Origin of the sequence: Sphaerotilus microaerophilus (assembly GCF_023734135.1) — a bacterium.
Classification (GTDB): Bacteria; Pseudomonadota; Gammaproteobacteria; order Burkholderiales; family Burkholderiaceae_C; genus Sphaerotilus; species Sphaerotilus microaerophilus.
The window spans coordinates 3,987,483-4,043,050 of the sequence record NZ_AP025730.1 but is presented as its reverse complement, the minus strand read 5'-3'; the positions used below and the strand labels follow the sequence as shown (position 1 = coordinate 4,043,050).

Below are 55,568 nucleotides of genomic sequence, written 5' to 3'. Positions count from 1 at the left end.
GGACCGGCACTGAACGCCGGGTGGCCTTGGCGAAGGTGCCGACGGCGGTGTCGGTCAGCCCCGACGGTCGGCAGGCCGCGGTGGGCCACGATGCCCTGGTGAGCATCGTGGACCTGACGGCGGCCAGCCCGGTCGTGCGCACCCTCCAGGTCTCTGCCAACGTGTACGACCTGGTTCTGGATGGCAGCGGGCGGGTGCACGCCTTCCCGCGCTCGTCGCAGTGGGAGCAGTTGCACACGATCGACGTGGCCACCAACACGGAAACGCTGGTGCAGGCCCTGGGAGGCATCTATGGCAACACGAGAGCCCGGCTGAGCCCCTCCGGCACCAGCCTGTACATGGCCAACTCGGGGCTGTCGCCGGATGACATCGCGAAGATCGACCTGACCACCTCGCCACCGAGCTACCTGTACGACTCGCCGTACCACGGTGAGTACGCCATGTGCAGCAACCTCTGGTTCAAGGAGGACGGCAGCACGATCTACACCGCCTGCGGCAACACGCTGCGCAGCAGCAGCGTCAAGGCGAACGACCTGATCTATGCGGGGCGGCTGGCGCTGTCGTCCGACAGCACCTACGGCTACCGCATCGTCTCGCTGAGCCAGAGCAGCTTGGTCAAGGAGGTGGCGTTGATCGAGATGAACTCGGCGCAGTGTCTGTCTGCCTACGAGCCCCTGTCCTGCAAGACGCACCTGAACCTCTATGAAAGCGACTTCCTGAACCGCAGCTCGGTGCGCTCGATCCCGCCGGTGAGCGTGGGCGGTGTGGGTTATGCGCAGGAGGGTCGGTTCGTCTTCCACAGCGCCGACGGGTCAGTGAAGTGGCTCATCAGCCGCTTGGTGGGCATGCCCGATCCGGCCTCCGAGTATCAGCTCGTCCGGCTGCGCTGACCCCTGGCCTGGCGGAGGGGCATTCAAGCCGCCTGCACGGTCCGCGCGAAGGCTTGCAACCGCCGAGGCGGAGGCGCTGCCTAGGATGGCGGCTCGCTCGGGTGCTCCGTCACCCCGCCCGCAGGGGCAGCCTTCTCCCGTCCTCACATTCCAGGAAATTTGACCATGTCCGACATCGCCATCGTCTTCCACAGCGGCTACGGCCACACCCTGAAGGTCGCGCAGGCCGTCGCCGAGACGGCCGGCGCCACGCTGGTGGCCATCGACGCCGAAGGCAACCTGCCCGAGGGCGGCTGGGAGCAGCTCCAGGCCGCCAAGATGATCGTCTTCGGCTCGCCGACCTACATGGGCAGTGTGAGCTGGCAGTTCAAGAAATTTGCCGACGCCAGCTCCAAGGCCTGGTTCACCCAGGCGTGGAAGGACAAGCTCTTCGCCGGCTTCACCAACTCCGCGTCGATGAACGGCGACAAGCACAGCACGCTGCACTACTTCATGACGCTGGCGATGCAGCACAGCGGCCTGTGGGTGGGCACCGGCATGATGCCGAGCAACAGCAAGGCGGCCACGCGCGACGACATCAACTACGTCGCCTCCTCCAGCGGCCTGATGACCGCCACCCCGTCGGACGCCAGCGTGGACGAGATCCCGGCCGGCGACATCGCCACCGCGAAGAAGTTCGGCGAGCGCCTGGCCACCGTGGTGGCGCGCATCCCGGCCTGACGGGCCTGACGGGCCTGACGGGCCTGACGGGCCTGACGGGCCTGACGGGCCTGACGGGCCAGCCGGGCCCCGCAGGGCCCGGTTCCTGCGGTGGCTCAGCCTTCCAGCAGCGCCACCGACTTGATCTGGACCCACACCGGCGTGCCCGGCTCCAGCCCGAGGCTGGCGGCGGAGCGCCGGGTGACGCGTGCGAGCAGGGTGGCGTGGCCGGCGTCTTCGTCGCCCACCACCACGCGCACCAGCGCCACGCCGGGGTGCTCGTCCGCCGCCAGGGCATCGACCACGCCGGGCAGCACGTTCTGGATGCTGCTGCTCCAGGGCGGCTGGCGCGCCAGGCTGACGTCGCGTGCCAGCACGCGCACGCGCACCGCCTTGCCCAGCGGCAGGCCGGGGTCGCGGGTCCAGAGGTGGCCGCCGGGGAAGTCGATGCGCACCAGGTGCCAGGCCTCGTCGCGCTCGGCCAGCGTGCCGGCCAGCACCACGCCGGCGTCCTCGCCCAGGCGCAGCGGGCCGTCCAGGCGGGTCAGCGTCTCGGCCAGCGGGCCCTCGGCCTGCACCCGACCGTCGGCCAGCACGACCAGGTGGTCGGCGAGCCGGGCCACCTCGTCGGGCGAGTGGCTGACGTAGAGGATGGGGATGTCCAGCTCGTCGCGCAGGCGCTCCAGGTAGGGCAGGATTTCCTTCTTGCGCGCATGGTCCAGCGCGGCCAGCGGTTCGTCCATCAGCAGCACGCGCGGGCGCAGGGCGAGGGCGCGGGCGATGCCCACGCGCTGGCGCTCGCCGCCGGAGAGGCGGTCCGGGCGGCGCTCCAGCAGGTGGCCGATGCCCAGCAGGGCGATGGCCTGCTGCAGCGCGGAGTCGTCTGCGCCGGCGCGCTTCAGGCCGTAGCGCAGGTTGCCGGCCACGCTCAGGTGCGGGAAGAGGCTGGCCTCCTGGAAGACGTAGCCCAGCGGGCGGCGGTGGGTGGGCAGCCAGGTGGCGCCGTCCTGCCAGACCTCGCCCTGGAACACCACGCGCGCGCCCGGTGCCCGCTCCAGCCCGGCGATGCAGCGCAGCAGCGTGGTCTTGCCCGAGCCGGAGTGGCCGAACAGCGCCGTCACGCCGCGCCCGGGCAGGCGCAGGTCCACGTCCAGCGTGAAGCCCGGCCAGGGCAGGTGGAGGCGCGCCTCGATGGCCGGCACGCTCACATCGCCCCCTTGGCCGCCGGCCGGCCGCGCCAGCCGTAGACGGCCAGCAGCACCAGGAAGGAGAACACCAGCATCACCGCTGAGAGCCGGTGCGCGTCCGCATAGGCCAGCGCCTCGACGTGGTCGTAGATCTGCACCGAGACCACGCGGGTCACGCCGGGGATGTTGCCGCCGATCATCAGCACCACGCCGAACTCGCCCACGGTGTGCGCAAAGGTGAGGATGCCGCCGGTCAGGAAGCCCGGCCCCGCCAGCGGCAGCGCCACCGAGAAGAAGGCGTCCAGCGGCGAGGCGCGCAGCGTGGCGGCCACCTCCAGCGGGCGCTCGCCGATGGCCTCGAAGGCGTTGTGCAGCGGCTGCACCATGAAGGGCAGCGAGTACACCACCGAGGCCAGCACCAGCCCCCAGAAGCTGAAGGGCAGGCGCCCCAGCCCGAGCGACTCGGTGAGCTGGCCCACGGGGCCCTGCGGACCCAGCGCGATGAGCAGGTAGAAGCCCAGCACGCTGGGCGGCAGCACCAGCGGCAGGGCCACCACCGCGGTGACCACCCCTTTCCAGCGCCAGCGGCTGCGCGCCAGCCACCAGGCCAGCGGCGTGGCAAGGAGAAACAGGATGGCCGTGACCACCGCGGCCAGCCGCAGTGTCAGCGCCAGCGCCTGCCAGTCGTCGGCAGAGAGCATCACTGTGTACGGCGCACTGCAGCCGCAGTGGGTGGCTCGAACCCCCAGCGCGCCAGGACCGCGGACGCTGCTGCTGTGCCCATGAACGCCGCGAAACGCAGGGCCGCGGGCTGGGCTGCGCCCTTTTGCGTGACGACAAAGGCCTGCTCCAGCGGGGCATGCAGCGCAGCGGGCAGCAACTGGTGCTGCCCGCTGCGTGTCAGCTCGGGACTCAGTGCCAGCGACAACGCGATCAGCCCCGCTTGGGCATTGCCGGTCTGCACGATCTGCGCGGTCTGTGCGATGTTCTCGCCGAGCACCAGCTTGCCCTGGACCTGCGACCAGACGCCAGCTGCCTTCAGCGCCTCTTCGGCGCGGCGGCCGTAGGGGGCGTGGCGCGGATTGGCGATGGCGATGCGGGTCACCGCTGCATCCAGCAGTCCCGTCAGGCCGCGGCGCACCACATCGGGCGTGGGGCTCCACAACACCAGGCGGCCAGTGGCGTAGGCCTGCACGGGTGAACCGGCCAGACCTGCCTTGGCCAGCTCCCGGGGGTAGGTGATGTCAGCCGAGAAGAACAGGTCGTAGGGCGCACCCTGCTGGAGCTGGGTGTAGAACTTGCCAGACGAGCCGTAGATGGCGGTGACTTCGTCGGCGGGATGCTGCCGTTGGAACGCGGCAACGATCTCGTCCATCGCGAACTTGAGATCGGCCGCGGCTGCCACGGTGATGCGCTCAGCTCGGGCGGTACCGATGGCCAGGCCCAGAACGAGCAGCAGGAGAAGACGAGCGGGTAGTGGCATGAACAGATTCGAATGTGGCGGATGCGGCGACGGTTTTCCGCACACTCGCCATTACACACCGTGTTGTGCGGGCGTGCGGCCGGAGATCTCGACCAGGTGCTGCGCGAAGGCGTCGGTCGACAGCAGGCCCGTGAGCCGGTCGAACTGGCGCAAAGGCAACCCGCAGCGCAGCTCCTCCAGGTCGGCCGGCGTCTGGTGGCAGCCCGGCAGCACCGCGACCCGCTCCGGCCGCTTGGGCAGGCGCTGCTCGGGCACTGGCCGTGCGCTGGAGGCCGGTGGTGGGGGGCGTTGCCGCAATCACGCTCGACAACAGTGGTTATTTGTCTTGGACAAAATATGGACATGAACAAGACAAACCACCTCAACCCAGCCGGGGGGATGCCCCGGACGGACCGCCGGGGCGCCCTGGCGCGGATCGGGCTCGGCTTGGCGGGCGCCGCGGGGCTGGCGCCATTGCTGGGAGGGTGCGGCATGCTGCCGCGCAGCAGCGTGGTGCCCATGCCGCTGCTGCGCGAGCCAGCGGCGCCGGGGCGGGCGGACACACTGGTGGTGATGCTGCCCGGGCGCTTCGACCGCCCGCAGGACTTCGTGCGCGAGGGGCTGGTGGCCGACCTGAAGGGGCGACGTGCCGATGTGGACGTGCTGCTGGCCGATGCGCACCTGGGCTACTACATGGACCGCAGCGTGCTGGACCGGCTGCGCGAGGACGTGATCGGCCCGGCGCGCCGGCAGGGCTACCGGCAGATCTGGCTGGCGGGCATCTCGCTGGGCGGTTTTGGCGCGCTCGGCTACGCGGCCCGGCACGGGGAGGAGCCGGGTGGGAAGGTCGACGGCGTGCTGGCGATCGCGCCCTACCTGGGCAGCGACGAGGTGATCCGTGCGATCGGCCGGGAAGGCGGGCCGCAGCGCTGGCTGGCCAGCCCGGCCAAGCTCGGTGCGAACGACCTGGAGCAGGACGTGTGGCAATGGCTGGCGCATCCGCCGGCCGATGCGCCGCCGGTTTTCCTGGGCTACGGCCGGGGCGACCGCATGGGCAGTGCCCACCGCCTGGCCGCCGGCCTGCTGCCCGACGGGCACGTCATGCACGTCGATGGCGGGCACGACTGGGCGCCCTGGCGTGCCCTCTGGCAGCAGTGGCTGGTGCAGGGGCCGCTGGCACCCTCCGCCGTCCGGCCGGCCTGAGCGAGGTCGGTGGACCCGTCGCTGATGCGGCGAGGTGATGAGGTGATGAGGTGATGAGGTGATGAGGTGATGAGGTGATGAGGTGGTGCGGTGACGAGGTGGCTTGGTGACGAGGCTGCCGATCAGATCAGTTGCGCCGCGTCCGGCGCTGCACCGCGCAGGTAGATCAGCGCCCCCGCGGGCGCTTGCACCGACTCGTGCAGGGCGCCGCGGCGCGCCAGGTGGAAGCCGCCGCTGGGCACCTGCAGGCTCCCGATGTGCAGCCGGCCTTCGATCACCACACATTCTTCATCCTGCGGGTGCCGGTGCGGCGGGATCACCGCCCCGGCGGCCATGCGTAGCAGATAGGCCGCCGCCTGGCCGTCGTGGTGCAGCAGCTTCATCTGGATGCCGGGGGCAAAGGCGCGCCAGCCTTCGTCGGTGGGCGGCACCGTGAGGTGCGAGGCGGTGGCTTGCCGGGCCAGCGTTTGCAGCAGCCGGCGCTTGAGGCGCTGGTCGGCCACCGGGTCGGGGGCGTCGGGCGAGAAGGCGTCGTGCAGCATGTCGCACAGCTCCGCGGGCAGGGCAGGGGGGGCGGTTCGAGGGTCCATCAGGTCACCGGTTGGAGCTGCAGGCGCAGCTTGGCCTGCGCGCGGAGGATGGAGGACTTGACCGTGCCTAGCGGCAGGCCGGTGGTTTCGGCGATGGCCGCGTGGGACGCATAGCGGAAGTAGGCCAGCCCGAGCAGCCAGCGCTCCTGGGCGGACAGGCCGGCCAGGGCCACCGCCAGACGTTGGCCAGCCTGCAGCTGCCAGAGCGTTTCGCTGGGGTCGGGGCGGTCGTCCGCCGCTTCGGCGCCGTCGGGCTGGGCATCGAAGGATTCCAGGCGAGGGTTGCGGTGCCGGCAGAGGTCCAGCGTCCTGCTGTGCACGATGCTCAGCAACCAGGCCAGCGGGGTCCCCCGTGCGGGGTCGTAGCTGCCGAGCCGTCGCCAGGCATCCAGGTAGGCGTCGGCCAGGGCATCGTCCAGGTCGGCGCCGTGCACGATGCGCCTGGCCAGCGCCCTGGCGTGGCCGATGGTCAGGTCGTAGAAGGTCTCGAAGTCGTCCGCGCTGCCCCGCGCGGCGCCGCTCAGCAGCTGCACCAGCCGCAGGTCACGCCGCTGGCGCTCCTGCGGAGAGGGTGGGGAAGGCTGACCAGGGCTCATGGACGGGGCGCCTGCGTTGAAGGTAAGGGGACCGACCCAGTGGTGACGACAGCACTGCTCGGTTGAGTGTTCTACGCTGCGAGTGGCTGAACGGATGCACCTCTGATGCAAGGGTTTGTCCGGGTGGCCGGTCTGCATCCAGACCGGGGTGGCCCCGCGTACACCCGAGGTCCGCCGCGCCTTGACGGCTGGCGGCCCCTCCTTGCCGGCGAATGAGTTCTTCGCCTGCGCTGCAACCGGAGCTTCCCATGACACCCCTAGAAACCGTCCAGCACATGTATGCCGCATTCGGTCGTGGCGATGTGCCCGCCATCCTCGCCTGTCTGGCCGATGATGTGCAGTGGGAATACGGCGAGCAAGGCCCGACGCCCGCGCCGGTGCCCTGGCTGCAGCCGCGCCGGGGGCGTGAGGCGGTGGTCGGGTTCTTCGAGTCGCTGGCTGCGCTCGAGTTCTCCCGCTTCGTGCCCCACAAACTGCTGGCCGACGGACCGTTGGTGGTGGCCCTGATCGATCTGGAGGCCACCGTGCGCGCCACCGGCCGGACGGTGGTGGAGGACGACGAGGTGCACCTATGGCACTTTGATGCGGCCGGCAAGGTCTGCCGCTTCCGCCACCGCGCCGACAGCTGGGCCCATGCAGTGGCGCTGGGCGCCGTCGCTTGAGACGAGCCGCCGGATCTGCCGGTGGAGCAACGCGTGGTGCTGCCGGCAAGGGCTAGCTGAGCCCGTTCAGGCCGGTGCCGCCTCCGCGGCCAGCGACGCCGTGTCCTGCTCGCGCAGCAGCGGGCCGCTGACCTCCCACGGCGCGGGGAGGCGCACCTGCGCCCACATCGGGTTGAACAGCGCCTTGTCGATCTGCTCGACCATCGTGACCATGCCCTCGCAACCGGCAAAGGCGTGGTGCCGCTCCAGGTTGATGTCCATCCAGGGCATGCGGGCCTTCAGCGCCACGAACTCGCTGTGCCCGTCGCTGAGCATGATGTCGGCCCTGGCCTCGCGCAGGATGGCGTACATCTGCCGCGGGGTCATGGCGTCGATCATGTGGGCATCCGCCTGGTCACCGTGGATGGTGGCGAACATCTCCTTGAGCCTCTCCTTGTCATCCTGGGTGGACTTCTTCACCGAGCTGCCGACCACCTCCAGCCCGGCCTCCTGCAGGGCGGAGACCACCGACCGGCTCTTCACCCCGCCGGTGATCAGCAGCATCTTCTTGCCGGTCAGGCGCTGCCTGTAGGCGCGTATGCGCTCCCAGGCGCGCGCCTCCTCAATGGTACTCAGCGCCTCGGTGCGGTCCTGGAGCTCCGCGTCCGCGCCGCGTGCCACCCGCAGGCGGGCGATCTCGCGGATGGCCTGGAAGAGGCGCTTCTCGCCGCCGTGGATCACGTCCAGCTCGTTGAGGTCGGTGGTGAAGCCGGTGCGGTAGCCCTGCGAGCCGGAGCTGGCCGAGTGGCGGTTGTCCCAGCGGTTGCCCTCGCAGGCAATGGGGCCGTGCACCAGGTGGGCCGCATCGACGATGGGCTGCAGCGCGATCGTGGCGCCGTCAAAGGCGCAGCCGCCCGCTGCCGCGCCAGGCGTGAGTGGCTGACCCAGGCTGCGCGGCACGACCGGTGCCAGCACCGCTGGCGGCCAGTCCCCGCCCAGCTCGCGCCCTTTGCACCCGGCTCCCGCGGCGAGCGGACCCATCCACGCGCGTGGCGCGATCCCTGCCAAGCCGACAAGCCCGACGGGGCAAGCGTCAGGCCGGCCGGGCCGCTTCGTCCGGTGCCAGCTCCCGCAGCGTGAGCCAGGCGCGCAGGTCGAACTCCAGCTGGTGGTAGGCCGGCTCCATGTGGCAGCACAGGGCGTAGAAGGCGCGGTCGTGCTCGCGCTGCCTGAGGTGGGCGAGTTCGTGCACGACGATCATGCGCAGGAAGGCGGCCGGGGCCTCCTTGAACAGCGCGGCGATGCGGATCTCGCGCTTGGCCTTGAGCTTGCCGCCCTGCACCCGCGACACGGCGGTGTGGGTGCCCAGGGCATTGCGGATGACGTGCAGCTTCGGGTCCCAGGCCACCTTGGCGAGCGGCTCCGCCTGGCGCAGGAACTCGCTCTTGATGGCGCTGACGTAGTCGTACAGCGCTCGCTCGCTGCGCACCTCGTGGCGCTCGGGGTAGCGCTGGGCGAGCGCCGGGCCCAGCCGGCCGGCGGCGATGGCGGCACGCACCTGGGACAGCAGCTCGGGCGGGTAGCCTGCGAGGTACTTCAGCGGCGCGGCAACGGCGGCGCCCTGAACGGGCCAGGGGGCGGACACCTCAGCTGATCGGGTTGTGCGACAGGGCGGCGTCCAGCGCCATCACCTTCGGGCGCAGCTGGGACCAGCTGGCCTGGGCCGGGCGGTAGACCAGGTGCAGCACCAGGCCGGGGTGGCTCCCGAGGCGGCGCAGGCCGAGCGACTGCTCGCCGCCGTTGACCAGCAGTTCCTCGGTGGCATCGGGCAGGCCGAGCTGCTTGCGGCTGGTGTTGGCGGCCGTGACCAGCAAGGTGCCGCGCCGGGCCAGGTCGGCGCCGGGGTGGGCGTCGCCGGCATGGGCCAGCACCTTGCTGGTGGCCAGGTCGAAGAGGCAGGCCGCGAGCACGCCGGGCTGGTGCATCAGCTCGGCGATGAAGCGCTCCAGCGCCTGGCGTGGCCGCGCCGGCTGGGCCGACGCCGGGGTGGCGGGCATGGGCCGCATCACCCCCGGGGCGGTGGCCGACGCCGGCAGCCGGTTCATCACGATGCCGGGCTGGCCGACCTGGGCCTGCTGCTCGTTCCAGGCGGTGCTCAGCATGGTCCAGGCGTCGGCCGGCCGGGTGGCCACCGAGCCCACCTGGGTGTGCACCCCGGTGCCTGCCCCCAGTGCCTTGGCAAGGTTGGTCAGCGCCGCCACGGGGGGGGCCGCGAGCGGCATGAAGACCAGGCGGGCGCACTCCCAGTCGGTCGAATACAACGCCTGGCGCAGCGGCTGCAGCTGTTCGGCCAGGGCATGGGGTGGCACGTCGCCGACCATCACCACCGCCAGCGTGGCACGGCAAAGCAGCACCCGGGCCAGGGCCTGGCGGGCGGCGCTGTCGGCCTCGTCGGCGTCGGTGGCGTACAGGCGCACGCTGGCACCGTCCTCGCTGGGGCAGTCGACGTAGTCGAGCACGGCCAGCGTGGTGCCGAAGCCCTGGCGCCGGATCACCAGCCGCTGCACCGCCTGGCCGGCGGCCGCGGCCACCGCATGCAGCAGGTGGCGCGAGGCCAGGCAGGCGAGGTCATGCAGGGCGATGTAGCTGGGCCGCAGGTGCTCGAACTGCTGCTGCAGTGCCTCGCCCGGTTCGCAGGAAACGAATAGCTCGCGCGTGTGGTTGCCCATCGCCCGACCGATGTCGGTGCGGCCATCGAGGTAGTCGTCCTCGGCGCGCAGCCACTGGGTGGGCACGAGGGTGTCGGGCTCGGCGGTGGCCGCCGCCGGGGATGCGGCCGCAGGCGCCGCTGCGGCCATCATGGGCGCGACCGGGGCCGGGTGGATCAGCGGCGCCGCTGGCGCAGCCGCCTTCGCGGCGGGCCGCAGCGGCGGAGGGGCGGTGGGCCGGGCAACGGGGGGCATCACCGGGGCCGTTGCCGCCGCCGGGGGAACCTGGCGCAGGCGTGTCACGGGCACGCCGGAGGCCGGACCGCTGCGTCGCAAGTCCATCGCCTGTGGGCCGGTGGGCTGCGCGGGGAGGCGATCCGGCTGGGACAGCCGAGGATCCGTTGAGGGGGGCATGCCTTTGCACCTGCTGAGACCGTGAATCGGTGCACTGTGGTCCGGACTGCGGTGGATCAGCACAGTGATCAAGACGGCAGGCATCCTATCATTCGTGTCCTGTGTCACGAACCGGTCGCCCGTTGGCGCCACGGCGTGGCGGCGCGCACCCTGGGTGCGTCGTGTTGTAGGCAACGCTGCATGTCATCACCTTCATCTTCTTCGTCGTCCGCCCTTCCGGTGGTCATCGTCGGGGCCGGCCTGGCCGGGCTCACCGTGGCGCTGCACCTGGCACGGAAGCGCCGCGTCGTCGTGCTGGCCAAGCGCAACCTCGACGAGGCGGCCACTGCGTGGGCGCAGGGTGGCATCGTCGGCGTGCTCGGGGACGATGACAGTGTCGAGAGCCATGTGCGCGACACCCAGGAGGCCGGCGCCGGCCTGGTGGACGAGCACACCGCGCGCTTCATCGCCGAGCGCAGCGCTGGGGCGGTCGAGTGGCTGGTCGAGCGCGGCGTGCCGTTTTCGTCCGACCCGGGCGGGCCGCTGGGCCTGCACCTCACGCGCGAAGGCGGGCACGCGGTGCGGCGCATCGCCCACGCGGCGGACGCCACCGGCAAGGCCATCCACGAGGCCCTGCTCGCCGAGGTGGCCCGTCACCCGAACATCGAGTTGCGGGTGGGCTGGATGGCCATCGACGTGATCACGCCGCACCACCTGCACAGCGAGGACGCGCCGCGCTGCTACGGCGTGTATGCGCTGGACATCGAGGCGCAGCGCGTCGAGACGCTGGCGGCCAGCGCGGTGGTGCTGGCCAGCGGCGGGGTGGGCAAGGTCTACCGCTACACCAGCAACCCCGAGACCTCCACCGGCGACGGCATCGCGATGGCCTGGCGGGCGGGCTGCCGGGTCGGCAACATGGAGTTCGTGCAGTTCCACCCGACCTGCCTGTACCACCCGCAGGACCGCAGCTTCCTGATCACCGAGGCGCTGCGCGGTGAGGGCGCGCACCTGAAGCTGCCGAACGTGGACGGGGAGGCTGCGCGCTTCATGCCCGGGCACGATGCACGCGCCGAACTGGCGCCGCGCGACGTGGTGGCGCGCGCGATCGACTTCGAGATGAAGCGCCTGGGCCTGGATTTCGTGCACCTGGATGCCACGCACCTGGGCGAGGAATTCCTCAAGTCGCACTTCCCAACCATCCACGCGCGCTGCCTGGCGCTGGGCATCGACATCGCCCGCGAGCCGATCCCCGTGGTGCCGGCGGCCCACTACACCTGCGGCGGCGTGGTGACCGACCTGCTCGGCCGCACCGACCTGCCCGGGCTGTACGCGGTGGGCGAGACCACCTACACCGGCCTGCACGGCGCCAACCGGCTGGCGAGCAACTCGCTGCTGGAGTGCGTGGTGCTGGGCCGTACCTGCGCGGACACCATCCTGGCCGCGGGCGAGGGCGAGCGCCCGGCGCTACCGGCCTGGGACGAGAGCCAGGTGGAGAACGCCGACGAGCAGGTCGTCATCTCGCACAACTGGGACGAGCTGCGTCTGCTGATGTGGAACTACGTCGGCATCGTGCGCACGACGCGGCGGCTGGAGCGGGCGATGCACCGCATCCGCCTGCTGCGCGACGAGATCGAGGACTACTACGCCAATTTCCGCGTCAACCGCGACCTGCTGGAGCTGCGCAACCTGGTGGAGTGCGCCGAGCTGATCGTGCGCTCGGCGCTGCTGCGCCACGAGAGCCGCGGGCTGCACTACAGCCGCGATTTCCCGAACGCGCTGCCGGTGAGCTTCCCGACCGTGCTGGGCCGCGTGGCCAAGAGCCGGCGTGCGCGCGATTCGGTGAGCAGCGGCAGCGGCGGATCCGTGTTTGGCAATAGCCGCTGGGTGTGACCTTCTTCAGCCAGCGACAACCGCGGATCTGGCTCGGCCAGTCCGCTGGTTGTGCCCCCTGAGGGGGAGCGCCGTCAGGCGCAACGGGGGAAAGTCATCTCCGGGCCCGCATCGCGATGCGGGCCTGCACGAACTCGAAGGCGAATGCCACGGCCTCGCTGATGGTCTGCTCCATGCCCAGGCGTTCCTTCTCGGTGAGGTAGAACGACAGGTCCACCGAGTGGCGGATGTAACGTGCGCCCAACCGGTTCAGCGCCACGCAGGCCACGTCGGGCAGCGCGGCTTCGTCCAGGTAGGGGTAGCCTGGCGCCAGCCGGGTCACGGCGTCGAAGACCGGGCGTTCGTAGTGGTTGTGGACGGAGCTGAAATCGATGGCCATGGCGCGTTCCGGGAGAGCACGGGATGCGCCTTTATCGGCCGGCTGGCGGCTGGACTTGATGCCGGACCTGAACAATTCGTGTTCAGGCAGCGCCGATGTTCGGCACCAGGCCGGCAGGGGCCGGGGCGTTCAGCCGGGCGGTGAAGTCCAGCATGCGCTCGATGCAGCCCAGCGCCTGGGTGCGGATCGGCTCCTCCACATGGATCTCGCCCACGCCGTGCTCCAGGCAGTCGACCAGGCCCTGCAGGCCGTTCATCGCCATCCAAGGGCAGTGTGCGCAGCTCTTGCAGGTGGCGCTGTTGCCGGCGGTGGGGGCCTCCAGCAGGACCTTGCCGGGGGCGGCCTGGTGCATGCGGTGGAACATGCCGCGGTCGGTGGCGACGATGAACTCGGTCGCGTCCTCCTCGATCACCGCCTTGAGCAGCCGGGCGGTGGAGCCCACCACATCGGCCTGGGCCACCACGCTGGCGGGCGACTCGGGGTGCACCAGCACCTTGGCCCTGGGGTGCTCGCGGCGCAGCAGCTCCAGCTCCAGCCCCTTGAACTCGTCGTGCACGATGCAGGCGCCGTTCCACATCAGCATGTCCGCGCCGGTTTCGCGCTGGATATAGCCGCCCAGGTGGCGGTCGGGCGCCCAGAGGACCTTCTTGCCCTGCGCTTTCAGGTGCGACACGATGGGCAGCGCGCAGGAGCTGGTCACCATCCAGTCGGCGCGGGCCTTCACCGCGGCGCTGGTGTTGGCGTAGACCACCACGGTGCGGTCCGGGTGGGCATCGCAGAAGGCGATGAAGTCGTCGGCCGGGCAGCCCAGGTCCAGTGAGCAGGTGGCGTCCAGGTCGGGCATCAGCACCCGCTTGTGGGGCGACAGGATCTTCGCCGTCTCGCCCATGAAGCGCACGCCCGCCACCACCAGGGTCTGCGCGGCGTGGTCGCGGCCGAAGCGGGCCATCTCCAGCGAATCGGACACGCAGCCGCCCGTTTCCTGCGCCAGGTCCTGCAGGTCACCGTCGACGTAGTAGTGCGCCACCAGCACGGCGCTGCGCTCGGCCAGCAGCTGGCGCGCGCGCGCCTTGAGCGCATCACGCTCGGCGGGCTGCAGCGGGGCGGGTACCTTGGCCCAGGCGTGGGCGGTGCAGCTGGCACCGCTGGCATCGGGACGGTCGTAGTCGAAAAGGACGTCGGTCATGGTCGAAGCGGGCTGTGCAGGGCCGGGCGGTGGAGCGATGGGGTCCCGCCCGGGTGGTGACACACAGGGCGGGGCCGGCATCCTAGCCCAGGCGGGCGCTGGCTGCCGATGGCCCTTCAGGTGAGGTGATTGCGCGCCACGGCAAGGTGCCAGCGCACGTTGGCGGGCTCGCCGAACTCGCGGTCGGCCACGGCCAGCAGCAACTGGGGTGGCTGCCGCCACACGGGCAGCACCACGTGGTGGCAGGTGGCCGTGCTCCAGCCCAGCTCGGTGGCCGCACCGCCCTGGGCCTGCCACATCCGTGCCGCGCAGCGGGCAGCGTCACTGGCGACCTGCACCGGCCCCAGGCTGGCCAGGACCTCGCCCTCTGCAGCGTCGAGCAGCGCACAGGCCAGCACCCCGGGCGCACGGGCGGCCAGCGCCAGCGCCGCACACCGCGGATCCGCATCGCTTCCCGCGCTGGGTAGGTCCCGCAGGGTCGCCGTTGCCAGCGCCGCCACCGGCGTGGCACGCGATGAGGTACCCGCCGTGGTACCGGGCGTGGTACCCGGCGCTGTCGTGGGGGCGCCAGCGGGCAGGGCCCTTACCCGAGGCTCGCCGGGCGGGGCCGCACTGTCTTCCTGGGGTGCTCCGTCGCCGAGCACCATCGTCAGCAGCTGCTGGGTCCAGCTTGGCTCCGGGCTGGCAAAGACCTCCAGCACATGGACGCGCAGCCCGCGTGGCCAGCTGCCGCGGCGCAGGCGATCGGCGCGGCTGGGCTTGTCGGCGGGGCTGACCATCAGCAGCGAGGGCCCGTCCCACTGCGCGCTGCGCACGAAGTCGCCGATGCGGCGCATCAGGTCCTTGTCGCCGGCACCGCCGGCCAGCAGCACGGCACGGTCGGCCTGTTCCAGCAGTGTCAGCGCGATGCGGGTGCCCAGCGGATCGCCCGGGGCGGTCAGCACCTCGACCACGCCCCAGCCCTTCGCCTCGCTGCCGCCGGGCAGCCAGGTGACCAGGAACTCGGCCAGCGGCTCGCGCGCACCTTCCTGGCGCAGCAGCACGCGGTGCAGGCGGGGCGCGCCAGGGCCTACGCCGAGCTGCGTCAGGGAGAAGGTCGACCAGGCGCGGCCCGGGTCCCACACCACGATGGTCTGCTGCGGTGGCACACCGTCGCGGCTGAACAGGGATTCGATGCGCGGTGCGGCCGGGCTGGGTGAGCGGGTGCGCAGCTCGCGGGTGCTGCCGGTCGGGATGGCGATGCCGTCGTCGTCGGGCTGGATGCTGTTGGGGCCGGACCAGGTGGCGCAGGAGGGATCGGGCAAGAAAGGTCTCCGTTCGGACGTTGCTCGTGCGCCGTTCAGGCCAGCACCTGCTGGGCTTCCATGATGCGAAAGCGCGTCATCGCCAGGTTGGAACGCAGCTTGTCGAGCACCGCCAGGATGAAGTAGTCGGGGTGGGCCTGCAGCGTGCGCAGGATGTGGTAACGGTTGCCGGCGGTCACCAGCACCTCGTCGACCGGGTCGTTCGGCCGGCTGTGGCCCATCTGGCGCAGGGTGCGGCGGTGCACGCGCAGGATCTCGGTGGCCGATGCGGCGGCGCGGTCGATGTCCGGCCCCTGCGCATCGCTGGCGACCACCAGGCCGCTGGCGGCGTCGACCAGGGAGGCGAAGATCAGGCCGTCCAGCAGCATCAGTTCGCGCAGGATCACCAGGGCTCGTTGCGGGTCGGGCACCCGCGCTGCGGCGTCTGCCGCGCCAGGGCTGCCGGGCATCGGCCAGACGGCGGCTGGGGGTGCGGGTGGCTGCACCAGGACCGTCTCGCTCACCGGCTCCGGGCGCTGGGTGGCGCGCGGCTCGGCCAGGGGCGCCATGCCGCTGGGCATGAAGCCGCTGGCCGGGGTGGTGGTGGGGGCGTCGGGCTGGCCTGGCTTGACCCGGTTCCAGTGCGCCAGCACCTTGTTCCACACCGCACTGGCGCTGGTCAGGGGCTCGCTGAGCATCACCACCTGCACCTTGGCGGGCCAGCTCAGGGCGTCGATCTTGTGGGCGATCCACATCGCGCCCACCGGCAGCATGAACAGCAGCTGCGCGCAGCGCCAGTTCTCGCCGCGCGTGGCACCGTTGAGCGTGGCGAGCATGTCGTCGATGGCCGACGGGGTCATCGGCCCGACGATCACGGCCGCCAGGTCCGAGTGCTCCATCAGCGCCAGGGGAATCAGGTCGGTCTCCTGGCCCTGCAGGCGCAGGTCGGCGTGGTAGACCTTCAGGGTGTCGTCCAGGCGGCGTGGCAGCGTGGTGCGCTCGATCACCGCCAGCGTGTCCAGCGAGCCCTGGTCGCGCAGTTGCAGGCGCTCGACCGGCTGGCCGCTGGCATCTGACAGGGCCTTGACCACCGCGCCTGCCCACATGCCGGCCGGGTCGTGCAGCGTGATCAGCCGCGTGGTGGGGCCCGCCTCGTCGCGGGTGCTGGCGAAGTGCGCCCGCATCGCCTGGACCGGCGACCCGGTGACGAAGAGGTCGCGCTGGTGGCGGCCCGCAGGGGCCAGTCCGGCCCGGTCGTCATCGCTGCCGTCGCCGTCTTCGCCATCGGGGTCACCCATGACCGCGGTGGAGGCGAAGTCGTTGTCAGCCGCATCGTCGTCTGGGACGTGACGCTCACGCTGCGGCGTGAGATCGCCGAACAGGCTCTTGAACATGGATGGATCGTTCCCGACGTTGGTCGCGCGCACGGCCGGTCAGACAGAACAGGCCCGGCCGGCCTGCGCCGGCTCCCGCTTGCCCGGTGCGCATGCGCGTACTGTAGTGCTTGGCGCACCGGCTCCGGCAGATGGCGTGACGGGCAGGCGACTTCAGCCGCCGCACCGAGGCTTGCGCGCCACGCACGCCGTCCTGCCTATCATCGGCCGATGCATGCCTCGCGCCCCACGCCTCCCGGTGCCACCGACACCCCCTCGCTGCGCCGCGATGCGCAGACCATCGGCCTGGTCGGGCTCGTGCACGGCACCTCGCACTTCTTCCATCTGCTGCTGCCGCCGATGTTCCCCTGGTTCATCCGCGAATACGGCCTGAGCTATGCCGAGCTGGGGCTGGTGGTGTCGCTGTTCTTCGTGATCTCGGGCGTGGGGCAGGCGCTGTCGGGCTTCCTGGTCGACCGGGTGGGCGCGCGGCCGGTGCTGTGTGCGGCGCTGAGCTGCTTCGTGCTGTCTGCGCTGGCGGCCGCATTCGCCCAGGGCTACACCGGGCTGCTGCTGGCCTCGGCGCTGGCCGGACTGGGCAATGCGCCCTTCCACCCGATCGATTTCACGATCCTGAACCGCCGCATCACGCCGGTGCGCCTGGGCCACGCCTATTCGGTGCACGGCATCTGCGGCAACCTGGGCTGGGCGGTGTCGCCGCTGGTGAGTGCCGGCCTGTTGGCGCTGACCGGGTCGCTGCGGGCCACCTACCTGGGCATCGCCATGCTTGCCGCGCTGGTGCTGCTCGGCGTGATGGCCTGCCGCCGCTGGCTGGATGACGGCGTGTCGGCCCGGCCCGCCGCCGCTGCCCCAACGTCGGCCCCGGCGCCGCAGGGGGCCCGGCCTGCAGCGGCGGCCGGGTCTGCCGCTGCGCCCACCGCCGTGCTGTCGGTGGGGGCGCTGCTGCGGCTGCCGGCGGTGTGGCTGTGCTTTTCCTTCCTGTTCTGGTCCACCTGCGCGCTCAGTGCGGTGCAGAGCTTTGCGGCGCCGGCGCTGCACCAGATCCACGGCCTCGCGCTGCCCGTGGCGGCGTTGGTGGTGACCGGCTACATGGTCTGCGGTGCCCTGGGCATGGTGGCCGGCGGCTTCCTGCTGGCCCGGCTGGACCAGCGCCTGGAGCCGCTCATTGCCGCCGCGCTGGCTGGCGCCGCGGCTCTGCTGCTGGTGGCGACCCACCCGTGGCTGGGCGGCACCGCCGCGCTGGTCGTGGCGTCGGTGGCGGGGCTGGGCACCGGCCTGGCCGGGCCGTCGCGCGACATGCTGATCCGCCGCGCCACGCCGCCGGGCGCCACGGGGCGGGTCTACGGCCTCGTCTATTCGGGGCTGGACCTGGGGTTCGCGCTGGCCGCGCCGCTGTTCGGGCGGCTGCTGGACATGCAGTTGCCCGCAGCGGTCTTCCAGGGCGCGGCGCTCAGCCTGGGCGCGGCGGTGCTGTCGGCGGCCTGGGTGGGACAGGCGACGGCAAGGGCGAAGGCATCAGCGGCCTGAGCGCCGCCCGCGCTTGCATTCGCGACCCGAGGCGTTCCAGACGCCAGTGAATGTAAGCATCAGCGGCGAGCGGGCCCCGCGCATCCCGGCCGTCTGCCCTGCGGACGACGGCATGCATCCGGCGCTGGATGTGAATTAGTTCGCAGTCCGGAGGTTTACACCGGGTTGCCAGCTTCATGTTCGGTTCATTCCGGATGGGGACAATGGCGACATGGGATTAGGTCCCATTCCTGCTGCCATCCATCCCGATCTTCCGCATGTCGTCGCTGTCCATCCCCGTCGTTGCCCGCCCGCGCCCCCTGGTCCGGGTGCGAGGTCTGCGCCTGCCGGTGCTGGCGACAGGCCAATCTCGCCGGGCGATCGTGGTGGTGGCGGCGCTGGCCACCATGGTGGCGCTGGCGTCGGGCTGGCCCGCCGGGACGCGGGCTGTGCAGCCAAACTGGTTGGTGACCTGGCTGCTGATGGCGCCGGTTTGCGAGGAGCTGTTCTTCCGCGGCGTGCTGCACGAGGCGCTGCTGCGGGCGGCGGCGTGGCGGGCAGCCAATGTCGCCGTGGCGCTGGCGTTCGGCGCGCTGCATGCCTGGTCGCGTGACGCGTGGACCGGCGTGGCGGTGGTCCTGCCGGCGTTGTGCATCGGCAGGCTCTATGAACGTGAGCGCCGTGTCGTGGCGGCCGCCGCGCTGCACGCCAGCTTCAACCTGGCCTGGCTGGCCTGGGGCCAGCCGGGTGCGCCCGAGTGGGCCGGACTGTGTGATCTGGTCAGCCGTTCCTCTGAATCATGGGTTTCTCTACGGGAGTTGTTTGCATGAGTTTTGATGTTCCTTCCCTGGTCCGTGGGCTTGCCCCGTGGGCGATGGCCGGCCTGCTGGCAACGGCTGCCCTGGGCGTTCACGCGCAGAGCGTCAGCACTGGCCAGACGCTGTACACGAAGGTGTTCGTGTCTGGCACCAGCAGTTGCGCGGCCAGCGCCTGCCACGGCACGAATCCGGCGTCGAACATCAACAACGTGCGGTTCGGCTACGCCGCCGCGCTGACCAAGAGCGCGGTGTCGGGACGCCGTGAGATGCAGTTCCTGCAGTCGCAGCTGAGCGATTCGGACTACAACGACCTGGCCGCCTACATCGCCAGCAAGACGGGCGACACGCCGAGCTACATCACCGTCGCGGCAACACCGGCTGTCACCTTGTCGGGCAGCACGCTGGCGTTCGGCTCGGTGACGGTCGGCCAGACCAGCACGGCCCGCAGCGTGACGCTGTCCAACAGCGGCAGCGCGGCGCTGACGATCAACGGCATCGCCGCCAGCGGCACGGGCTTCGCGGCCACGAACAACTGCCCGACCAGCCTGGCGGCCGGCAGCAGCTGCACGATCAGCGTCACTTTCACGCCCACTTCGGCTGCCAGCGTCACCGGCAGCGTGGCCATCACCAGCAATGCCAGCGGTTCTCCGCACGGCATCGGCCTGTCGGGTACGGGCACGGCCACGCCGGTGGCCAACCTGGCCTGGACCGGCTCGACCAGCCTGTCGTTCTCGGCCACCGTGGGCACTCCGTCGGCGGAGCAGACGCTCACGCTGCTGAACTCGGGTTCGGTGGCCGGCACGATCGGCGCCGTCACGGTGTCAGGCACGAACGCGGCCGATTTCGTGCACGGCGGCAGCTGCGGCGCTGGAGTCACGCTCTCCGCAGGTGCCAGCTGCACCGTCACGGTGGGCTTCGACCCGGCGGCCGCCGGCGCACGGTCGGCCACGCTGCAGGTGACGTCCACCAACGCCGCCAACCCGGCCACGATCAGCCTGGCGGGCACGGCCGGCGGCAGCGGTGCCACCAGCAACGCCAACGTCGGCGGCGGGGGCTGCTCCGTCGCTGCGTCCGGCCGGCCATTCGACCCGCTGCTGCTGGCGCTGGGCGGCCTGGCCGTCCTGGTCCTCGGCTGGCGGCGCTGGCGCCAGCACGCCGAGGACCAGGACCAGGTCCCGGGCCGGAATCCCTGAGCCTGCCGCATCGCCTCGTTTCCCGTTTCCTACCTCACTCAAGGAGCCGCTCCCATGCAACCCATCTCACGCAACCTGCGCCGTCTGCTTGCCTGCGCCGCCCTGGCCGGCGCCTGCTCCGCGGCCCTGGCCGCCACACCGGGCCAGCCGGCGCCGGCCCTGGAGCTGCCCGGCCTGCAGGGCAACGTCAGCCTGGCCGCCTCCAAGGGCAAGGTGGTCTACGTCGACTTCTGGGCCTCCTGGTGCGGCCCCTGCCGCCAGTCCTTCCCGTGGATGAACGAGATGCAGGCCAAGTACGGCGCGCGCGGCTTCCAGGTCATTGGCGTGAACGTCGATGCCAAGCGCGAGGAGGCCGACAAGTTCCTCGCCCAGACCCCGGCCAAGTTCACCCTGGCCTTCGACAGCAAGGGCGAGTCTCCGCGCGCCTTCGCCATCAAGGGCATGCCGACCTCGGTGCTGGTTGGCGCCGATGGCACGGTGCTGCAGCAGCACAGCGGTTTCCGTGACGAGGAGCGCAAAGCGCTGGAAGACGCCATCGTCGCGGCGCTGGCCAAGGCCGGGCGCTGATCCATTGCCGCAGTGGCCCCGACAGGCCACCACGCGCGGCACCGGCCCGGCGCCAGCCGGACCCACCCCGTTTCATCCAGGAGGATTCCCCGTGAACCACCCCGATCCGAGCGTGCCCCCCGCGGCGCGCCGAGCCGGCCTGCGCCTGACGCTGCTGGCCTCCCTGGCCGGCCTGACCCTGCTCGGCGGCCTTGGCGGCTGCAGCACCTTCAAACCGCCCCAGCCCTGGGAAAAGGGCACGCTGGCGCGCAAGGACATGACCTTCGAGGCCGACTCGCTCGACCAGCGCTACGTCCAGCACATCTACTTCAGCAAGGAAGCGGCCTCGGGCGGCTACGGCGTGGGCGGAGGTGGCTGTGGCTGCAACTGAACTGCACGTTGAACTCGACCGCAGCGATGCGGCCCCGCGCGCTGTACGCGGTCTGGCCGGCTCCATCGTGGCCGCTGCGCTGGCCCTGCCGGGCGTGATCGCAGCCGTGGTGCCTGCCACCGCGATGGCCGAGCAGGCGCCCGAGCAGGGCGTGGTGGCGCTCAAGTACCTCAACTACCGCGAGAGCCAGCCGGGCCTGAAGCGCATCGCCGTCGATGCACCGTCGTTGTACCTGCTCGCGCCCATCGGTGCGCACTGGTCGCTTGAAGGTTCCGCCGTGCACGACGACGTCTCCGGTGCCTCGCCGCGCTACTACGCGGACGTCTCCGGTGCCAGCGTGATGCACGACAAGCGCAACGCCGGCGACCTGAAGGTGACGCGCTACTTCGAGCGCTCCGCCCTCGGCCTGGCCGCGTCGGTGTCGAACGAGCACGACTACCGCTCGCGGGCGCTGTCGGTGGATGCCCGCTTTTCCAGCGCAGACAACAACACCAGCTGGAACACCGGGCTGGGCTTCACGAACGACCGCATCGACCCGGTCAACCGCAAGGTCAACGAGAAGCGCCGCACCACCGACCTGCTGCTCGGCGTGACGCAGGCCTGGAGCGCGCAGGACCTGGTGCAGGCCAACCTGACGCTGGGCTTCGGGCGCGGCTACTTCAGCGACCCGTACAAGATGTACGACGAGCGCCCTCGCAAGCGCAACACCGGCGCACTGCTGCTGCGCTGGAACCACCGGGGCGAGAACTGGCCCGGTACGCTGCGCAGCAGCTACCGGCTCTACCAGGACAGCTTCGGCGTACGGGCCCACACCACCGAGGCGGCCTGGGTGCAGCCGCTGGGCAGCGCCTTCACGTTGACGCCGCTGCTGCGTTACCACACCCAGCGCGCGGCGTCGTTTTACTACGATCCGTCGAGCGCCATCAATCCAGTGACCGGGCTGCCGTTCTATCCGGACCAGGAGGTATCGACCCGCTATAACACCAACGACCAGCGCCTGTCGGCCTTCGGCGCGCTGACCTGGGGTGCGCGGCTGGACTGGAAGATCAGCCCGCGCTGGAGCGCCGACCTGAAGTTCGAGCGCTACGAGCAGCGCTCCGGCTGGCGCCTGGGCGGCGACGGCTCGCCGGGGATTGCGCCCTTCACGGCCAACTGGCTGCAGGTCGGCCTGAGCTCGACGTTCTGACGCGGAGCCGGTGATGGGGGTCCAGGCCATGGGCATGCAGCGCGAACCCGTCGAGCCCGACGGTGACACGGTCATCGAGTTCAGCGGCATGGCCAGCGTCTGCAAGATCCGCCTGGCCGGGGTCGATGCGGCCACCGCCCGGGCCTGGGTCGAGCAGGCCATCGCCGAGGTGCGGCGCATCGAGACGACCTACTCCCGCTACCGCGCCGACAGCATCGTCTCGCGCATCAATGCGGCGGCAGGCAGCGGCGAGCCGGTGCCGCTGGACGCCGAGACGGCCGACCTGCTTGGCTTTTCCGACCAGCTCTGGCGTGCCAGCGACGGGTTGTTCGACGTCACCAGCGGCGTGCTGCGCCGGGCCTGGGACTTCCGCAGCCAGCGTCTGCCCTCGCAGGCGGAGCTGGACGCCCTGCTGCCGCTGATCGGCTGGGGCGAGGTGGCCTGGTCGCGCGAAGCGATCGCGCTGCCTCGGCCGGGCATGCAGCTGGACTTCGGCGGCTTTGGCAAGGAGTACGCCGCCGACCGCGCGGCCGGCCTGCTGCTGGCCCTGGGCGCGCGCAGCGGCATTGTCAACCTGGGCGGCGACCTGCGCGTGCTCGGCCCCCGGCCGGACGGCTCGCCCTGGCGCATCGCCATCGCCCACCCGCGCGAGCCCGGCGGGGTGATCGCCAGCCTGCCGGTCAGTCAGGGCGCGCTGGCCACCAGCGGGGACTACGAGCGCAGCATGGTCGTTGACGGCCGGCGTTACTGCCACCTGCTGCACCCCCGGCATGGCTGGCCGGTGTCGCACTGGCAGGCCATCAGCGTGCTGGCGCCGGCCTGCCTGGCGGCCGGGGCGCTGACCACCATCGCGATGCTGAAGGAGGCCGACGCCCCGGCCTTCCTGCGCGAGCAGGGTGTGTCCTGGCTGGCTGTCGACGCGCATGGCGGCGTCACCCGGGTCGACCCCCTGGTCGGCGTTGTCGATCCTTCACAATGAGCACCATGTCAGTCCTGTCTGCTTTCGCCTTGGCTTCTTCTCCTTCTCCTTCTCCCCGCCCGCTGGCCGCCGGCCAGCCCGGGGTGTGCCGGTTGCTGCGTCCGCTCGCGATGCTGTTCGTCCTGCTGTGGGCGCTGCTGGCAGGTGCGATGGCCCGCGCCGCGGACGACTTCCTGGAGCCCGACCAGGCCTTCAAGCTCTCCGCCCGCGTGGCCGATGCGGCGACGATCGAGCTGAGCTACGAGATTGCACCGGGCTACTACATGTACCGCGAGCGCTTCGCCATCGAGGCGGCGCCCGCGGGCGTGCAGCTGGGCGAGGCGGCCTATCCGAAGGGCAAGGTGAAGTTCGACGAGACCTTCCAGAAGGAGGTCGAGACCTTCCGCGACGGCCTGCGCATCCCGCTGCCCGTGCGGGCCGCGCCGGCCGAGTTCAAGCTCACCGTGACCAGCCAGGGCTGCGCCGACAAGGGCCTGTGCTACCCGCCGCGCCCGCAGGTGCTGAAGGTGCAGGTGGCCGATGGCGCGCTGCGCCAGGTCACGCTGATGGCCGACGAGGCCGGCGCGGCCTGGCAGCCGGCGGCGGGCCCGGCGCTGGCGCTGGGCGCGCCGGGTGGTGGTGCCTTGGCCGCCTCGGCCGCCTCTGCTGGATCAGGCGCCGCGGCGTCCTCGGCGGGGGCCGCTGCACCGGCACCGGCGGCCAAGGCGCCGCCGGCCTCGGCAGGAGCTGGCGCTGGCGCGGGCGCGGGCGGTGTCGAGGGCGCCCTGCGCTCGGGCAACCTGTGGACGGTGGTGGGGGTCTTCCTGCTGGCGGGCCTGCTGCTGTCCTTCACGCCCTGCGTGCTGCCGATGCTGCCGATCCTGTCGTCGATCATCGTCGGCCAGGGCGCGCCGGTGTCGCGGCCGAAGGGTTTTGTGCTGTCGCTGGCCTATTCGCTGGGCATGGCGCTGGTCTACACCGCGATGGGCGTGGCCGCCGGGCTGGCGGGCGAGGGCCTGGCCGCGGCGCTGCAGAACCCCTGGGTGCTCGGCGCCTTTGCGCTGCTGCTGGTCGGTTTCTCGCTGTCGATGTTCGGCTTCTACGAGTTGCAGCTGCCTTCGGCGCTGCAGAACCGCCTCACCGCGACCTCGGGGCGACTGCAGGGCGGCAGCTACGCGGGCGTGTTCCTGATGGGCGGGCTGTCGGCGCTGATCGTCGGGCCCTGCGTGGCGGCGCCGCTGGCCGGGGCGCTGGTCTACATCAGCCAGACGCGCGACGTGCTGCTCGGCGGCGCAGCGCTGTTCGCGCTGGCCTGCGGCATGAGCGTGCCGCTGCTGCTGCTGGGGCTCTCGGCCGGCTCGCTGCTGCCGCGCGCCGGGGCCTGGATGGAAGGCGTCAAGCGCTTCTTCGGCGTGCTGCTGCTGGCGGTGGCGCTGTGGATGGTCGCGCCAGTGCTGCCGGCCTGGGTGGCGATGGCGGCCTGGGGTGTGCTGGCGCTGGGCTGCGCGGTGCAGCTGCGCGCCTTCGACCGCCTGCCTGACGACGCAGCGGGCCTGCGCCGCATCGCGAAGGCCCTGGGTGTGGCGCTGGCGCTGGCAGGCGCGGCGCAGATCGTCGGCCTGCTGTCGGGCGGGCGGGACCTGCTGCAGCCGCTGGCGCACCTGCGCGGCGGCGTGGCGGCGGCCGCGCCAGGGGCGGCTTTGCCGGCCGCTGCGGGCCATGCGCTGGCGTTTCAGCGCGTCAAGACCCTGGCCGAGCTGGAGGCCGCGGTGCGCAGCGCCGGCCGGCCGGTGATGTTCGACTTTTATGCCGACTGGTGTGTGTCCTGCAAGGAGTTCGAGCAGTTCACCTTCAGCGACCCGCAGGTGCGCTCGCGGCTGGCCAACGTGCTGCTGCTGCAGGTGGACGTCACGGCCAACAACGCCGACGACAAGGCCCTGCTCAAGCGCTTCGGCCTGTTCGGGCCGCCAGCCATCCTGTTCTTCGATCCGGCGGGGCAGGAGCTGGCCGACCGGCGCGTGATCGGCTTCCAGAACGTCGCCCAGTTCCTGGGCAGCCTGGACGCGGCAGGCATCCGCGCGCTGAACTGAGAACCTGTGAGTTGACCTGGCGCAAATACTGACCCCTCAGGGACGAGGGTTTTCAGTCGATAGGACAGGGGCGAGGGCGGTTCCCTCGTGCACTCGGGCCTGGCCCGATTGTTGTGCCAGCGAAAGCCACCATGTCCGTCGACCTGCATGCCCCCGCAGCCAATGTCTCCCTGGTCATCTTCGGTTTCACGGCCGAGACCACGGCTCAGGACGTGGCCTCTGTCCTGGGCTGCTGCGGCGTGCGCCTGCGTGGTGTCTGGGCCGATCTGGAAGTGGCCTTGGTGCCCATTCCGGGCGGCGCGGGCGAAACTTATGCCCATGTGCAGCACGTGCCGGACCGCCTGCTGGCCTACCGGCTGGCCGATGGGGTCAACTCACGGCGCTTTCACGGCCGCCATTTGCAGTCCTGGGTACCCGTGATGGCCTGGTCCTGACCGGCCGCTGCGGTGCCGGCGACGCCAGCCCCGTGTCAGGCTGGGTGGCCATCGTGTCGGCCTGCCCTGGCGGGCGGTCCGCGGTGCGGCATCATGGTCGCCGACCGGGGCTGGTCACCGCCCCGTCCTGCCGACCTTCCGCCCCAACCGCCGAGAGACCCGATGAGCGCTGCCGCCCCCGCCCACCCCGTGCCCGCCACCTGCGACCTGTGCGATCGGCACAAGGCCAGTACCGACGGCACCTTCCGCGTCCTGCCGCCGGTGTTCCGCGAATTTGGTGGCCGTGCGGCCTTCGCGGGTCGGGTGTTCACCGTCAAGTGTTTCGAGGACAACACCTCGGTGAAGGCGCTGCTGGAAGGCCCTGGCGAGGGCCGGGTGCTGGTGGTCGATGGTGCCGGTTCGCTGCGCCGCGCCCTGGTCGGCGGCAACATCGGCGCGGCAGCCGCGCGCAACGGCTGGGCCGGTGTGGTGGTGGACGGCTGCGTGCGTGACGTGGCCGAGCTGGCCGCCTGCGACGTGGGCATCCGCGCCCTGGCGGCAATGCCGCTGCCCACCGACCGCCGGCAGGCCGGGCTGGTCGATGTGCCGGTGCAGGTGCAGGGCGTGTGGGTGCGCCCGGGCGACTGGCTGTGCGCCGATGCCGACGGCATCGTCATCCTGCCCCAGCCGGCGCAATGACCTCGCTTGAGGGGGAAGGCGGCCCGTGCCGCGCCTGAGCCCCTACAGATGAAGGGGGCGGTGCCGAAAACAGGCCATGCCCGCGCCCGCCGCCACCTCGTCTGTCTCTGCCTTCGCCGCTTCTTACGCCAACGCCCTGGACCCGGCCCTGCTGGCCGGGCTGGTGAAGGACATCGGCATCCCGCCTCGCCCGGATCTGCTGGAGCGCCTGCATGCGGAGCTGAGCAGCGAGCGCCCTCGGTTGGACGCGCTGGTGCAGGTGGCCACCTCCGACGTGGCCGTCTCGGCGGCGCTGGTCAAGATCGCCAACGCGCCCTGGCTGGGGCTGCCGCAGCCCATCGGCACGGTGCGCATCGCCTTCGAGCGCCTGGGCGCCTGCCGTTGCCTCGCCATCCTCAGCGCGCTGGTGCTGCGCCGCGTGCTGCCCTGCCAGGGGCCGTCGCTGGAGCGCTTCTGGGATGTGGCGCAGCGCCGCAGCATCGCGATCGCCTGGCTGGCACGCCAGCATGGCCAGGTCGAGCCGGACCTGGCGCACAGCTTCGGCCTGTTCTGCGACATCGGCATCCCGGTGCTGCTGCAGCGTTTCGAGCAGCCCAGCTACCGCGTCACGCTGGCCGAGGCCAACCTGGGCCACCGGCCCTTCACCGAGGTGGAGCAGGGTCGGCACGGCACGCACCATGCGCTGGTGGGGGCCTCGATGGCGGGCTCCTGGGGACTCAGCGATGAGATCGTGCAGGCCGTCGCGCTGCACCACGACTACCGCTGCCTGGGCAGCAGCGTGGTGCCGCAGCGCGTGCAGGTGCTGGTGGCGCTGGCGCTGCTGGCCGAGCGCATCATCCAGCGCCACCATGGGCTGAATCGCCACGCCGAGTGGCAGCGCGGCGGCATGGCCGCCCTGCTGGCGCTGGAGTTGACGCCGCACCAGGCCGAGTCCTGGGCCGACGAGGTGCAGGCCCAGCTGGAGTTGTGTTTTTGATGCGGTGTTCCTGACGCCGGGGGTTGACCCGGCGCGGGCTCAGCGCAGGACTTCGAGCAGGCGGTCCAGGCCGCCCTCGTCGATCGCCACCATCGCGTGCTCCCGCACGCGCGGCTTGGCGTGGTGCGCCACCGACAGCCCGGCCACGCCCATCATCGGCAGGTCGTTGGCGCCGTCGCCCATCGCGATGGCCTCGCGCGGCTCGATGCCCAGTTCCGCGCAGGTGTCCAGCAGCATGCGACGCTTCTCCTCGCCATCGCAGATGTCGCCCCAGCCCTGGTCGACCATGCGGCCGGTGAGCAGGTCATCGACGATTTCCAGCTGGTTGCTGCGGCTGAAGTCGATGCCCAGGCGCTCGCAGATCCGGTCGGTGAAGAAGGTGAAGCCGCCCGAGACCAGCAAGGTCTTCAGCCCGGCCTCCCGGCAGGCGTGCACCAGCGCCTCGGCGCCTGGGTTGAGCTGCAGGCGCCGGTTGTAGACCTCCTCCAGCGCCGTGGCCGGCACACCGGCCAGCAGCGCCACGCGCTGGCGCAGGCTTTCCTTGTAGTCGGCAATTTCGCCGCGCATCGCCGCAGCCGTGATGGCTGCCACCTCGGCCTTGCGGCCAGCGGCGTCGGCGATCTCGTCAACGCACTCGATGTTGATCAGCGTCGAATCCATGTCGAACGCGATCAGCCCGAAGTCGGCCAGGCGCAGGGGAGGGGTGAAGCCGCGGATGACGAGGCCGGGCGCGAATTCGATGGGAGTCATGGTGGTGGCGATGTGGCACGAAAAGGCCGGCTTGCGCCGGCCATCAGCCCACATTGTCCCAGAGCCGCTCGCCCATCCACTGGTTCAGCCGCACCCGGGCGGGTTCACGCTGGCCGAGACGCAACGTCAGGGCTTGTGCTCTTCCTTGTCACCGGAGGCGGCCTGCTGGGAACCCAGCACCTTGCGCAGCAGGTTCTTCTGCTGCTCGTAGTCCGCGCCGGCGAGGTCGGCGACCGTCGTCGTGTCGCTCACCGGGGCCGTGACACCCGCGGCCTGGATGCGGGACTTCAACTCATCGTTGCTGACCCGGGCCACCTGGGCCAGCACCGGCAGCGGCGCCGTCGCCAACGCACGCACCGGCGTGGCCCAACCGGGCTCCTTCTCAGCCTTCTTGGGGATGAACTTCGCCGCGGCCATTGCCAGGACGAGCACCGCCACGAAGCCGCCCACGATCATCAGCGCGCGGCGCGAGTTCAGGTGGCGCTTGAAGCCCAGGAAGTTGGCGGTCACGTGGCCCACGACGCCGATCAGGAAGGCCCAGCTCAGCCACTCGTGCGCAGGCACGATCAAGCCTGGCCGCAGCCCGAAGAACATCAGCACGCCCGTCACGGCCATCAGTGCGAAGGCCCCCATGGTGATCGGAGTCACCCATTCACGATTCACATTCATGTCGCTCTATTTCCAAATGACCTGCTGGTTGCATCCTGGGCAGTCTGGCCCGGACGAGCGGCATTCTTTTTGAGGTTTCTTAACACCCGATGATCCGCGGCGCAGGAAGGTGGCGAGCCTGCGACAGGTGTCACGCGATTTACTAAGAAATAAAGAAATTTAGTTCTAATTGAGTTTGTGTTCATATATAATATGCACCATGAAGCACAAACTGCCTCCCCGTCCTGTTTTTACCTCGCGCCGAATGGAGCAGCAGTGGAATCGAATGCAGGGTGTCAAGATGATGCGGGAAGGGTTTGCTGCGGCGGATGTGGCGCGTTTGTTCGGCGTGACGAGTCGTGCCGTCTACAAATGGGTCGCCGCCTTCAGTGAGGGCGGGCAAAATGCGCTGGCAGCCAAAAGCGGAGCCGGGCGCCCGCTCAAACTCAATGAAGAGCAACTTCGGTGGATTGCCGATACGGTTCGTGACAACACGCCCGACCAACTGAAGTTCGAGTTCGGGCTGTGGACACTTTCCATGATTGGCGCACTCATCGAGCGCCAGTTCGGCATGAAATTGAGCCTGCCTACGCTGAGCAAGGCGATGCGCCTGCTGGGCTTCACTACGCAGCGTCCGGTGCATCGCGCCTATGAACAAGACCCCGTGCTGGTGTCGCAATGGTGGGCGTCTGACTGGCCGCAGCTCCAGGCCACCGCCAAGGTGCTGGGTGCACAGATCCTGTTCGCTGACGAGGCTGGCATGCGCTCGGACTACCACGCCGGTACCACGTGGGCACCCCAGGGACAAACACCTGTGGTGCGCTCGACGGGCAAGCGTGTGTCGGTGCAGATGATTTCTGCGGTCAGTGCCAATGGACAACTGCATTTCATGCTCCACGAGGGACGCACAACGGCCGAGGTCTTCGTGAAGTTCCTGCGCCAATTGATGACCGACCGGACTCAGAAGGTCATTCTCGTCGTCGATGGTCACAGTATTCACAAAGCCGGAATTGTTCAAGAATATGTCAATTCAACCGATGGACTGCTTCGACTCCACTACCTGCCGCCATACTCTCCACAACTCAACCCTGACGAGCAGGTCTGGAAGAACGTCAAGGAGCGAGTATCAAAGCAAAAGCCGACAGACAAAGCCAGCCTGCGCAGTTTGATCGAGCGGGCGCTACTGCGACTACAAGATCTGCCTGCTCTGGTTTCAGGATTTTTTCGCCATCCAGATTGCCCCTACATTTTGTGAATTAAATTATTTTCTGTCTTAGTACATGGTATTGGTTAATGCGATTCGCTCCCATCCGCGTTTTACTTTCGTGTGCTACTGCGCGGTTGGCGGTGCGAGGTTGTCGGTCTAAACAGAAACCCGTGAAAAATTCGGCGAATTGCCGTGTCCTGTTCCGATCGGCCAACTGCTGTGTGACGTGCTCGTCTGCGACCATCACAACCGTTCGTTTCCTGTTCATGGAGAAGAGAAATATTAGGACTTACGCAGGGTCACTTCAGCTAGCGCAATGATTCGCCATTTCGACTCAATATGTCAGATGGGTGCCATGCGAATGGTTGGTGACCGAAGTTCCTTCTTGAGGAATTCCGAGAGGATTCCCTTCTTCAGGCTGTAGATGTTTGTCTTCAGCGCTTTGGCCGTCTCGCAGAGGTGGACCCAGGCCAATATCGCGCAGGCGATGTGATTCTTCTGTGACCGGGCCATTCTGCACTGACATTTTTCGATGCCAAGAACCTGCTTGATCTCCCTGTGGTACTGCTCAATCTTCCAGCGCACGGCACACATCTCATGCGTATCGTCCGTCGAATCTTGAGATAGGTCGTTTGTCACAACCCAGTCCGTGCGATTGGTATCAACCACAACCCGGAACAGTTTCAGCTTTAGGACTTACGCAAACGTTTAAATCAAACTAGATTATTTAATATATCGGCGCCGATTTCGTGGTATTTGTGATAATATATTCACCATGAAACCCACGAGCCGAGACTACTGCCAATTTCTGATATCCACACAAATCAACTACACGCAGACCTATTTTGCGGATCACCATCAGAGGTTTTCTCATGACGCCATAAATCGCTACTTGCAGGCTGCCAATATCAGCCCGGCCGATGTCTGGAATCTGGCCCGACGAAACATCGAATTTGACGACGATGCCTGCCTGGTTTTCGATGACAGCGTTCTGGACAAGAACCACTCGCACAAAATCGAGCTGGTGCGCAAACAGTACAGCGGCAACGCCCACGGCCTGATCAAGGGCATTGGGGTGGTCAACTGCCTGTACGTGAACATCAAGACCGGCCACTACTGGATCATCGACTGGCGCATCTATGCGCCTGACGAAGACGGCAAGTCCAAGCTGGATCATGTCCAGGAGATGTTCGACAATGCCATGGCGCACAAGAAGCTGCCCTTTCGCACCGTGCTGATGGACTCCTGGTACGCCACCATGGATCTGATGAAGCACATCCACCGGGCGGGCAAGCACTTCTACTGCCCGCTCAAGAGCAATCGCAAGGTTGACGACAGCCAAGGCCAGCAGCCCTACAAGGCGGTCAGTACGCTGCAGTGGAGTGCCCAAGAACATGTGCATGGCAAACACGTCAAACTGTTCAAGTTTCCCAGTGACATCAAGCTGAAACTGTTCCGGGTTGTGGTTGATACCAATCGCACGGACTGGGTTGTGACAAACGACCTATCTCAAGATTCGACGGACGATACGCATGAGATGTGTGCCGTGCGCTGGAAGATTGAGCAGTACCACAGGGAGATCAAGCAGGTTCTTGGCATCGAAAAATGTCAGTGCAGAATGGCCCGGTCACAGAAGAATCACATCGCCTGCGCGATATTGGCCTGGGTCCACCTCTGCGAGACGGCCAAAGCGCTGAAGACAAACATCTACAGCCTGAAGAAGGGAATCCTCTCGGAATTCCTCAAGAAGGAACTTCGGTCACCAACCATTCGCATGGCACCCATCTGACATATTGAGTCGAAATGGCGAATCATTGCGCTAGCTGAAGTGACCCTGCGTAAGTCCTAAGCTTGATGTCACTGGGAAACTTGAACAGTTTGACGTGTTTGCCATGCACATGTTCTTGGGCACTCCACTGCAGCGTACTGACCGCCTTGTAGGGCTGCTGGCCTTGGCTGTCGTCAACCTTGCGATTGCTCTTGAGCGGGCAGTAGAAGTGCTTGCCCGCCCGGTGGATGTGCTTCATCAGATCCATGGTGGCGTACCAGGAGTCCATCAGCACGGTGCGAAAGGGCAGCTTCTTGTGCGCCATGGCATTGTCGAACATCTCCTGGACATGATCCAGCTTGGACTTGCCGTCTTCGTCAGGCGCATAGATGCGCCAGTCGATGATCCAGTAGTGGCCGGTCTTGATGTTCACGTACAGGCAGTTGACCACCCCAATGCCCTTGATCAGGCCGTGGGCGTTGCCGCTGTACTGTTTGCGCACCAGCTCGATTTTGTGCGAGTGGTTCTTGTCCAGAACGCTGTCATCGAAAACCAGGCAGGCATCGTCGTCAAATTCGATGTTTCGTCGGGCCAGATTCCAGACATCGGCCGGGCTGATATTGGCAGCCTGCAAGTAGCGATTTATGGCGTCATGAGAAAACCTCTGATGGTGATCCGCAAAATAGGTCTGCGTGTAGTTGATTTGTGTGGATATCAGAAATTGGCAGTAGTCTCGGCTCGTGGGTTTCATGGTGAATATATTATCACAAATACCACGAAATCGGCGCCGATATATTAAATAATCTAGTTTGATTTAAACGTTTGCGTAAGTCCTAAATATGTTTGCATGGTTCAAGTACCTGCTGTGGCTGCCCTTGTGGTTGGCGTTGTCCCTGGTGGGATGCGGCGGCGGAGAGGGGGGCCAAGAATCGTCCGATGGCCGTCCAACGATCACCACCCAACCGGCGGCGCAAACGGTGAACGAGGGTAGTTCCGCGACCTTCACGGTGGTGGCGGCTGGCAATGCGACGCTCTCCTATCAGTGGACGCGAGGCGGCGTTGCCATAGCCGGTGCCACGTCAGCCACGTACGCGACCCCGGCGACGGGCGCTGCCGACGAGGGAGCAACGTTCGCGGTCATCGTCACCAACTCGCTGGGCTCCGTCACCAGCCAGGCGGCGAGCCTGCATGTGACGCTGATGCCGCGGGGAACGGTGGCCGGTGAGGTTCGTACAACCGACGGTGCCGTGTTGCAGGGGGCCACTGTCACCGCTGGCGCAGTCAGTGCCACGACGAACTCGGCAGGTCGCTACACCATGTCCGTCCCTGTGGGCGAGCGAGTGCTGGTGAGTTTCAGCGCCACGGGCCATGCGGGAACCCAGCGTCCGGCAGCCGTGACTGCGTCGAGCAGCACGACGGTGAACGCCCAGTTGATCCCGGTGGGCGCGTCTCAGGCAGTCAATGTGGCTGCCGGAGGAGTCGTCACGGTGCCGAGTTCCACGGCGCAGGTGACCTTTCCTGCCAACGCGCTTGTACGTGAAGACGGCGCTGCGTCAGCGGCTTCTGTGACCGTGGCCGTGACGCCGATCGATCCGTCGCTGGATGTCAACCGCATGCCCGGTGACTACACCACCATGGTGGGAAGCACGGCCACGCCGATCGAAAGCTTTGGCGCTATCTCCGTGGACATCCGTGACGCCGGGGGCGCGCGTTACAACCTGGCCTCGGGCCGCAGTGCGACGATCCGCATCCCGTTGAGCACCCGCACGCCGTCGTCGTCGACCCCGACCTCTATTCCGCTGTTCTATTACAACGAGAGCACGGGCCGCTGGGTGCAGGAAGGCACGGCCACCCTGCGGGGTACGGCGCCCAACCAGTACTACGAGGGCACGGTCACGCACTTCAGTGTCTGGAACGCCGATCAGGTGATTGAGACGGTGTACCTGAACGGCTGTGTGCGCAATGCGGCCAATCAGCCGGTGGCCAATGCCTTGGTCGCCACGGATGGCATCAACTACAGCGGCACTTCCACCGCGACCTCGGCAGCTGACGGCACCTTCCGCGTTGCGGTCAAGCGCAACTCGCAGTTGACCGTCACCGCGTTGGCGAACAACCTGTTGACCAATACGCTGTCGGCCACGTCAGGGAGTTCGGATTCCACGCTGCCCAGTTGCCTGGTGCTGTCGGAAACTGCGGCCAGCCTCAACATCCGGCTCACATGGGGTGAACTTCCGAGTGATGTGGATTCCCACATCTACCTGCCCAGCGGCAGCCACATTTACTACGGCTCCACGGGCAGCCTGCTCTCGCCGACGTTTGCCAATCTGGATGTCGACGACACCACCGGATACGGTCCGGAGGTGGTGACCGTGTCGAAGCTGATGGTCGGGACGTATCGCTACTTCCTGCGCAACTACAGCGGTACCTTCAATCCCGGTATGACCGCCTCGCCGGTTCGCGTTGAATTGAACCTGAACGGAGCTCAGCGGGTCTTCGTGCCCGGCAGCGGTGAAGGCACCAGCAACTACTACTGGCACGCCTTCGACCTGATGGTGGCGGCCGACTGCTCCGTGACCATCACCCCGGTCAATACCTGGTCGGCCTCGCAGCCTGCCCAGCCAACCCAGCCGTCGACGCTGACTTACTGCAGCGCACCGTGATCAGGCGGTTGCGTCAGTGAGAAAGAGGGGCCCTTCGGGGCCCCTTCTTGCTTCTGCCCTCGCAGTGAGGCGCGCGCCTGCTCAAGTCGCAGCCAGCGGCTGCCCCAGCCCCCGCAGCACATCGCGCACGTACTGCACCCGGTCCTTGGCCTCCGGGAAGGCCCGCTCGATGCGCAGCTTGTCGTTGCCGGCGAGCTTGACGTTCCTGTTCTTCTGCACCAGCTCGATGATGCGCACCGGGTCGATGGGCGGGTTGGGGCGGAAGTGGATGTTCATCACGCCCGGCGCGGCGTCGATCTTGACGATGCCATAGGGCCGGGCCTGCAGGCGCAGGCGGTGCAGGTCGAACAGCGACTGGCCCTGCGTAGGCAGCTTGCCGAAGCGGTCGGTCACCTCTTCGAGCAGCGCATCGACCTTGTCGAGCTTCTCGGCCGTGGCCAGGCGCTTGTAGAGGTTCAGGCGCACGTGCACGTCGGGGCAGTAGCCGTCGGGCAGCAGCGCGGGGGTGTGCAGGTTGATCTCGGTGTTGGCGCCGAAGAAGCCGGTGGGCGAGAGCAGGTCCGGCTCCTTGCCGGCCTTCAGTGATCGCACGGCCTCGGCCAGCATCTCGTTGTAGAGCTGGAAGCCCACCTCCATCATGTTGCCGCTCTGGCTGTCGCCCAGCACCTCGCCGGCGCCGCGGATCTCCAGGTCGTGCATCGCAAGGTAGAAGCCGCTGCCCAGCTCCTCCATCGCCTGGATCGCGTCCAGGCGCTGCTGGGCCTGCTTGGTCAGGCCCTCGATGTCGGGCACCAGCAGGTAGGCATAGGCCTGGTGGTGGCTGCGGCCCACGCGCCCGCGCAGCTGGTGCAGCTGGGCGAGGCCGAACTTGTCGGCGCGGCTGATGACGATGGTGTTGGCCGTGGGCACGTCGATGCCGGTCTCGATGATGGTCGAGCACAGCAGCACGTTGTGGCGCTGGGCGACGAAGTCGCGCATCACCCGCTCCAGCTCCCGCTCGGGCATCTGGCCGTGCGCCACCGCGATGCGCGCCTCGGGCAGCAACTCTTCCAGCGCCTGGCGGCGGTTCTCGATCGTCTCCACCTCGTTGTGCAGGAAGTAGATCTGCCCGCCGCGCTTGAGCTCGCGCATCACCGCCTCGCGGATGGTGCCCTTGTTCTCGTTGCGCACGAAGGTCTTGATTGCCAGGCGGCGCTGCGGCGCGGTGGCGATCACGCTCAGGTCGCGCAGGCCTTCCAGCGCCATGCCCAGCGTGCGCGGGATGGGCGTGGCGGTGAGCGTCAGCACGTCCACCTCGGCGCGCAGCGCCTTCATCTGCTCCTTGTGGCGCACGCCGAAGCGGTGCTCCTCGTCGATGATCAAGAGGCCCAGGTTCTTGAACTTGGTGTCCGCACTCAGCAGCTTGTGCGTGCCGACCACGATGTCCACCGTGCCTGCGGCCAGGCCTTCCATGGCCGTCTTGATCTCCTTGGGGGAGCGGAAGCGGCTCATCTCGGCCACCTTCACCGGCCACTGCGCAAAGCGATCGGCAAAGGTCTGGCAGTGCTGTTCGGCCAGCAGCGTGGTGGGGGCGAGCACGGCGACCTGCTTGCCGCCGGTGACCGCCACGAAGGCCGCGCGCAGCGCCACCTCGGTCTTGCCGAAGCCCACGTCGCCGCAGACCAGCCGGTCCATCGGCCGCGGGCTGATCATGTCCTGGATCACGGCGTGGATCGCGGCGGCCTGGTCGGACGTTTCCTCGAAGCCGAAGCTGGCGGCAAAGGCCTCGTAGTCCTGCGGCGAGTAGCGGAAGGCAAAACCCTCGCGCGCGGCGCGGCGCGCGTAGAGGTTGAGCAGCTCGGCCGCGGCGTCGCGCACCTGCTCGGCCGCCTTTCGCTTGGCCTTTTCCCACTGGCCCGAGCCCAGCTTGTGCAGCGGCGCCTCTTCGGCCGAGACGCCGGTGTAGCGGCTGATGAGCTGCAGCTGGCTCACCGGCACGTACAGCGTGGCCTTGTCGGCGTACTCCAGGTGCAGGAACTCCGAGCTGCCGTCCGGGCCCAGCTCGATGTTCACCAGCCCCCGGTAGCGGCCGATGCCGTGGTTGGCGTGCACCACCGGGTCGCCGATCTTCAGCTCGGAGAGGTCCTTGATCAGCGCATCGACGTCGCTGGTGGCCTCCTGCTTGCGGCGCCGCCGTGCGGTGGGCGTGGCGTCGAAGAGCTCGGTTTCGGTGACGAACTGGATGCCGAACCCGGGGGCAGCGTCGGTCCAGAAGAAGCCCGCGGCGAGCGGTGCGGTGGCAATCGCATAGGCGTGGTCGCCAGCCAGGAAGGCGGCGAGGCTGTCCACCGCGGGCGGCTCCAGCCGGTGGTCGCGCAGCAGCTCCAGCAGGCTCTCGCGCCGCCCGGCGCTCTCGGCCAGCAGCAGCACGCGGGTGGGCGCCTGGCCCTCGGCCGTGCCGCCCGTGGCCCCGCGCTGGCCGATGCGCACCAGGTGGTCTTCCAGCCGCTTGAGCGGGTCGGTGCCGCCGCGCTGCACGCTCAGGTCGGGCAGGGGGCGGGCCCATGAAGCCGCAGCTGCGGCTTCATTCCCATGACCGACCGGTTCGCTACCGCGGATCGACAGCTGCGCATGCCGGTTGCAGCGGGCGTAGAAGTCCTCCGGGCGCAGGTAGATCGCCTCGGGCGGCAGCACCGGCCGCTCCGGGTCGTGCTGCAGGAACTTGTGGCGCTCGCGGGTTTCGCCCCAGAAGCGGTTCAGCGCCTCGTCCACCTCGCCGTGCAGGGCCAAGGCGGCCGTCTCGCCCAGGTAGTCGAAGAAGGTGGCCGTCTCGTCGAAGAACAGTGGCAGGTAGTACTCGATGCCCGCGGTGGCCACGCCAGCGGCCATGTCCTTGTAGATGCGCGAGCGGGTCGGATCGCCGTCCATGCGCTCGCGCCAGCGGGCGCGGAAGGCCGTGCGCGCCGCGTCGTCCATCGGGAATTCGCGGCCTGGCAGCAGCCGCACCTCGGGCACCGGGTAGAGGCTGCGCTGGCTGTCGGGGTCGAAGACGCGGATCGAGTCGATCTCGTTGTCGAACAGGTCCACCCGGTAGGGCACCGGCGAGCCCATCGGGTAGAGGTCGATCAGACCGCCGCGCACCGCGTATTCGCCGGGCGACACCACTTGGCCGACATGTTGGTAGCCCGCCAGCGTGAGCTGGCGCTTCAGCGCCGCCTCGTCGAGCTGCTGCTTCTGCTTGAAGTGGAAGGTGTAGCCGGCCATGAAGCCGGGGGGCGCGAGCCGGGTCAGCGCAGTGGTGGCCGGCAGCAGCACCACGTCGACCTCGCCACGTTGTGGGCCCTGCAGCACGCGCCACAGCGTGGCCAGGCGCTCGGAGATCAGGTCCTGGTGCGGGCTGAAGCTGTCGTAGGCCAGCGTCTCCCAGTCCGGGAACACCGCCACGCGCAGCTCCGGCGCGAAGAAGGCCAGCTCATCGGGCAGGCGCTGCGCATCGGCCGGCTCGGCACAGACCACCGCCAGCAGCCGCTGCTCGGCACGGCGCGCCTGGGCGAAGCGCGCCAGCAGCAGCGCATCGGCCGAGCCAATCGGACGGGGGACGGTGTAACGCTTGCCGGGGGCGATGGAGGGGAGCTGCATGGCGGACGGCGTCGGGCAATGAAAGCGCGCCGCCGGGTCGAGGCCGGGCGGCGCGGGGGCTGGGAGGCGATCGATTCTAGGCGGCGCCCCGTGCGCTGGCCGGCCGGACGCCATGCACAATCCGCGGCCATGAACATCGCCATCGGCCTCGAACCCCGTTGCTTTGCCCTCGTGCCCTGCGCAGGCGTGGGTGTGCGTGCTGGTGTGGGTGGGCCCAAGCAGTACCACCCGCTGGCGGGTCGGGCGGTGGTGGCGCACACGCTGGCGGCGCTGCGCCAGGTCCGCCGCCTGAGTGCGACGCTGGTGGTGCTGTCACCGGACGATGATCGCTTCGAGGCCGTTGTCCCCGAGCACCTTGGCGAGCAGGCCTGGGTGGCGCGCTGCGGCGGTGCCAGCCGGGCCGAGACGGTGGCCAACGGGCTCGCGGCGCTGGCCGCGCGCGGCGTGCAGCCGCACGACTGGGTGCTGGTGCACGATGCGGCGCGCTGCCTGCTGCAGCCGGCCTGGGTGGACCGGCTGATCGACGCCTGCCAGGATGACGAGGTGGGCGGACTGCTCGCCCTGCCAGTGGCCGACACGCTCAAGCAGGAGGTCGACGGCCGCGCCGTCGCCACCGTGCCGCGCGCGGGCAAGTGGGCGGCGCAGACGCCGCAGATGTTCCGCCTCGGCCTGCTGCGCCCGGCGCTGGTCAGCGCTGGCGAGGCAGTGACCGACGAGGCCAGCGCGGTCGAGGCCCTGGGACATGCGCCGCGGCTGGTGCGCGGTGACACGCTGAACCTGAAGGTGACCTGGCCGGAGGACTTCCGGCTGGCCGAACGGTTGTTGCACACGGCCACGATGGCCTGATCCGCCGCGGCGTAGCACGGGCGGCGTATGCTCGCGCTCCCGCGGTGGCCGACGAGGCGACCGCGTCTCTGGTCGTACCGGTGCGAGCCGGCCGACCCCTATGTTCCGTCTTTCAACCCGTGAGACACACCCCATGTCCGACAAGAAGACCATCTGGATCGTCGATGGCGCCTATCTCTTCAACCATGGCCGCAACAAGCCGTTCGACTACCTGAAGCTCAAGGCGGAGATCGAGCGTGCCAACGGGGGCCGGCTGCACGAGGCCTACTACCTCAACACCACGCCGGACATTGCCACGGACAGCCAGAACGCCTTCCACAGCTGGCTGAAGTCGGCCGCGCCGCGCGGGCCGAAGATGCGCGTGCAGCTCTACTCGCTCAAGGAGCTGAACTGCACCTGCCCGAGCTGTGGCCAGGGCTTCAGCCGCTCGGTACAGAAGGGCGTGGACGTGGGCATCGCCACGCTGATCGTCAAGCTGGCGGCGCAGAACTGCTACGACCGGCTGATCCTCTCGGCCGGCGACGGTGACTTCGAGGACGCGATCACCTACATCAAGTCCGACCTGCACAAGGAGTTCTGGCTGCACGGTGCGATGGCCAACCTGTCCACCGACCTGCAGTGCTACGCCGACGAGGTGCTGTGGATCGACGACATGCACCCGGCGATCGACAAGGACAAGCCCGGGAGCAATGGCGATGGCAACCGCAGCTGAAGCGATGGCAGCGCCGGCCCCTGTGCTGCCCCTGCCCCTGCGAATTGGCGAGGGTTGGGATACCCATGCGCTGGTGCCCGGGCGGGCGCTGGTGCTGGGGGGCGTGACGATCCCGCATGAGCGCGGCCTGCTGGGGCATTCCGATGCGGATGCGCTGCTGCATGCGATCACCGATGCGCTGCTGGGCGGCGCCGGCCTGGGCGACATCGGCCGCCACTTCCCGGACACGGCGCTGGAGTTCAAGGGCGCCGATTCGCACCAGTTGCTGGCCGAGGCGGTGCGCCGCGTGCGCGCGGCGGGCTGGGTGGTGGGCAATGTCGACAGCACCATCATCGCCCAGGCGCCCCGCATGGCGGCCCACATCCCGGCGATGGTGGCGCGCATCGCCGATGCGTTGGGCGTGAGCGCCGACCGGGTCAACGTCAAGGCCAAGACGGCCGAGCGCATGGGCCCGGTGGGCCGCGGTGAAGCGATCGAGGCGCGGGCGGTGGCGCTGCTGCTGCGCGCGCCGGATCAGCCGCTGGATCAACCGTCGATTCACCCGCCGATGTAGCTCATCTCCACGCGCCGCTGGGCCGGGCCCACGCTCGGTGCCAGGCTGGCGCGCAACTCCGAGTACCGGTCGCTGCGGCCGGCCCAGAGCGCGGCGATGGCTGCGCTGATGGCCGCGTCATCGTGGCGAGCGCTGCCCGCGCCCTCGCTGTCACGCAGCAGGCTGCGCAGGTCATGGCCCTGGCCAGCGAACAGGCAGAGGTAGAGCTGGCCCTCGGTGGACAGGCGGATGCGGTTGCAGTCGCCACAGAAGGCCTGCGTGACGCTGGAGATGAAGCCGATCTCGCCACCGCCGTCGCGGTATGCCCAGCGCTGTGCCGTCTCGCCCGGCTGGGCGGCGTCGAGCGCCACGAGCGGGAACTCGCTGTCGATGCACTGGCGCACCTGATCGGAGGGCAGCACCTCGTCCATGCGCCAGCCGTTGGTCGCGCCCACGTCCATGTACTCGATGAAGCGCAGCACCACGGCGCTGCCGTAGCGGGCGCGGAAATGCCGCACCATCGGCAGGATCTCGTGGTCGTTGCTGCCGCGCTTGACCACCATGTTGACCTTGATGGGGCCGAGTCCGGCGGCGCAAGCGGCGTCGATGCCGGCCAGCACGTCGGCCACCGGGAAATCCACGTCGTTCATGCGGCGGAAGATCGCGTCGTCCATCGCGTCGAGACTGACCGTCACGCGGCGCAGCCCGGCGGCACGCAGCGCGGCCGCCTTGCGCGCCAGCAGCGAGCCGTTGGTCGTCAGCGTGAGGTCGAGCGCTTCACCGTCGGGGGTGTGCAGGCCGGACAGCATCTCCACCAGGGCTTCGATGTGCTTGCGCAGCAGCGGCTCGCCGCCGGTGAGGCGGATCTTGCGCACCCCGAGGCCGACGAAGATCCGCGCGATGCGGGTGATCTCCTCGAAGCTCAGCAACTGGTTGTGCGGCAGGAAGCGGTGGTTCTTGTCGAACACTTCCTTGGGCATGCAGTAGCTGCAGCGGAAATTGCAGCGGTCGGTGACCGAGATGCGCAGGTCGTGCAGCTGCCGGCCACGGCGATCGAGGGCGGTCGATGCAGCGGGTGGGATCGGATCCGTTGGTACGTGCAAGGCCAGCCCGCGCGGGCCCGCGTCATGGATCGCGATGATGTTGCGTTCGGACATGCTGACATTCTGCCGCCTGGACCCGCTGGCGGAGGCTTACCCCCAGGCGGTGTGGGCCTGCCCGGCGGGCGGCCCGGCAGGTCCACTCGCGCGCGTCAGCGCTGTGGGTCGCTTTCCAGATGCGCTGCCGGAGCGTTCAGTGGCGCAGCAGTGGCCGAGGACACGAAGGAGGGCAGCTTCCAGGCACCGCCGTTGGCCAGTTCCGGCAGGCGGCGTGCGCCGTTGAAGCGCTGCGTCCAGTACGCCTCGCGCATGTCATCCACCCGCACCTGACTGCCGGTGCGTGGGGCATGGATGAACTTGCCATCGCCCATGTAGATGCCCACATGCGAGAAGGCCTTGCGCATGGTGTTGAAGAAAACCAGATCACCCGGCTTGAGGTCGTCGCGCGGGATGCTCAGCAAATCGGCTGACAGGGCTTGGTCGCGCGAGCGACGCGGCAGCAGCCGTCCGATGCTGTTCTCGAAGACATGGCGCGTAAAGCCGCTGCAATCGAAGCCTGTTTCCTCGCTGGTGCCTCCACGGCGGTAGGGCACGCCGAGAAAGTTCATCGCCGACAGCACCAAGTCCGAGGTCGTGTTGCGTACACGGTCAAGCACTCGCTCACCGTCGAAGAAGCCCACCGACACGCCCGGGGCTCGATCCTGCGGTCCGGTGGCTGAACGGCCTGCAGACGCTGCCGCTGCTGCCACCGCAGCAGCATCCGCCGAGCCGGGGGCTGCCTGTGCCGACAGGGACAGCAGCCCTGCAGCCAGCCACAGCGTGCAGCGAACACGCAACTTTGAACGGCGTAAGCGTGACATTTGTAACGACTGGAAAATCAACCCCCAGGATAGGGGGGTGACATGTCCGTTGTCAACCCGGTTGCCTCAAGCAGGGCGTTGGCTGCCGGAGCCTTGCTCGCTGCTGGTGCAAAACAACAAGGCCACCTGAAGTGGCCTTGTCGGGGGATCGGAGGCCTGCCCTTGGGGCAGGCAGCCTGCGATCAAACGGAGAAGTCTTCCAGCTTGCGGCCCGATTCCAGCGCCGCTGCAAGCCACTTGGGCTTGAGGCCGCGGCCTGACCAGGTTTCGCCAGTCGAAGGATCGCGATACTTCGGGGCCACTTTGCGAGGGGCCGTGGCCGGCGCGGCGCCTGCGGCGTTCGCGGCCTTCGGCGGACGGCCCAACCGGTTGGACAGATCGGCGACCGTGATGCCGTGATCGGCCATCATGGCCTTGATCTGGTTGATCACGCCGGAGCGTTCCGCCTTCAGCGTCTCGGCGATCTGCTTTTCCAGGTCGGCCTGCTGTTTGTCCAGCGCAGCCTTTTGCGCAATCAGTTCTTGATAAGTTGCCATCGCGAGGTATCCCCAAGGGGTTGATCCGGGCCGGATTCTATGTAAATTGCCCAGCCCCTGTCCAGCGCGAAATATCACACCGCAAAATCATGGCTCATCGGGTGTGATTTGCGCGTGAGGCCTGGGCTCAGGCCGAAGGCGGTACAAAGCCTGCGGGCTGGTCGGCACCCTCGCCGAAGAAATAACGTTCCATCTGGCGGGCAAGGTATTGACGGGCCCGCGCGTCGGCCAGATTCAGTCGGTTTTCGTTGACCAGCATGGTCTGGTGGCGCAGCCATTGCTGCCAGGCTTCCTTGCTGACTTGGTCATAGATGCGCTTGCCGAGTTCGCCCGGGTACGGGGCGAAGTCGAGGCCTTCGCCTTCCTTCTTCAGGAGGATGCATTGAACGCTGCGTGCCATGGGGTGCTCCTAAGGGCGGGTGGGTATGGCCGGGGTGTCTGGCGGGGCGCCCCGGGCCGCAAAGAATCAGCTCAGCCGTTTGACCAGCACCTGCGAGCGCCGGTCCCAGTTGTATTTGCGCTTGCGTGCCTCGGGCAGCCACTCGGGGTCCACGGGCTGGAAACCCCGCTTGATGAACCAGTGCATCGTGCGCGTCGTGAGCACGTAGATACGCCCTGGACCTGCGGCGATATCGTGAGTGCCGCCATTTCCGCGGTGCGGGCCTCGGGGTAGGGGTACAGGGCCGCGCAGCCAAAGATCACGCCATCGTGCTCGATCACGGTGTAGTTGGTGATGTCGCGCTCGATTTCCGTGCGGTCGCGCTTGACCAGCGTGCCATCGCGCTCGAAGGGCTCGATGAGCTGCAGGATGCCACCCACATCGTCGGAGGAGGCTTCGCGCAGGCTTTCGAGCTTTTCGTCGACCACCATCGTCCCGATGCCATCGTGTGTGAACACCTCCATCAGCAGCGATCCGTCGACGGCAAAGGGCAGGATGTGCGAGCGTTCCACGCCCCCCTCGCAGGCCTTGACACAGTGCTGCAGATAAAAGGCCTCGTCGTTGGGCTGCTGGGGGTGCGGCAGGTTGTTCAGCAGGCGCCGGGCCTCGGCGAGCGCCAACTCAGTGTCGATGGGGCTTTCCGGGTTTCCTGCGTCTTCGTGGATGCCGGCAATTTCGGTCATGAACAGCAGTTTGTCCGCCTGCAGCGCCACGGCCGTGCTGGTGGCCACGTCCTCCATCGTCAGATTGAAGGCCTCGCCGGTGGGTGAAAACCCGAAGGGCGACAGCAGGACCAGCGCACCGATGTCGATGGCCCGGCGCATGGCCGCCGCATCCACTTTGCGCACCACGCCGCTGTGCACGAAATCCACGCCGTCAACGATGCCCACCGGGCGCGCAGTGAGGAAATTGCCTGAAACCACCCGCACCGTGGCGTTGGCCATGGGGGTGTTGGGCAGGCCCTGGGAAAAGGCCGCTTCGATTTCGAACCGCAGCTGCCCGGCCGCCTCCTGCGCACAATCCAGCGCCACCGCGTCGGTGATGCGCTGGCCGTGGCTGAAGCGCGACTCGTGACCCTTGGCGCGCAATTGCTCGGTCAGTTGTGGGCGAAAACCATGCACGAGCACGATGCGGATGCCCATGGCATGGAGGATGGACAGATCCTGCGCGAATGCGTAGAGCTTGCCCGCCGCAATCATCTCGCCGGCCATGCCCACGACAAACGTCTTGCCCCGGTAGGCATGGATATGCGGCGCGACGGCGCGAAACCAGGGAACAAAGGTGTGTGGAAATACGAGGCTCATGAACCGGCAACTTTCGACGGCAGGTCAACGCACCGCTGGCGCAGCCGATAGCGCGCGCGGTCCATGCACGATGCGTGTGGGCTTGGGCCCCCGCAGCAGTGCTCAACAAATGATTGTGCCCCAGTGACGATGGCCTGCCCGACTGGCCTGAAACCCCGCGGTGACGCACGATGGCGATTGCGTGCGCCGAGCGATCACCGATTGACCACCGATTGACGCGACCCCGTGCCGGGTGCAGCATCCACGGCGTCGGACCTGCGCAGTGGATGGATGGTCTGCGGAGGGGCCGGTGTCGGCACCGGCCCCGGCGCAGTGGCAGGCGTCACATGGTTCTCTTGGGTCCTATGTCCCCATGACCATACGAGGAGATTCCCGGATGGATGCGTTTCAAACCCACGGTGCGTTCAGCTGGAACGAATTGATGACGCCCGATCCCGTGGCGGCGGCTGATTTTTATCACCAGCTGCTCGGCTGGAAGTTCGATTCGATGGAGATGGGCATGGGGCCGTACCGGGTGGTGAAGGTCGATGGCCAGGCCGTGGGCGGCATCATGGGCATGCCGCCCGATGCTCCCTCCGGCATGCCGCCCGTGTGGGGCTGCTATGTGACGGTGGACAACGCCGACGAGACGGCCGGCGAGTGCGCGGCACTGGGTGGCAAGGTGCTGATGCCGCCCACCGACATCGAGGGCGTGGGGCGCTTCTCGGTGCTGCAGGACCCGCAGGGGGCCGTGTTCAGCGTCATCGCCTACCTGGATCGCTGAGCCTGCCCATTTGTGCCGCACCGTGCCTGGGCGGGTGAGCGGGCGTGGATAATCCGCGCCCCGTGAATCGTTCCTCCTTGCCGGCCAACCCGGCCACTCTGGCCTCCTCGGCGTCTCCGGCTTCTCCGGCCACCCCTTCCGCTCCAGCGGCTCCCCGTGTCGCCCGTGTGCCGGGCGGAGTTCAGCCCCGACCGCCGCGCCGGCCCTCCCAGGCGGCACGCCCCGCCAACCCCATCCCGCCCATCACCTTCCCCGACGCGCTGCCGGTGTCGGCTCGGCGTGAGGAGATCGCGCGCGCGCTCACCGAGCACCAGGTCATCATCGTCTGCGGCGAAACGGGCTCGGGCAAGACGACCCAGTTGCCGAAGATCGTGCTGGAACTCGGACGGGGCCTGGGCGCCGGAGGCAACGGCCTGATCGGCCACACACAGCCGCGACGGATCGCCGCCAGTTCGGTGGCCAAGCGCATCGCCGACGAGCTGAAGTCGCCGCTGGGCGAGGTGGTCGGCTACAAGGTGCGCTTCCAGGATCGCCTGCAGCCGGGCGCCTCGGTCAAGCTGATGACCGACGGCATCCTGCTGGCCGAGACGCAGACCGATCCGCTGCTCCGCGCCTACGACACGCTGATCATCGACGAGGCGCACGAGCGCAGCCTCAACATCGACTTCCTGCTCGGCTACCTGCGCCAGATCCTGCCGCGCCGGCCGGACCTGAAGATCATCGTCACGTCGGCCACCATCGATGCCGACCGCTTTGCGCAGCATTTCGCGTCGCGCAACGGGCCGGCACCGGTGCTGATGGTGAGCGGGCGCACCTTCCCGGTCGAGCAGCGTTTCAAGGCCTTCGAGGAGACCCGGGACTTCGACCTCAACGACGCGATTGCGGATGCGGTCGACGAGCTCTGGCGCGGTGCCGGCGCGGGCGACATCCTGGTCTTCCTGCCCGGCGAGCGCGAGATCCGCGAGGCGGCCGACCACCTGCGCAAGCACCTGAGCCACCAGCCGCTGCACCGCAACGCGGACATCCTGCCGCTGTTCGCGCGGCTGTCGCAGCAGGAGCAGGACCGCGTCTTCGAGACCGGCGGGGGCCGGCGCATCGTGCTGGCCACCAACGTGGCCGAGACCTCGCTGACGGTGCCGGGCATCCGCTACGTGATCGACAGCGGCCAGGCGCGCGTCAAGCGCTACAGCTACCGCAACAAGGTCGAGCAGTTGCAGGTCGAGCCGATCAGCCAGGCAGCGGCCAACCAGCGCGCCGGGCGCTGCGGGCGGGTGGCCAACGGCATCTGCATCCGGCTCTACGACGAGAAGGACTTCCTGGGCCGGCCGCGCTTCACCGACCCGGAGATCCTGCGCAGCTCGCTGGCCGGCGTGATCCTGCGGATGAAGTCGCTGGGCCTCGGGCTGGTGGAGGACTTCCCGTTCCTGGAGCCGCCGCCGCGCAAGGCGATCGCCGATGGCTACGCGCTGCTGGGCGAGCTGGGCGCGGTGGACGACGCCAATGAGCTGACGCCGATCGGCCGCGAGCTGGCCAAGCTGCCGCTGGACCCGCGCGTGGGCCGCATGATCCTGGAGGCGCGCAACCGCGAGGCGCTGCAGGAGGTGCTGATCATTGCCAGCGCGCTCAGCGTGCAGGACGTGCGCGACCGCCCGCTGGAGGCGCAGCAGGCCGCCGACGAGAAGCACCGGAAGTTCGACGACGAGCGCTCCGAGTTCATGGGCTACCTGAAGCTCTGGGCGTGGATCGAGGAGGGGCGGGGCAACCACGGCCACGCCGATGCCGCCAAGGCCGGGCAGAAGGTCGATTCCCACAAGCTCAGCAACCGCCAGCAGGAGCAGCGCCTGCGCGAGAGCTTCGTCAGCCCGCGCCGCGTGCGCGAGTGGCGCGACATCCACAGCCAGCTGCACACCGTGGTGGCCGAGCATGGCTGGCGCTTGAACAGCGCCGCCGCAACCTACGAGCAGGTCCACCTGTCGATGCTGGCGGGCCTGCTGGGCAACATCGGCCTGAAGGCGGACGACGACGAGTGGTACCTGGGCGCACGTGGCATCAAGTTCTGGCGCCACCCCGGCGCGCACCTGAGCAAGAAGCCGGGACGCTGGCTGGTGGCCGCCGAGCTGGTGGACACCACGCGGCTGTTCGGCCGCGGGCTGGCGGCGATCGAGCCGCAGTGGATCCCGGGCATCGCCGGCCACCTGCTGAAGAAGCAGCTGCTGGAGCCGCACTGGGAGAAGAAGGCCGCCGAGGTGATCGCGCTGGAGCGCGCCACGCTGTACGGCATCGTCGTCTACAGCAACCGGCGGGTGAACTTCGGCAACGTCGATGCCCGTGCGGCGCGCGAGATTTTCATCCGCGAGGCGCTGGTCAATGGCGAGTGGGAGACGCGGCTGCCCTTCCTCGCACACAACCAGAAGATGGTGCGCCAGGTCGAGGAGCTGGAGCACAAGTCGCGCCGGCAGGACGTGCTGGTCGACGACACGCTGATCCATGCCTGGTACGACGAGCTGCTGCCCCAGGACGTGGTCAGCGGCGCCACCTTCGAGCGCTGGTACCGCCAGGCCAGCCGCGACAACCCGAAGCTGCTGCACCTCAGCCGCGACGAGCTGATGCGCCACGAGGCGGCGGGCATCACGACGACGGCCTTCCCCAAGACGATCCGCCTGGGCGGCATCGACTGCGCGGCGACCTACCTGCACCAGCCGGGCGACCCGAAGGACGGCGTGACGGTGACGGTGCCGATCTATGCGCTCAACCAGGTCAGCGAGGAGCGCTGTGACTGGCTGGTGCCCGGCATGCTGGAGGCCAAGGTGCTGGCGCTGGTCAAGAGCCTGCACCAGAAGCCACGCGCCCGGCTGGTGCCGCTGCCCGAGTTCGTGGCCGAGTTCGCCGAGCTGCATCCCTTCGCCCAGGGCAACCTGGTCGACACCCTGCTCAAGGCGGTGCGCGAGCGCAGCCAGATCGCGGTGCAGCGCAACGACTTCAAGCTGGAGCTGCTGCCGCCGCACCTGTTCATGAACCTGCGTGTGGTCGACGAGCATGGCCGCCAGCTCGGCATGGGCCGGCACCTGGCGACGCTCAAGGCCGAGCTGGGTGGGCAGGCGCGTTCGGCCTTCCAGGCGCTGGCAGCGTTGAAGGTGGCCAGCGGGGCGCCGGCCCCCTCACCCCAGCCCTCTCCCGCGGGGGGGAGAGGGAGCAAGACCGGTGCGGAGCCGGGCAACGGAACGGGCCGTGGTGAGGAGGCTGCTGGCGTCGCGGCCACGCCGCAGAGCTACACCGCCTGGACCTTTGGCGAGCTGCCCGATCTGATGGAGATCCGCAAGGCGGGGCAGACGTTGGTGGGCTTCCCGGCGCTGATCGACCGGGGCGCGCACGTGGAGATCGAGGTCTTCGACGAACCGGCATCGGCCGCGCTCCAGCACCGCCAGGGCCTGCGCCGGCTGGTGGCGCTGCAGCTCAAGGAGCCGCTGAAGTACCTTGAAAAGAACATCCCGGACCTGCAGAAGATGGCGGTGGCCTTCATGGGCCTGGGCAGCGTGGACGAGCTGCGCGCCCAGATCATCGAGGTGGCGCTGGACCGCGCCTTCCTCGCCGAGCCACTGCCGACCGACGCGACGGCCTTCCAGCGCCGCATCGACGAGGGGCGCGCGCGCCTGAACCTGATCGCGCAGGAGGTGGCTCGGCAGGCCGGTGCGATCCTGGTCGAGTACGCCGCGGCGCAGCGCAAGCTCAAGGACAGCCGGCCGGCCAAGGAGGTGGCCGACGACATCACCGCGCAGCTGCAGCGCCTGGTGCCCAAGCGCTTTGTCGCCACGACCGCCTGGGCGCAGCTGGCGCACCTGCCGCGGTACCTGAAGGCCATCGTGGCCCGGCTGGACAAGCTGCGTGCCGACCCGGCGCGTGACGCCCAGCGCCTGGCCGAGCTGCGCCCGCTGGAGCAGCGCTACACCCGCCGGCTGGCGGAGCTGAAGGGCACCGGCGACGCGCGCCTGGCGGAGTACCGCTGGCTGCTGGAGGAGCTGCGCGTCAGCCTGTTTGCCCAGGAGCTGCGCACGCCGCAGCCAGTGAGCGTGAAGCGGCTGGACAAGGTCTGGGAGCAGCTCAGCCGCTGAGGTGGCCCGCCGGGGCGGCTGGCCGACGCAGCTGCCGGGGTTGTCCGTCGTTCGCAACGAAACGTGACATTCTTCACGGAATTCTTCTAGGATGCGTTGCCGCCAACGGGGCGGCGCTGCATCTCGAGGAGTGAGGAATGCACTACGTGTGGATGGTGATCGTCGGGTTCGTGGTCGGGTTGGTGGCGCGTGCCGTCCTGCCAGGAACCCAGTCGCTGGGCTTCATCCTGACGGCCTTGCTGGGCATTGCCGGCTCGTTCCTGGCCGGCTTCGTGGGCACCCAGCTGGGCTGGTATGCGCCGGGGGCCGCGGTGGGGTTCATCGCCTCGGTGGTCGGCGCGGCCCTGCTGCTGTTTGTGGTCAGCAAGCTCAAGGCGAGCTGATCGTCCTGTTCCGCCCGGCCAGCTCGGCCGGGTCAGAACCCCAGCGAGGCCAGCAGGTCGTCGACGTCGTCCTGCTTCATCGCCTTCTCGGGCACCTGGGGCCCTTCCAGGGTCTCTGCGCCGGGCGTCGCCTCCTGCGGGCCGCTGAGGACCAGCAGGTCCAGCAGCTGCTGTTCGGTCCGGGTGATGATGTTGATGATCTTGCCAATCACTTGGCCGGACAGGTCCTGGAAGTCCTGCGCCAGCATGATGTCGGTGAGCACGCCGCGTTGCGTCTCGGCAAAGGAGCCGACGTGTGAGGCGTAGTCGGCGCACTCGGCCAGCAAGGTGGTTCCCGCAGCGGCCTGCGCGTCGCCCACCAGCTTTTCGGTGAACTGCTCGGTGCGTTGGGCGATCTCGTCGCAGCCTGGCGCGGCGCCGTCGACCAGGTTCAGCACCTTGTTGGCGGCCGCTTCGGTCATCTGGCCGACATAGGCGAGCCGGTCGCGCGCGTCGGGGATCTCGTGGGCGATGCGGCGCAGCGCCGCGTCATAGCCCAGGGTGCGTAGCGCGTCGTGCAGTTGCCGCACGATGTGGCCGAGTCGGTCGTAGGAGGCCTCCGGGCTCAGTCGGCCGTCGGCGCCTGCGTCGGGTGCTGCTGCGTGTTGTTCGGGCATGGCGTCCTCAAGGATCTTGGAGTTCGTTCGAGACGCGCCGATCCGCCCTGAGTAGACGTCGTCGCCCGCGCGCCGCTGCTGGTCGCCATTGCAGCAGATGACCCGCTGCGGGGTAGGGGGAAAAGCGCGGGTTCCGCGCCCCTGATCCCGCCTGCCACGTGCAGGTCACGGACAAGCCACAGGCAAGTTCCAGCGGCGCAGCCCCCACCGCCCTGCGAGGTCGGGCCGGTCAGTCGCCGCGGCCGATGGGAGCGGCCTTCAGGAAGACCTCGGGGTCGGGGGCGAAGGCCGCATACAGCGGCAGCAGGGCGCCACCCAGGGCCCGGGCGTCCGAGCCGATGGTGCCGGCGCGGATGGCCGGGCGCGTGACGCCCTCCCAGCTGTGCTGGTCGAGCGCCTCCTCGACGTGCGAGATCAGCCGTGACAGCAGGTCGCGGTGGAAGACGCCGTCCACCACCACGTCGCCAATGTCGAGCAGGCAGGCGGCGCTGCTGATGCCGAAGGCCAATGCCTGTGCGGCCGTGCGCAGCCAGCCGCGGGTGTGGGTGGCCCAGGGGGGCTCCAGCGCACGGTCGTCCATGGCGGCTTCGGGGTCGAGGCCAGCCGCCTCGTAGAGTTTCTGCAGCCCCAGCAGCGAGGCCGCGCTCAGCATCTGCGGCGGGATCTGGCCTGGCCCGCCAGCCACCTGCAGCGGCATGGAGGCCACCGCGCCGGCATTGCCGCTGGCACCCGGGTAGAGGTGGCTGTCCAGCACCAGGCCGCCGCCGACGAAGGTGTCGATGAAGAGGTAGAGGAAGGCCGGCATGCTGCGCCCGCGCCCGGCCACCAGTTCGGCCACGCAGGCCGCGGCGGTGTCCTTGATCAGCGTGACGGGCAGCTCGGTCAGCGCGGCCACTTCGGCACGCAAGTCGGTGGCGGGCCAGCGGGCAGCCACTTCGGGCGGCATGTCGAGCAGGGTCTGCCAGCCACCCAACGAGAAGGGCAGGGCGATGCCGATGCCCTGCACGCGTTCGAGCTGGGCGGGTGTCAGCAGCGCCTGCAGGTCTGCCAGGCGTCGGGCGATCTCGGCGATCAGGACACCGGGCTCGGGGTAGCGGTAGTCCAGGCTCCAGCGCTGGCGCACCTGGCCGACGAAGTCGATCAGGATCACGTCCATGCTGCGCCGGCCCACCTTGACGCCCACCGAGAAGGCGCCGTCGGGTGCCAGCGCGATCGGCACCGAGGGCTGGCCGATGCGCCCGCGCAGCGGCTCGCGCTTGACCAGCAGGCCCTCGTCGAGCAGCGCATTGACGATCAGAGAGACGGTCTGATTGCTCAGGTGCGTCAGCCGCGCCAGCTCGGCCTTGGGCAGCTCGCCATGCAGGCGGATGGCCTGCAGCAGCACGCGCTCGTTGTACTGGCGCATGCCGACGTGGTTGGAGCCGCGCGGGCGCAGCTGTGCGGGCGCGGTGCCTGCGCTTGGCGGTCGGCCATCGCCGGATCCACTCGGCGCGGTGTCGGGTTCGTCGTAGGCCAAGGTGGATCCGTTCAGGGGGTTGTCGTCAGGCCGCCAGCGCCTCGCTGATCACGCCCTTGCGCAGCAGGAAGTTGCCGTAGGGCTGCAGGTCGCCGGTGTGCACGATGGCGAAGGCCTGGCGCACGCGATCATAGAAGGCGAAGCGCTCCATCGCCTCGCACTGCTCGGGCGCGGCGTGGCCGCCGGCCTGCAGCGCGGCGATCACGTCGCGCTGCAGGCGGCTGCGGTAGCCGGCGGGTGTGTCGCAGACCTGCATGTAGGCCACCGGCTGGGCCACCGAGGCGTCCAGCGGTAGCAAGCTGAGCACCGCCTCGACCGCGCGCTGCACGGATGCCCCGGGCAGCGAGATCACCGGCAGCGGCGCCATCACGGCGCGGCGCGCGAGGCTGGTGGCGGTGAAATTGGCATCGGCGATGATGATCTCGTCGCCGTGGCCCATCTCGGCCAGCACCTTCAGCAGCTCGGGGGAGAGCAGGGGGTCGATGCCCTTGAGCATGGGAGGGTTCCTTTGCGGCGCGTCAGTGGGAGCGTCAGTAGGCGAGGCATTCGGCCGGGATGCGATCGGGCGGCATCGCCCCCGTCATCACCGCCACGGTGTCGCTCATGCTGATCTTCTTCGGGTTCAGCACCGCGGCGCGCCGGCCCAGGCGGGCGACGTGGATGCGGTCGGCGATCTCGAAGACGTGCGGCATGTTGTGCGAGATCAGGATCACCGGCAGGCCCTTGTCGCGCACCCGGCGGATCAGCTCCAGCACCATGTTGCCTTCCTTGACGCCCAGCGCCGCGGTCGGCTCGTCCAGGATGACCACGTGGTGGGCGAAGGCCGCCGCGCGCGCCACCGCCACGCACTGGCGCTGGCCGCCCGAGAGCGTCTCCACCGCCTGCGTCATCGAGCGGATGCCCACCTTCAGGTCGGCCATGCGGGCGACGGCGGTCTCCAGCATCTTCTTCTTGTCGAGCATGCGCAGCACATTGCCGGCAAAGCCCGGGCGGCGCAGCTCGCGCCCGAGGAAGAGGTTCTCGGCGATGGTCATGGCCGGAGCAACCGCCAGGTCCTGGTAGCAGCACTCGATGCCGGCATGGCGGGCCTCGAGCGGTGAGCGGAACGACACCGGCCGGCCGTCCAGCAGGATCTCGCCCTCGTCGGGGATGGTGGCGCCTGACAGCGCCTTGATCAGGCTGGACTTGCCGGCGCCGTTGTCGCCGATCACCGCCAGGATCTCGCCAGGGCGCAGTTCGAAGTCGGCGCCGTCCAGCGCGGTGACCTGGCCGTAGCGCTTGACCAGGCCCTTGGCCTGCATGACGTAGGCGGAAGAGGAGGATGTGCTCATTTCAGCGCGCTCCCTTGCGAGACAGTTGGTCCACAGTGACGGCGATGATCACGAGGATGCCGGTGATCAGCACCTGGTAGACGGACGACACGCCCATCAGCGTCAGGCCGTTGCGCAGCACGCCGACGACGATGGCGCCCACCAGCGAGCCGAGCACCACGCCACGGCCGCCGAACAGGCTGGTGCCGCCGAGCACGACCGCGGTGATGGCGTCAAGGTTCTCGGTCTGCCCGGCATTCGGGTCGCCCACCTCGGTGCGTGCCACCAGCAGTAGCGAGGCGATGCCGTAGAACAGGCCAGCCAGTACGTACACGCCCAGCAGCACACGGTCGGTCGGGATGCCGACCAGGCGGGTGGCCTCGGGGTTGTTGCCCACCGCGTAGACGTGGCGCCCCGACGCCGTCTCGCGCAGCCAGAACCAGCAGCCCAGGTAGAGCGCGATCATCAGGATCGTGCCGAAGCTGATCGGCGTGTGGCCGATGTCGAAGGTGCCGCCCAGCCAGGTCATCAGCGGGGGCACGCCGGAGACGGTCTGGGCGGACGAATAGAGTTGCGTGATCGCGAAGGCGATGTTCATCGTGCCCAGCGTCACGATGAAGGGCGGCAGCTTGATGCGCGTGACCAGCAGGCCGTTGATCAGCCCGAAGCCCGCCGTCACCGCGATGCCGCAGAGGATGGCCAGCGGCGCGGGCATGCCCAGATCGACCGCGAACTTGGTCATCACGATGCTGCCCAGCGCCATCACCATGCCGCAGGACAGGTCGATGCCGGCGGTCAGGATGACCAGCGTCTGGCCGATGGCGATCACGCCCACCACCATGACCTGCTGCAGGATCAGCGCGAAGTTGGCGCCGCTGAAGAAGTTGTCGGTCGTCAGGCCGAAGACGATGCAGGCGGCCACCAGGGCGATGAAGGGCCCGAGCTGGCTGATCGGCGGCAGCTTGTCTTTGAAAGTGGTCACGGCGGTCCTCTGCGGAAGGAAAGAAAAAAGGCACCCGCCCAGGGTCGGGCCAACGGCCCGCGTTGCCTGGGGGAGCGCCTTCAGCGCCTGGCGTCAGGAACCGGGCAGCGCACTGCCCGGTGGCCGGGCTGGCTTACTTGTTGCCCCAGCACAGGCTGGTGCCGGTCTTGACGTCCTTGCTCTCGACGCCCGCAACGGCCTTGGCAGCGATCAGCGTCACGCCGGTGTCGACGTAGCCGCTGGCCTTCTTGCCACCCTTGGCGTAGTCGACGCCCGCGGCCACGCCCATGGCGGCCATCTTCAGCGGGTACTGCTGGCTGGTCGCGGCGATCACGCCCTTGCCGACGTTGGCCACGCCTTCGCAGCCGCCATCGACCGAGACGATCAGCACGTCCTTCTCCTTGCCGGCCTTCTTCAGCGCGTTGTAGGCGCCGGCGGCGGCGGGCTCATTGATGGTGTAGACGATGTTGATGCCAGGGTCCTTCTGCAAGCAATTCTCCATCGCGGTCTGGCCCTTCGCCTGGTTGCCGTCGGTGTCGGCGGCGCAGACGGTTTCGGCGGTGCTGGACAGCTCGTTGCTCTTGGCGTCGTTGGCCTTCAGGCCGAAGCCGCTCATGAAGCCGTTGTGGCGCTGCGCGCCCACCGGGTGGCCGGGGAACAGGTCCAGCATCGCGATCTTGGCGGGCTTGCCGGCGGTCGCGGCCTTGGCGTACTGGCCGATCAGGATGCCGGCCTTGTAGTTGTCGGTGGCGAACAGGGCGTCGGCGCCGTCGAAGGGGCTGTCCAGCGCGATCACCTGCACGCCCTTGGCCTGGGCCTTCTTCACCGCCGGGATGATGGCGTCGCCCGAGGAGGTGATCAGGATGGTCTTGGCGCCGGCGGTGACCATGTTCTCGATCGCGGTGATCTGCGCGCCGGTGTCGCCGTCCTTCTTGCCCGAGGCGGTCATCAGCTTGGCGCCGAGCTTCTTGGCCTCGGCCTGGGCACCTTCCTTCATCTTGACGAAGAAGGGGTTGGTCTCGGTCTTGGTGATCAGGCCGATCACCGGCTGGTCGGCGGCGATGGCGGCCGTGCCGAAGGTGGCGATGGCGGCGGCGATGCTCAGGGTGCTCAGGCGCTTCATGGTGTCTCCGTGGGATCGAGGCGGCAGTGGTCTGCCGGCCCGGGACAAGGTGTGTGGATGGGAGCTTGGGAGGGGGACTGGGGTCGTTCGGGAGGACCAGGAGGTTTCCTTTCGACCCTGGACGGCATCTTAGGCAGGCTCTTCATTTAAATCAATCACATTGATTTAGTGATTTCCCCTAGGTCCGGGAGAACCCGGATGTGCCACGATCAGCGCACCTGTTCTGTACTTGCGTCTGGCTGATCGGTACGTTTCGTCCGATAACACACGCTTCGGTCATACAGATCGACCGGGATGGGTCTTCAATTAAATCCAGCGCATGTATCAAGTCATGGTGCTGGCGTTCTCTCAAGGTGCTGCCATGTCCGACAAGTCCCCGATCGTCGTCTGCGGTGAATCGCTGCTCGACGTGTTCCAGAACGGTGAGACCCCGACCGGTCTCACGCTCGATGCCGTCGTGGGTGGCTCG

Annotated in this window: 52 protein-coding genes and 3 pseudogenes (2 of these 55 cut by a window edge); 26 read left to right on the top strand and 29 right to left on the bottom strand. The window is 68.7% G+C overall.

The annotated features are described in order from the left end of the window. On the top strand, positions 1-890 hold the final stretch of the coding sequence (locus tag NGK70_RS17240; protein ID WP_251969722.1) for a hypothetical protein. It extends 919 nt beyond the left edge of the window; only the last 890 of its 1,809 coding nucleotides appear in the window; the start codon falls outside the window, past its left edge; the stop codon is at positions 888-890. Positions 891-1,055: 165 nt separating this feature from the next. Then, the gene (locus tag NGK70_RS17235; RefSeq protein WP_251969721.1) at positions 1,056-1,610 is read left to right on the top strand and encodes a flavodoxin family protein; all 555 of its coding nucleotides are present in this window, start codon (positions 1,056-1,058) and stop codon (positions 1,608-1,610) included. A gap of 95 nt (positions 1,611-1,705) precedes the next feature. On the opposite strand, the gene modC is transcribed toward NGK70_RS17235, so the two are convergent. Genes modC through NGK70_RS17215 form a run of 4 tightly spaced genes read right to left on the bottom strand, consistent with a single transcriptional unit; the run spans position 1,706 to position 4,556 of the window. Beyond that, the gene (gene modC, locus NGK70_RS17230; protein WP_251969720.1) at positions 1,706-2,791 is read right to left on the bottom strand and encodes a molybdenum ABC transporter ATP-binding protein; all 1,086 of its coding nucleotides are present in this window, start codon (positions 2,789-2,791) and stop codon (positions 1,706-1,708) included. A gap of 2 nt (positions 2,792-2,793) precedes the next feature. Continuing rightward, on the bottom strand, positions 2,794-3,480 hold the full coding sequence (gene modB, locus NGK70_RS17225; protein WP_251969719.1) for a molybdate ABC transporter permease subunit: 687 nt from the start codon (positions 3,478-3,480) through the stop codon (positions 2,794-2,796). Continuing rightward, positions 3,477-4,259: a molybdate ABC transporter substrate-binding protein gene (gene modA / locus NGK70_RS17220; RefSeq protein WP_251969718.1), complete on the bottom strand. Its 783-nt coding sequence runs from the start codon at positions 4,257-4,259 to the stop codon at positions 3,477-3,479. The genes modB and modA overlap by 4 nt, the downstream gene beginning before the upstream one ends. 51 nt (positions 4,260-4,310) lie before the next feature. Next, the gene (locus NGK70_RS17215) at positions 4,311-4,556 is read right to left on the bottom strand and encodes a hypothetical protein (protein ID WP_251969717.1); all 246 of its coding nucleotides are present in this window, start codon (positions 4,554-4,556) and stop codon (positions 4,311-4,313) included. A gap of 174 nt (positions 4,557-4,730) precedes the next feature. Between NGK70_RS17215 and NGK70_RS17210 the strand changes: the two genes are divergently transcribed. Next, on the top strand, positions 4,731-5,441 hold the full coding sequence (locus tag NGK70_RS17210; RefSeq protein ID WP_251969716.1) for an esterase family protein: 711 nt from the start codon (positions 4,731-4,733) through the stop codon (positions 5,439-5,441). A gap of 122 nt (positions 5,442-5,563) precedes the next feature. On the opposite strand, the gene NGK70_RS17205 is transcribed toward NGK70_RS17210, so the two are convergent. Further along, entirely contained in the window at positions 5,564-6,031 is a 468-nt protein-coding gene (locus NGK70_RS17205; RefSeq protein ID WP_251969715.1) for a cupin domain-containing protein, read from the bottom strand. Continuing rightward, complete coding sequence (locus tag NGK70_RS17200; protein WP_251969714.1) at positions 6,031-6,627, bottom strand: RNA polymerase sigma factor; 597 nt, start codon at positions 6,625-6,627, stop codon at positions 6,031-6,033. Before NGK70_RS17200 ends, NGK70_RS17205 begins: the two co-directional genes overlap by 1 nt. Positions 6,628-6,875: 248 nt before the next feature. On the opposite strand from NGK70_RS17200, the gene NGK70_RS17195 reads away from it, so the two are divergent. After that, positions 6,876-7,289, top strand: a complete 414-nt coding sequence (locus tag NGK70_RS17195; protein WP_251969713.1) for a nuclear transport factor 2 family protein — start codon at positions 6,876-6,878, stop codon at positions 7,287-7,289. A 66-nt stretch (positions 7,290-7,355) separates the two neighbouring features. Here NGK70_RS17195 and NGK70_RS17190 read toward each other — a convergent pair whose 3' ends face one another. From NGK70_RS17190 to NGK70_RS17180, 3 genes are read right to left on the bottom strand one after another with little or no spacing between them, the layout of a single operon-like run. Further along, positions 7,356-8,309, bottom strand: coding sequence for a nitrogenase component 1 (locus tag NGK70_RS17190; protein ID WP_251969712.1), 954 nt, complete (start codon positions 8,307-8,309; stop codon positions 7,356-7,358). A gap of 52 nt (positions 8,310-8,361) precedes the next feature. Further along, the gene (locus NGK70_RS17185) at positions 8,362-8,913 is read right to left on the bottom strand and encodes a YgjP-like metallopeptidase domain-containing protein (RefSeq protein WP_428985527.1); all 552 of its coding nucleotides are present in this window, start codon (positions 8,911-8,913) and stop codon (positions 8,362-8,364) included. Position 8,914: 1 nt separating this feature from the next. After that, positions 8,915-10,231 (bottom strand): hypothetical protein, encoded by a 1,317-nt coding sequence (locus NGK70_RS17180; protein ID WP_251969711.1) that lies wholly within the window; start codon positions 10,229-10,231, stop codon positions 8,915-8,917. Positions 10,232-10,570: 339 nt separating this feature from the next. On the opposite strand from NGK70_RS17180, the gene nadB reads away from it, so the two are divergent. Then, a complete protein-coding gene (gene nadB / locus NGK70_RS17175; RefSeq protein ID WP_251969710.1) occupies positions 10,571-12,259 on the top strand; it encodes an L-aspartate oxidase in 1,689 nt (562 codons plus the stop codon). A 94-nt stretch (positions 12,260-12,353) separates the two neighbouring features. Here nadB and NGK70_RS17170 read toward each other — a convergent pair whose 3' ends face one another. The 4 genes from NGK70_RS17170 to NGK70_RS17155 form a co-directional block, all read right to left on the bottom strand. Next, positions 12,354-12,638: a late competence development ComFB family protein gene (locus NGK70_RS17170; protein WP_251969709.1), complete on the bottom strand. Its 285-nt coding sequence runs from the start codon at positions 12,636-12,638 to the stop codon at positions 12,354-12,356. An 82-nt stretch (positions 12,639-12,720) separates the two neighbouring features. After that, complete coding sequence (gene nadA / locus NGK70_RS17165; RefSeq protein ID WP_251969708.1) at positions 12,721-13,824, bottom strand: quinolinate synthase NadA; 1,104 nt, start codon at positions 13,822-13,824, stop codon at positions 12,721-12,723. A gap of 116 nt (positions 13,825-13,940) precedes the next feature. Further along, positions 13,941-15,128, bottom strand: a complete 1,188-nt coding sequence (locus NGK70_RS17160) for a hypothetical protein (RefSeq protein ID WP_251969707.1) — start codon at positions 15,126-15,128, stop codon at positions 13,941-13,943. Positions 15,129-15,163: 35 nt separating this feature from the next. Then, the gene (locus NGK70_RS17155; protein WP_251969706.1) at positions 15,164-16,501 is read right to left on the bottom strand and encodes a roadblock/LC7 domain-containing protein; all 1,338 of its coding nucleotides are present in this window, start codon (positions 16,499-16,501) and stop codon (positions 15,164-15,166) included. Positions 16,502-16,711: 210 nt separating this feature from the next. On the opposite strand from NGK70_RS17155, the gene NGK70_RS17150 reads away from it, so the two are divergent. The 11 genes from NGK70_RS17150 to NGK70_RS17100 all read left to right on the top strand — a co-directional run bounded on the left by NGK70_RS17150 (position 16,712) and on the right by NGK70_RS17100 (position 27,277). Then, positions 16,712-18,028, top strand: a complete 1,317-nt coding sequence (locus NGK70_RS17150; RefSeq protein ID WP_251969705.1) for an MFS transporter — start codon at positions 16,712-16,714, stop codon at positions 18,026-18,028. A gap of 257 nt (positions 18,029-18,285) precedes the next feature. Then, complete coding sequence (locus NGK70_RS17145) at positions 18,286-18,837, top strand: JDVT-CTERM system glutamic-type intramembrane protease (protein ID WP_251969704.1); 552 nt, start codon at positions 18,286-18,288, stop codon at positions 18,835-18,837. Continuing rightward, on the top strand, positions 18,834-20,018 hold the full coding sequence (locus NGK70_RS17140) for a choice-of-anchor D domain-containing protein (protein ID WP_251969703.1): 1,185 nt from the start codon (positions 18,834-18,836) through the stop codon (positions 20,016-20,018). The genes NGK70_RS17145 and NGK70_RS17140 overlap by 4 nt, the downstream gene beginning before the upstream one ends. Positions 20,019-20,072: 54 nt before the next feature. Then, entirely contained in the window at positions 20,073-20,585 is a 513-nt protein-coding gene (locus NGK70_RS17135; protein WP_251969702.1) for a TlpA family protein disulfide reductase, read from the top strand. Positions 20,586-20,676: 91 nt separating this feature from the next. Beyond that, the gene (locus NGK70_RS17130; RefSeq protein ID WP_310742542.1) at positions 20,677-20,955 is read left to right on the top strand and encodes a DUF4266 domain-containing protein; all 279 of its coding nucleotides are present in this window, start codon (positions 20,677-20,679) and stop codon (positions 20,953-20,955) included. Beyond that, on the top strand, positions 20,942-22,141 hold the full coding sequence (locus tag NGK70_RS17125; RefSeq protein ID WP_251969701.1) for a DUF3570 domain-containing protein: 1,200 nt from the start codon (positions 20,942-20,944) through the stop codon (positions 22,139-22,141). The genes NGK70_RS17130 and NGK70_RS17125 overlap by 14 nt, the downstream gene beginning before the upstream one ends. Positions 22,142-22,154: 13 nt before the next feature. Beyond that, positions 22,155-23,120: an FAD:protein FMN transferase gene (locus NGK70_RS17120; RefSeq protein WP_251969700.1), complete on the top strand. Its 966-nt coding sequence runs from the start codon at positions 22,155-22,157 to the stop codon at positions 23,118-23,120. A gap of 5 nt (positions 23,121-23,125) precedes the next feature. After that, complete coding sequence (dsbD, locus tag NGK70_RS17115; protein WP_428985526.1) at positions 23,126-25,189, top strand: protein-disulfide reductase DsbD; 2,064 nt, start codon at positions 23,126-23,128, stop codon at positions 25,187-25,189. A 131-nt stretch (positions 25,190-25,320) separates the two neighbouring features. Then, positions 25,321-25,623 (top strand): hypothetical protein, encoded by a 303-nt coding sequence (locus NGK70_RS17110; protein WP_251969699.1) that lies wholly within the window; start codon positions 25,321-25,323, stop codon positions 25,621-25,623. Between the two features lie 162 nt (positions 25,624-25,785). Then, entirely contained in the window at positions 25,786-26,301 is a 516-nt protein-coding gene (gene rraA, locus NGK70_RS17105) for a ribonuclease E activity regulator RraA (RefSeq protein ID WP_251969698.1), read from the top strand. Positions 26,302-26,377: 76 nt separating this feature from the next. After that, positions 26,378-27,277, top strand: coding sequence for an HDOD domain-containing protein (locus NGK70_RS17100; RefSeq protein ID WP_251969697.1), 900 nt, complete (start codon positions 26,378-26,380; stop codon positions 27,275-27,277). A gap of 39 nt (positions 27,278-27,316) precedes the next feature. On the opposite strand, the gene serB is transcribed toward NGK70_RS17100, so the two are convergent. Next, entirely contained in the window at positions 27,317-28,027 is a 711-nt protein-coding gene (gene serB, locus NGK70_RS17095) for a phosphoserine phosphatase SerB (RefSeq protein WP_251969696.1), read from the bottom strand. Between the two features lie 126 nt (positions 28,028-28,153). Next, positions 28,154-28,696 (bottom strand): DUF4405 domain-containing protein, encoded by a 543-nt coding sequence (locus NGK70_RS17090; protein ID WP_251969695.1) that lies wholly within the window; start codon positions 28,694-28,696, stop codon positions 28,154-28,156. A gap of 244 nt (positions 28,697-28,940) precedes the next feature. Between NGK70_RS17090 and NGK70_RS17085 the strand changes: the two genes are divergently transcribed. Further along, positions 28,941-29,930 carry an IS630 family transposase gene (locus tag NGK70_RS17085; RefSeq protein ID WP_251973654.1) on the top strand — a complete coding sequence of 330 codons (990 nt, stop codon included), beginning with the start codon at positions 28,941-28,943 and terminating at the stop codon, positions 29,928-29,930. A 294-nt stretch (positions 29,931-30,224) separates the two neighbouring features. On the opposite strand, the pseudogene NGK70_RS17080 reads toward NGK70_RS17085, so the two are convergent. Then, positions 30,225-30,575, bottom strand: a pseudogene (locus tag NGK70_RS17080) (transposase); the annotation flags it as partial. Between the two features lie 82 nt (positions 30,576-30,657). Between NGK70_RS17080 and NGK70_RS17075 the strand changes: the two are divergent. Continuing rightward, positions 30,658-31,671, top strand: coding sequence for an IS701 family transposase (locus NGK70_RS17075; RefSeq protein ID WP_251969112.1), 1,014 nt, complete (start codon positions 30,658-30,660; stop codon positions 31,669-31,671). A 49-nt stretch (positions 31,672-31,720) separates the two neighbouring features. Here the strand turns inward: NGK70_RS17075 and NGK70_RS17070 are convergent. Further along, positions 31,721-32,401: pseudogene (locus NGK70_RS17070) on the bottom strand (IS701 family transposase); the annotation flags it as partial. A gap of 88 nt (positions 32,402-32,489) precedes the next feature. On the opposite strand from NGK70_RS17070, the gene NGK70_RS17065 reads away from it, so the two are divergent. Then, a complete protein-coding gene (locus NGK70_RS17065; RefSeq protein ID WP_251969694.1) occupies positions 32,490-34,310 on the top strand; it encodes a carboxypeptidase regulatory-like domain-containing protein in 1,821 nt (606 codons plus the stop codon). A gap of 81 nt (positions 34,311-34,391) precedes the next feature. Here the strand turns inward: NGK70_RS17065 and mfd are convergent, their stop codons facing one another. Continuing rightward, complete coding sequence (gene mfd, locus NGK70_RS17060) at positions 34,392-37,928, bottom strand: transcription-repair coupling factor (RefSeq protein WP_251969693.1); 3,537 nt, start codon at positions 37,926-37,928, stop codon at positions 34,392-34,394. A gap of 129 nt (positions 37,929-38,057) precedes the next feature. Between mfd and ispD the strand changes: the two genes are divergently transcribed. The 3 genes from ispD (at position 38,058) to ispF (ending at position 40,039) form a co-directional block, all read left to right on the top strand. Next, positions 38,058-38,774 carry a 2-C-methyl-D-erythritol 4-phosphate cytidylyltransferase gene (gene ispD / locus NGK70_RS17055; protein ID WP_251969692.1) on the top strand — a complete coding sequence of 239 codons (717 nt, stop codon included), beginning with the start codon at positions 38,058-38,060 and terminating at the stop codon, positions 38,772-38,774. A gap of 133 nt (positions 38,775-38,907) precedes the next feature. Then, positions 38,908-39,486, top strand: coding sequence for an NYN domain-containing protein (locus NGK70_RS17050; protein WP_251969691.1), 579 nt, complete (start codon positions 38,908-38,910; stop codon positions 39,484-39,486). Beyond that, positions 39,470-40,039 carry a 2-C-methyl-D-erythritol 2,4-cyclodiphosphate synthase gene (gene ispF / locus NGK70_RS17045; RefSeq protein ID WP_251969690.1) on the top strand — a complete coding sequence of 190 codons (570 nt, stop codon included), beginning with the start codon at positions 39,470-39,472 and terminating at the stop codon, positions 40,037-40,039. Before NGK70_RS17050 ends, ispF begins: the two co-directional genes overlap by 17 nt. Here the strand turns inward: ispF and moaA are convergent. The 5 genes and pseudogenes from moaA to argA all read right to left on the bottom strand — a co-directional run bounded on the left by moaA (position 40,024) and on the right by argA (position 44,257). Beyond that, positions 40,024-41,175, bottom strand: a complete 1,152-nt coding sequence (gene moaA, locus NGK70_RS17040) for a GTP 3',8-cyclase MoaA (RefSeq protein WP_251969689.1) — start codon at positions 41,173-41,175, stop codon at positions 40,024-40,026. The genes ispF and moaA overlap by 16 nt on opposite strands. A gap of 95 nt (positions 41,176-41,270) precedes the next feature. Continuing rightward, the gene (locus NGK70_RS17035) at positions 41,271-41,978 is read right to left on the bottom strand and encodes a C40 family peptidase (protein ID WP_251973811.1); all 708 of its coding nucleotides are present in this window, start codon (positions 41,976-41,978) and stop codon (positions 41,271-41,273) included. A gap of 182 nt (positions 41,979-42,160) precedes the next feature. Next, a complete protein-coding gene (locus NGK70_RS17030) occupies positions 42,161-42,514 on the bottom strand; it encodes an H-NS histone family protein (RefSeq protein ID WP_251969688.1) in 354 nt (117 codons plus the stop codon). A 127-nt stretch (positions 42,515-42,641) separates the two neighbouring features. Further along, positions 42,642-42,914, bottom strand: a complete 273-nt coding sequence (locus NGK70_RS17025) for an oxidative damage protection protein (protein WP_251969687.1) — start codon at positions 42,912-42,914, stop codon at positions 42,642-42,644. Positions 42,915-42,980: 66 nt separating this feature from the next. Then, positions 42,981-44,257: pseudogene (gene argA, locus NGK70_RS17020) on the bottom strand (amino-acid N-acetyltransferase). A gap of 376 nt (positions 44,258-44,633) precedes the next feature. Here argA and NGK70_RS17015 point away from each other — a divergent pair. The 3 genes from NGK70_RS17015 to NGK70_RS17005 all read left to right on the top strand — a co-directional run bounded on the left by NGK70_RS17015 (position 44,634) and on the right by NGK70_RS17005 (position 49,512). Then, the gene (locus NGK70_RS17015) at positions 44,634-45,020 is read left to right on the top strand and encodes a VOC family protein (RefSeq protein ID WP_251969686.1); all 387 of its coding nucleotides are present in this window, start codon (positions 44,634-44,636) and stop codon (positions 45,018-45,020) included. Between the two features lie 62 nt (positions 45,021-45,082). Then, positions 45,083-49,129, top strand: coding sequence for an ATP-dependent RNA helicase HrpA (gene hrpA, locus NGK70_RS17010; RefSeq protein ID WP_428985525.1), 4,047 nt, complete (start codon positions 45,083-45,085; stop codon positions 49,127-49,129). A 137-nt stretch (positions 49,130-49,266) separates the two neighbouring features. Continuing rightward, complete coding sequence (locus NGK70_RS17005; RefSeq protein ID WP_251969685.1) at positions 49,267-49,512, top strand: GlsB/YeaQ/YmgE family stress response membrane protein; 246 nt, start codon at positions 49,267-49,269, stop codon at positions 49,510-49,512. A 32-nt stretch (positions 49,513-49,544) separates the two neighbouring features. Here NGK70_RS17005 and NGK70_RS17000 read toward each other — a convergent pair whose 3' ends face one another. The 6 genes from NGK70_RS17000 to NGK70_RS16975 form a co-directional block, all read right to left on the bottom strand. Beyond that, positions 49,545-50,168 (bottom strand): protein phosphatase CheZ, encoded by a 624-nt coding sequence (locus tag NGK70_RS17000; protein ID WP_251969684.1) that lies wholly within the window; start codon positions 50,166-50,168, stop codon positions 49,545-49,547. A 229-nt stretch (positions 50,169-50,397) separates the two neighbouring features. Continuing rightward, positions 50,398-51,684, bottom strand: a complete 1,287-nt coding sequence (locus NGK70_RS16995; RefSeq protein ID WP_251969683.1) for an ROK family transcriptional regulator — start codon at positions 51,682-51,684, stop codon at positions 50,398-50,400. Positions 51,685-51,709: 25 nt separating this feature from the next. Continuing rightward, the gene (locus NGK70_RS16990) at positions 51,710-52,180 is read right to left on the bottom strand and encodes an RbsD/FucU family protein (protein ID WP_251969682.1); all 471 of its coding nucleotides are present in this window, start codon (positions 52,178-52,180) and stop codon (positions 51,710-51,712) included. Positions 52,181-52,214: 34 nt separating this feature from the next. Next, complete coding sequence (locus NGK70_RS16985) at positions 52,215-53,015, bottom strand: ATP-binding cassette domain-containing protein (RefSeq protein ID WP_251969681.1); 801 nt, start codon at positions 53,013-53,015, stop codon at positions 52,215-52,217. A gap of 1 nt (position 53,016) precedes the next feature. Continuing rightward, positions 53,017-53,976, bottom strand: a complete 960-nt coding sequence (locus NGK70_RS16980; protein ID WP_251969680.1) for an ABC transporter permease — start codon at positions 53,974-53,976, stop codon at positions 53,017-53,019. 133 nt (positions 53,977-54,109) lie between these two features. Then, a complete protein-coding gene (locus NGK70_RS16975; protein ID WP_251969679.1) occupies positions 54,110-55,099 on the bottom strand; it encodes a sugar ABC transporter substrate-binding protein in 990 nt (329 codons plus the stop codon). A 361-nt stretch (positions 55,100-55,460) separates the two neighbouring features. Between NGK70_RS16975 and NGK70_RS16970 the strand changes: the two genes are divergently transcribed. Beyond that, positions 55,461-55,568: the start of a carbohydrate kinase family protein gene (locus NGK70_RS16970; RefSeq protein ID WP_251969678.1), read on the top strand. 843 nt of this gene lie beyond the right edge of the window; 108 of the gene's 951 nt are visible here — the first part of the coding sequence; the start codon lies at positions 55,461-55,463; its stop codon lies beyond the right edge, outside the window.

What these genes read in the sequence shown, in the direction of transcription:
- NGK70_RS17235 (WP_251969721.1), top strand. Translation starts at nt 1,056, where the DNA reads ATGTCCGACATCGCCATCGTCTTCCACAGCGGCTACGGCCACACCCTG.
- modA (WP_251969718.1), bottom strand. Translation starts at nt 4,259, where the DNA reads ATGCCACTACCCGCTCGTCTTCTCCTGCTGCTCGTTCTGGGCCTGGCC.
- NGK70_RS17210 (WP_251969716.1), top strand. Translation starts at nt 4,731, where the DNA reads ATGCTGCCGCGCAGCAGCGTGGTGCCCATGCCGCTGCTGCGCGAGCCA.
- NGK70_RS17205 (WP_251969715.1), bottom strand. Translation starts at nt 6,031, where the DNA reads ATGGACCCTCGAACCGCCCCCCCTGCCCTGCCCGCGGAGCTGTGCGAC.
- NGK70_RS17200 (WP_251969714.1), bottom strand. Translation starts at nt 6,627, where the DNA reads ATGAGCCCTGGTCAGCCTTCCCCACCCTCTCCGCAGGAGCGCCAGCGG.
- NGK70_RS17195 (WP_251969713.1), top strand. Translation starts at nt 6,876, where the DNA reads ATGACACCCCTAGAAACCGTCCAGCACATGTATGCCGCATTCGGTCGT.
- NGK70_RS17190 (WP_251969712.1), bottom strand. Translation starts at nt 8,309, where the DNA reads ATGGGTCCGCTCGCCGCGGGAGCCGGGTGCAAAGGGCGCGAGCTGGGC.
- NGK70_RS17180 (WP_251969711.1), bottom strand. Translation starts at nt 10,231, where the DNA reads ATGCCCCCCGTTGCCCGGCCCACCGCCCCTCCGCCGCTGCGGCCCGCC.
- nadB (WP_251969710.1), top strand. Translation starts at nt 10,571, where the DNA reads ATGTCATCACCTTCATCTTCTTCGTCGTCCGCCCTTCCGGTGGTCATC.
- NGK70_RS17170 (WP_251969709.1), bottom strand. Translation starts at nt 12,638, where the DNA reads ATGGCCATCGATTTCAGCTCCGTCCACAACCACTACGAACGCCCGGTC.
- nadA (WP_251969708.1), bottom strand. Translation starts at nt 13,824, where the DNA reads ATGACCGACGTCCTTTTCGACTACGACCGTCCCGATGCCAGCGGTGCC.
- NGK70_RS17155 (WP_251969706.1), bottom strand. Translation starts at nt 16,501, where the DNA reads ATGTTCAAGAGCCTGTTCGGCGATCTCACGCCGCAGCGTGAGCGTCAC.
- NGK70_RS17150 (WP_251969705.1), top strand. Translation starts at nt 16,712, where the DNA reads ATGCATGCCTCGCGCCCCACGCCTCCCGGTGCCACCGACACCCCCTCG.
- NGK70_RS17145 (WP_251969704.1), top strand. Translation starts at nt 18,286, where the DNA reads ATGTCGTCGCTGTCCATCCCCGTCGTTGCCCGCCCGCGCCCCCTGGTC.
- NGK70_RS17140 (WP_251969703.1), top strand. Translation starts at nt 18,834, where the DNA reads ATGAGTTTTGATGTTCCTTCCCTGGTCCGTGGGCTTGCCCCGTGGGCG.
- NGK70_RS17135 (WP_251969702.1), top strand. Translation starts at nt 20,073, where the DNA reads ATGCAACCCATCTCACGCAACCTGCGCCGTCTGCTTGCCTGCGCCGCC.
- NGK70_RS17120 (WP_251969700.1), top strand. Translation starts at nt 22,155, where the DNA reads ATGGGGGTCCAGGCCATGGGCATGCAGCGCGAACCCGTCGAGCCCGAC.
- dsbD (WP_428985526.1), top strand. Translation starts at nt 23,126, where the DNA reads ATGTCAGTCCTGTCTGCTTTCGCCTTGGCTTCTTCTCCTTCTCCTTCT.
- NGK70_RS17110 (WP_251969699.1), top strand. Translation starts at nt 25,321, where the DNA reads ATGTCCGTCGACCTGCATGCCCCCGCAGCCAATGTCTCCCTGGTCATC.
- rraA (WP_251969698.1), top strand. Translation starts at nt 25,786, where the DNA reads ATGAGCGCTGCCGCCCCCGCCCACCCCGTGCCCGCCACCTGCGACCTG.
- NGK70_RS17100 (WP_251969697.1), top strand. Translation starts at nt 26,378, where the DNA reads ATGCCCGCGCCCGCCGCCACCTCGTCTGTCTCTGCCTTCGCCGCTTCT.
- serB (WP_251969696.1), bottom strand. Translation starts at nt 28,027, where the DNA reads ATGACTCCCATCGAATTCGCGCCCGGCCTCGTCATCCGCGGCTTCACC.
- NGK70_RS17090 (WP_251969695.1), bottom strand. Translation starts at nt 28,696, where the DNA reads ATGAATGTGAATCGTGAATGGGTGACTCCGATCACCATGGGGGCCTTC.
- NGK70_RS17085 (WP_251973654.1), top strand. Translation starts at nt 28,941, where the DNA reads ATGGAGCAGCAGTGGAATCGAATGCAGGGTGTCAAGATGATGCGGGAA.
- NGK70_RS17075 (WP_251969112.1), top strand. Translation starts at nt 30,658, where the DNA reads ATGAAACCCACGAGCCGAGACTACTGCCAATTTCTGATATCCACACAA.
- NGK70_RS17065 (WP_251969694.1), top strand. Translation starts at nt 32,490, where the DNA reads ATGTTTGCATGGTTCAAGTACCTGCTGTGGCTGCCCTTGTGGTTGGCG.
- mfd (WP_251969693.1), bottom strand. Translation starts at nt 37,928, where the DNA reads ATGCAGCTCCCCTCCATCGCCCCCGGCAAGCGTTACACCGTCCCCCGT.
- ispD (WP_251969692.1), top strand. Translation starts at nt 38,058, where the DNA reads ATGAACATCGCCATCGGCCTCGAACCCCGTTGCTTTGCCCTCGTGCCC.
- NGK70_RS17050 (WP_251969691.1), top strand. Translation starts at nt 38,908, where the DNA reads ATGTCCGACAAGAAGACCATCTGGATCGTCGATGGCGCCTATCTCTTC.
- ispF (WP_251969690.1), top strand. Translation starts at nt 39,470, where the DNA reads ATGGCAACCGCAGCTGAAGCGATGGCAGCGCCGGCCCCTGTGCTGCCC.
- moaA (WP_251969689.1), bottom strand. Translation starts at nt 41,175, where the DNA reads ATGTCCGAACGCAACATCATCGCGATCCATGACGCGGGCCCGCGCGGG.
- NGK70_RS17035 (WP_251973811.1), bottom strand. Translation starts at nt 41,978, where the DNA reads ATGTCACGCTTACGCCGTTCAAAGTTGCGTGTTCGCTGCACGCTGTGG.
- NGK70_RS17030 (WP_251969688.1), bottom strand. Translation starts at nt 42,514, where the DNA reads ATGGCAACTTATCAAGAACTGATTGCGCAAAAGGCTGCGCTGGACAAA.
- NGK70_RS17025 (WP_251969687.1), bottom strand. Translation starts at nt 42,914, where the DNA reads ATGGCACGCAGCGTTCAATGCATCCTCCTGAAGAAGGAAGGCGAAGGC.
- NGK70_RS17015 (WP_251969686.1), top strand. Translation starts at nt 44,634, where the DNA reads ATGGATGCGTTTCAAACCCACGGTGCGTTCAGCTGGAACGAATTGATG.
- NGK70_RS17005 (WP_251969685.1), top strand. Translation starts at nt 49,267, where the DNA reads ATGCACTACGTGTGGATGGTGATCGTCGGGTTCGTGGTCGGGTTGGTG.
- NGK70_RS17000 (WP_251969684.1), bottom strand. Translation starts at nt 50,168, where the DNA reads ATGCCCGAACAACACGCAGCAGCACCCGACGCAGGCGCCGACGGCCGA.
- NGK70_RS16990 (WP_251969682.1), bottom strand. Translation starts at nt 52,180, where the DNA reads ATGCTCAAGGGCATCGACCCCCTGCTCTCCCCCGAGCTGCTGAAGGTG.
- NGK70_RS16985 (WP_251969681.1), bottom strand. Translation starts at nt 53,015, where the DNA reads ATGAGCACATCCTCCTCTTCCGCCTACGTCATGCAGGCCAAGGGCCTG.
- NGK70_RS16975 (WP_251969679.1), bottom strand. Translation starts at nt 55,099, where the DNA reads ATGAAGCGCCTGAGCACCCTGAGCATCGCCGCCGCCATCGCCACCTTC.